Source organism: Bradyrhizobium sp. CCGUVB1N3 (assembly GCF_024199925.1).
In the GTDB taxonomy this organism is placed as follows: Bacteria; Pseudomonadota; Alphaproteobacteria; order Rhizobiales; family Xanthobacteraceae; genus Bradyrhizobium.
Map to the genome: position 1 here is coordinate 2041871 of NZ_JANADR010000001.1, position 56357 is coordinate 2098227.

Consider the following 56357-nt stretch of genomic DNA (forward strand, 5'->3'; position numbering starts at 1 on the left):
AAGCTCATGGGGCTACGGACCTCCCAGAATGGCGGCCTGGTCGGCCGCGTGATGTCGGAAGCCCTGCCGAACGGCATCGTACCGAAGGCCTATGTCGGCGACGTCAAGTCGAAGCCTGCCGAGAACGGCCTGCGCACGGTCCTGAACTTCCAGCGCGTCGAGAGCCAGCGCTATTTCGACGCGGCCGGATTCCCGGGCCGCACGCTCGGCCTCGAGCCCGAGAGTGGCAAACAAAAAACGGCGGGGAAATAACCCCGCCGTCCCGAAAGGCGCATCATGAGATGCGCGACATTACATGCCAATGTCGAACACGTTCGGCAATTGGCCCGCCAGCGGCAGCGCGGTGGCGCCCAGGAAGGTCGCCACCATCGCCATCAGGCGACGGTTGCCCTGGCGCTTGCCGCGCATCTGGCCGGCAATCCATTCCAGCATCTCGGTCTTGACCTTCGAGGCATAGGCCGGCGCCCAGCTTTCGATGTCCGTCTCGGGCGACAACGCGACGCTGCGCGGCGGCACCGGCAGGCCGGAGGCGCTCGCGGCGTGATGCGCGACGGCCTTCGCCAGGAGGTCGTCGAACCGGCCAGCATCGGTGCGCTCGGTCGCAGCCTCGTTGATCTCGAACAGCGCCTCGGCTTCGGCGCGGCTGACGGGCTGGTCGTTGACGGCGACGGCAGTCAGGATGCGCGCGCACCAGGCGGCGTCATCGGCATCGAGCGAGCGGGAGAAATGCACCCGACCCTTGGTGGTAGGCCCTTCGCCTGTGATCACACCGTCGCGCACGATGCTGAGTGCATGGGCCGCGGTATCACGGCAGGACGGTTCGAGGGACGGCGAGTCAACGGACTTGGCAGAGACGGACTTGGACTCAGGGGACTTGGACTCAAGGGACTTGGCAGCGGCAGACATAGTTCACTTCCAGACTTCTTCCAGATTTCTTCTGATCGACCAGCATTTTCATGCGGGCCTAAACGAGTGGTTAACGATTCGATATGGGGATCGCGACTTTTATAGATGGCTGCCGATTGGTCGCTGTCAGGACCATTTTGGTTCCATCAAACCGTCGGGCGGGCGTGATGCGGGTCATAAAAGGCATTATCGGGGCAATCCAGCCCTTTCCCGCCGGCGGAGATATTTCGCCGCAGCAGCGCATGCGGCAAGAAGGTGCTAGAAGATTGGCGTCTTGAGAGAATGATTTCACATTTTACTTGAACGGGTTCACTTCGGACCTTGCCGGGCCTATACTCAGCCCGACACCTCTAAACAGAATTTGTCATTAACTTCAATGAGATGAGGTAGAACCATGCCGCTTCCAATTGGCACGACCGCCCCCGACTTCGAAGCCGAAACCACCGAGGGGAAAATTAAATTCCACGACTGGATTGGCGACAGCTGGACCCTTCTGTTCTCGCATCCCAAGGATTTTACTCCGGTCTGCACCACCGAGCTCGGCGCCCTCGCCAAGCTGAAGCCCGAATTCGACAAGCGCGGCGTCAAGCTGATGGGCCTCTCCGTCGATCCGGTCGACCGCCACACCAAGTGGTCGGAAGACATCAAGGAGACGCAAGGCGCCGCGCCGAACTATCCGATGATCGGCGACACCGACTTCAACGTCTCGAAACTCTACGAGATGCTGCCGGCCTCGACCTCGGGCGATCCCCTCACCCGGACTCCGGCCGACAACCAGACGGTCCGCAATGTCTTCGTCATCGGCCCGGACAAGAAGATCAAGCTGGTGATGGTCTATCCGATGACCACCGGTCGCAACTTCCAGGAGATTTTGCGCTCCATCGACTCGCTGCAGATGACGGCAAAGCATCGCGTCGCGACGCCGGCCGATTGGAAGCAGGGCGAGGACGTGATCATCGCGGGCTCGGTGTCCAACGACGAGGCCAAGACGATCTGGCCGCAGGGCTGGAAGGAGCCAAAGCCCTACATCCGGATCGTGCCGCAGCCGAAGTGACGGTTGGCGGTTGCGACAGCAACCGATGACCGTGATCCCGGGATGGCGCGTCAGCGCGAACCCCAATGCGCAAATGCGCATTGGGGGATCTCGAGATTCCGGGTTCGGTGCTGAGCACCGCCCCGGAATGACGAAGGATCAGCTCGTCACCCAATCCGCCACCAGGAGACCCGCGGTCGATGCGACCGCGGTCACCACTGCACCCCAGCCGATGTCGACGAGGGCGACCGGCCAGCTCCAAGCCTTGAGCAGCGCCAGCGCCGTCAGGTCGAAGGTGGCGTAGCAGAACAGCCCGAACAGCGCGCCGTAGAGCAGCGTCGACTGCCAGGCCGCATCCTTCGATCCGCTGACGAAGATCAGCACGCCGACGACGTAGAGAAGGTAGAACAGCGCCGCCGGCACCGGCTTCAGCTCGCCCAGCATGTCGCCGACCTCGGCGACGAAGAAGCCCTTCGCGATCAGGCCCAGGAACAGGAAATCCAGGCCCATCAGGACGACCAGCGTCGCAACGTACAGAACCATCGTGCGGTTCACGGCAGCCTCCCCGTCCGGACAGCCACATGATGCCGCAAGCTACGACGTGGCGAGCCGGATGGTTTCAGCCCGCTGCGCCGATCAAGCCGCGCGCACGCGGTCGAGGAATTTCTCGACCTCGGCCTTCAGATTGAGACTCTCGCCCGACAGCGCCTGAGCCGAGGCGAACATCCGGCTCGAGGTCTCGCCGGTCTCGTTCGCGCCCTTGGCCGCATGACGGACATTGGCGGCGACATCCGCCGTGCCGCTTGCCGCAGCACGAACACTGCCGGCGATGTTGTGGGTGGCACTCTTCTGCTGCTCGACCGCCGCAGAGATCGACGTGGCGATGCCGCTGATGCGCTCGATGGTCTGGCCGATCGCCTTGATGGCGGCGACCGACTCTTCGGTCGCAAGCTGCATGCTGGCGATCTGGCTGGAGATCTCATCGGTCGCCTTGGCGGTCTGGCCGGCGAGCGTCTTGACCTCCTGCGCCACCACCGCAAAGCCGCGCCCCGCGTCGCCTGCGCGCGCGGCTTCGATGGTAGCGTTGAGGGCCAGCAGATTGGTCTGCTCGGCGATCGAGGTGATCAGCTTGACGACGTCGCCGATGCGGGCGCCGGCTTCCGAAAGCTGCGCGATGCGCTGGTCGGTGGCCTCGGCCTGCTGCACCGCCTCGGCGGAGATCTCGTTCGATTCCTGCACCCTGCGGGTGATCTCGCTGATCGACTTGGAGAGCTCGTCGGAGGCCGCAGCCGCCGACTTCACGTGGTCGGAGGCGGTTTCGGAAGCACCCGCGGACTGTGCCGACAGGTCGGCGGTCGAACGCGCGGTGTCGGTCAGTTGCCGCGCCACGCGCTCGAACTCGCTCGAGGAGTCCAGCACGTTGTTGAGGATGCCGCCGACGCTGCCACGGAACTCGTCGACGAAGTTGCGCAGCTCGGACTTGCGCTGCTCGGCGGCAGCCGCCGTCGTCGCAGCCTGCTCGCTGCGCAGGCGTGCCCGCTCCAGCGAATTGCTCTTGAACACGGCGACCGTGCGCGCGATCTCGCCGATCTCGTCCGCCCGGTCCTCGCAATCGATGGTGATGTCGTTCTGGCCGTTGGCCAGCGCCGTCAGCGAGTTCGTCACCGAGCTCAGCGGCTTGGTCACGGGGCGCACGACCAACATGGTCAGAGCGAGCACCAGCAGCGCTGCGATGCCGGCGGCAATTGCCATGTTGCGGATCGCCTCCGCCATCATGCTCTCGAACTGCGCCATGGGAATGCCGACATAGAGGATGCCGACGACCTTGCCGGCCGTATCCGCGACCGGGAAATAGGCGGTCATGAAGGACTTGCCGAACAGCGTCGCCGGCCCCTTGTAGGCCTCGCCCTTGCGCAGGGGGCCCTGGCCGGGGTGATCGGCGGCAAGCTGGGTGCCGACGGCACGGTCGCCGTTCTCCTTCTTCACATTGGTCGAGCGGCGGACGAACTGCCCACTGGCGTCATCGAACACGAACAGCGTGGCATTGCCGCCGACATAGGACACGGCGCGATCGACGATCGCGTGGTCCTTGAAGTCGGGCATTTTGGGGATCTCGGCGCGGACGACCATGCCGTCCTTCATCGTGATCCTGGCGTCGGGAACGATCTCGGCGAAGGCGAGCGCCAGCGTGCGCAGATTGACCTCGATGTCGCGCAACGCGCGATCGTTGAACTCCGACGTGAGAGACCAATAGCCCGCACCGACCACGAGTGCCGTATTCACCGCAATCAGGAGCACCGCGCACAGCACCGCCTTGGTGCCGAGCTTGAACCTGACCTGCGGCAGGAACTTCCCAGTCGAAGAATTGGACATCAAACTCCCCCGAAAAAACGCCGTATATTTGAGGAACCGGCTTACGATCGCATTAACGGTGGTTCGCAACTGCGGCCGGCGGCATGCTTTCCAAAAGGTAAACGAGGATCATTCCCGCATGCCAAGCCCACCGCCGATCATCGTCTGGTTCCGCGATGACCTGCGACTCTCCGACCACCCGGCCCTCCACGCCGCCGCGCGCACTGGCGCACCGGTGATCTGCCTCTATGTCCTCGACGACACCGCCGGACGGCCGCTCGGTGCCGCCGCGCGCTGGTGGCTGGCGCAGTCGCTGCGGTCGCTTGCCGCAGACCTCGCCGCGATCGGCGGCGCGCTCACGCTACGCAGGGGGCCGGCGGTCAAGGTGATCCCCGAGGTGGCACGCGAGAGCGGTGCGGTCACGGTCTATTGGAACGAGATCGCGCAGGTGCCGCATCAAGCGCTTGAGACAAAACTGAAGGGGAGCCTTGCAAAGCTCGGCGTGGACTCAAAAAGCTTCCCCGGCGACCTCCTGGCCTCGCCGGGCACAATCCGCAACAAGGAGGGCCGCGGCTTGCGCGTGTTCACGCCATTCTGGCGGCGCGTGCTTGCGCTGGGCGATCCGCCAAAACCTCTACCCGCACCGACAGCGCTGCGGGTGGGTCCAGCGCTTGCGAGCGATGCCCTCGAAAGCTACGGGCTCGAACCGACGCGGCCCGATTGGGCCGGCGGCTTGCGCGAGAGCTGGCAGCCCGGCGAGAGCAAGGCGCGCGTCCTGCTGCGCGATTTCCTCAAGGCCACCGCGCGCAGCTATGCCGGCGAGCGTGACCGGCCCGACCTGCCAGGCACCTCCAGGCTGTCACCGCATCTGCGCTTCGGCGAGATCAGCCCGCGCCAGCTCTGGCACGCCGCGCGCTTCGCCGCCGCTGAGGACCCCACGCTCGCGAGCGGCGTCGAGAAATTCCTCAGCGAGCTCGGCTGGCGCGAGTTCTGCCGTCACCTCCTGTTCGACCATCCCGATCTCGCGACGGAGAACCTGCAACCAGGGTTCGATGCCTTCCCGTGGAAGCATGATGAGACCGCGCTTGCCGCCTGGCAGCGCGGCCAAACCGGTTATCCGATCGTCGATGCCGGCCTGCGCGAGCTCTGGCACACCGGCGTGATGCACAACCGGGTGCGGATGGTCACGGCCTCCTTCCTGGTCAAGCATCTCCTGGTCGACTGGCGACGGGGCGAAGACTGGTTCTGGGACACGCTGGTCGATGCCGACCCCGGCAGCAACCCCGCCAACTGGCAATGGGTGGCCGGCTGCGGCGCCGATGCCGCACCTTATTTCCGTGTCTTCAACCCGGTGCTCCAGGGCGAGAAGTTCGATCCTGATGGCACCTATGTGCGGCGCTGGGTGCCCGAACTGAAGCATCTGCCGGCGAAGCTGATCCATCAACCCTGGAACGCGACACCGATCGAGCTTGTAAGCGCAGGCGTCGAACTCGGCCACGGCTATCCGCGTCCGATCGTCGAGCATGCCAAGGGACGCGAGCGCGCGCTCGCAGCTTACGCGAAGATCCGCAGAAGTTGAGCGTTGCTTTGACAGGTTGTCGAATCCCGCTATCGTCGTGGCTCCGTTCAAACCTTGGGGGACGATATGAACGACGACACACCCGTCATTGAGCCGGCGATCGAAGCGATGCCCGTCGCCGAGCCGCCCAAAGAGGCTGCAAAGCCAGCGCCGAAGAAGGCCCGGAAAGCCGCCAAGAAGGTCGCAAAGAAAGTAGCGCCGAAGAAGAAGGCAGCAAAGAAGGCCAAGAAGGCTTCCAAGAAGGCGGCCAAGAAGACGGCCAAGAAGAAAGCCGCGAAGAACGCTCCCAAGAAGGCCGTGAAGAAGGCCGCGAAGAAAGCCACCAAGAAAGCCACGAAGAAAAAGAAGAAAGCCAAGCGCTGATCGCGGACCCGAGACCAGGCCTCCGGGTGCCCGGCATCCGGCGGCTCTGCACGCGCTTCTTGCCCGCCGCGCCGAAGTCCGCCCGCGCGGTTAGAGCATGATCCGGAAAAGTGTGAAGCGGTTTTCCCTCGCGACAAACGCGGAACGCGTTTGCGCGGAGATCATGCGCAAACAACAACCTAAAGCGCGATGACGATTCATCCCAATCTCATCGCGCTTTAGAAGCGCCTGTTGACGAGGAATACTGCCGCCGCGCAGATCGCCATGCCGGCCACCGCCACCGCATCAAGCCTTTCGCCGAACAGCAGATAGGCCATCAGCGCCGTGACCGCCGGGACGAGATAGAAAAGACTCGCAACCGCGGTCGCGGCCGAATGGCGGATCAGCCAATACAGCAGGCCGATCGATCCGATCGAGAGCGCCACCGCGAGCCAGGCCAGCCCCAGCACGAACTCCCGCGTCCAGTGCACCACGCGGTCCTCGAAGGCGAAGGCGCCGGCCGCAAAGAACAGCGTCACTGCGACATATTGCACGAGATTGCCGGCGCGCCAGTCGATGTGGTTGCAGTAGCGGCGCTGGTAGAGCGTGCCGAGCGTGATGCTGATCAGCGAGACCACCGAGGCGAGCCATCCGAGGCCCGCCTCCCCCGTCATCGGACGATTGTGCAGGATCAGCACCACGCCACCGAGACCGAGCAAGAGCCCGCCCCATTGCAGCGGCGTCACCCGCTCGCCGAGCCAGCGATTGGCAATGGTCGAGGTCAGGATCGGCTGGAGGCCCGGGATGAGCGCGGAGAGACCGGCTGGAATCGAATGCGCGATCGCAATCGCGGTGCCGCCGAGATAGAAGCCGTGGACGAGAATGCCCGCGACCGCGCTGTGGGCGATTCCGGCCCCATCCGGCCATTTGGGACGTGCAATTGCCACGATGATCGCCATCAACCCGACCACGATCGCCATGCGGATGGCGAGGTAGGTCAAGGGATCGGCGTTGTTGACGACGGATTTGGTGGCGATGAACCCGGTGCTCCACAGCACGACGAAGAGGACCGGCGCCGCGCGTGCGGCCCAAGTTTCTTGATTATGATTCATTGCCGCTCTGATTGCCCGATGACAGGCAGCGCCGCAATGCGAATTTGGGCGGGTCTGATGCTGCGCTGCACGAGAGAGCTGCAGGCTGCATCGAGGACGACGTCAGCTGGGCCGGCCGCTCACCACTCGTCGGGACAGGGATCGACGATCTTCCAGAGATCGGCGCCGTTCTTGATCTTCTTCATCTCGGGGGTGAGCCCACCATTGCGCTGGATCCAGTCCTTCACCGTGTCCGGGTAATAGGACATCAGGTCGGACGTGCCCGCGGCGCTGGTCACCTTGATGCCGAAGGTGAATGCCTTGTCGTAATAGGCCTGATGGAAGCCGAGGCTGGCGCGCGGTGTCACGCAGATCTTGTTCATGGGCACGATGCCCAGGACCAAGGTGCAGGCCGAATTGCAGATGCCGTCGATGATGACCCGCTCGCCCTTTTCGCGGATACGCTTGTACTTGGCCTTGTATTCCTCGACGTAGCCGCCGTGGTCGCGCGTGATGTGCAAATCCGCGCGCGCAGGCGCTGCGGCGACGCAGAACAGCAACAGCAGGCAGGTGGGCGTGATGCGCATTGCGGAGTAACGGCTGAAGCCTGGTTTGAAGTGAGCCGACCTCAAAGAGACCCCAAGGGGCCGGCCACCGGACGCGAACGAACTCTTGGCCAAACTGTGTTGGGAATTCGTTAAGCATCCGGAAAAGGCCAAAAATGGGCAGACCTTGGGGCTCGCCGGCTTTCCCGGGCGCACCAAGGCGTGAATCTGTGGAATTTCACCCGGTCTATGGCCGCAAAGCGGGTGCCCTACGGGTCGCAAATCGCTATAAGATCGTTGTCGGTTAGGTCGGCTTCCGGAGAATCAAGATGAGCAAGTTGAAGTGCCTTGCGGCGGTCGCCGCCCTGTCGGTGGTGACGCTCGCCCCGAGCCTGTCCGAGGCGCGGGTCCATCACCGGTACCACCGCTACTACACCAATCCGCTGCCCTACCCGATCAGCTACATCCACAATTACGGGTCCGGGGGTCACGCCCGGCAGCTTCGCCTATTACGACGGACCGACCAACAGCTGCTACCAGAGCTCGGCCGCCTATATCGGTCAGGATAGGCGCCGGCACCCCTGCTTCTGAGCGACGCCGACGCGCAGCCGGCGGCAACTCCAGGATTGGCGCGGGCGCCGCGAAAGGCTAGCCCGCGCTAATCTGTGCAGTCCGGCCGGTCAGAGATGCCCTTCGAACTCCTCGAAGGACTTGCCGAACTGCGTCATCGCCTCCTCAAGATAGTCCGCGAGCATCGGTGTCGCGATCAGGTAGGAGGCGGTACGATTGTTGTGTGCTTGCGCGGCCTGGGCCTGCAGCTCGCGCCAGCTCGAGAGGTCGCCGTCGCCGCGGCCGAGCCACGTCAGCGCCACGAGATCGATCTGCTCGTCGACATTGAGGTCGCGGATGAAGCCGGCCAGCTCCGCGCGGTCGGTCGCCTCTCCCCGGCCGCCGCGGCCATAGCTCATGTCGTCGTCGCCGCTGTCCAGGATGACGCCGCCACCGTCCGCCCCGCTGTCGGACTGGCGCGACTTCGCGATGATGAAGAAGACCTTCTCGGGCGAGATCGAGAGGCTGGGAATGGTCCGCATGGTGGTGCACCTTCTTGAGGGACCGGCGCGTCGCCGCTCCCACGAGATGCAGACTAGAGGCGCCGGAGCGCGCGCGAATTGCGCAAGATCAAGGATCAAAGCGGCGCCGCACGGGCGCCGATGTCCCGGCTCCATGACCGTCCGGATGAAGATTCATTCATCTGCATTACATTTCGGCCCCGCCACAATTTGATCAGAACCTGTTCGATATCTTGGGGCCGGTAAGCAAAGGAAGACACATCATGAAGTTTGGAATTGGCCTCGTTGCCGCGTCATTGTTCGCCGCAGTCGCGGCATCGCCGGCAGCGGCCATGCCAGTGGCGCCTGCTCCGCAGGTGACCCCAGATGCCGAGCAGGTTCGCTTGGTCTGCGACGCCTGGGGGCGTTGCTGGCGGCAGCCGAGCTACTATTATGGCTACGGCGCACCCTATTACGGACCCAGATATTATGGGCCGGGCTACTACGGCCCGCGCCATTATGGCTGGCGCCGTTGGTGATCTTGAGGGGCCCTTCGGGGCCCCTTCGCATTTGCGGATGTTGCCGTGGAGCTGGGACGATTCTAAAACTGATCTATATCAAGGACGAAATGAGCCATCCATCCATGCTGTCTCGATGGCCGATTTGATCGTTTTTCGTTGCCCTCAGACGGGCATGAATGTGCAAACTCATTTGGAAAAGCAGCAGGGCGCCGAGGGGCGGAGTTTTGAGGCCTTCACCTGCCCCGCCTGCGCGCGCGTCCATTTCATCGATCTGGTATCCGGACAGCCGATCAGCCGGAAGCGCTGAGCAGCCCAATCTCATCGCGCTTTAGCCTGCGAGGCTCGGCAGATCGAGGCCGTTTGCGCGGGCGCAGTCGATCGCCGTTTCGTAGCCTGCATCGGCGTGACGCATGACACCGCTCGCCGGATCATTCCACAGCACGCGTTCGAGGCGGCGACCGGCTTCCGCCGTGCCATCGGCAACGATCACCATGCCGGCATGCTGCGAATAACCGATGCCGACGCCGCCGCCATGATGCAGCGACACCCAGGTGGCTCCGCTGGCGCAATTGAGCAGCGCATTGAGCAGCGGCCAGTCCGACACCGCGTCCGAACCGTCGCGCATCGCCTCGGTCTCGCGGTTCGGGCTTGCTACCGAGCCGCTATCGAGATGGTCGCGGCCGATCACGATCGGTGCTTTCACTTCGCCACGCGCCACCATCTCGTTGAAGGCGAGCCCAAGCCGATGCCGATCGCCGAGGCCGACCCAGCAGATCCGCGCCGGCAACCCTTGGAACTTGATGCGCGCCTTCGCCATGTCGAGCCAGTTGTGCAGGTGCTTGTCGTGCGGCATCAGCTCCTTCACGCGAGCGTCGGTGCGGAAGATATCCTCGGGATCGCCCGACAACGCGGCCCAGCGGAACGGCCCGACGCCGCGGCAGAACAGGGGACGGATATAGGCCGGCACGAAGCCCGGGAAATCGAACGCATTGTTCAGCCCCATGTCCTTCGCCATCTGGCGGATGTTGTTGCCGTAGTCGAGCGTCGGAATGCCCTGCGCGTGGAAATCCAGCATCGCCTTGACGTGGTCGACCATGGAGGACTTTGCCGCGAGCTCCACAGCCTTGGGATCGTCCTTGCGCCTGGCTTCCCACTCCGCAAGCGTCCATCCCTTCGGCAAGTACCCGTTGATCGGATCATGGGCGCTGGTCTGGTCGGTGACGATGTCGGGCTTGACGCCGCGGCGCACGAGTTCGGGGAAGATGTCGGCGGCGTTGCCGAGCAGGCCGACCGAGACCGGCTTTTTGGTTTGCCCAGCCTCCGCCATGATTGCGAGCGCATCATCCAGCGAGCCCGCCTGACGATCGAGATAGCCGGTACGCAGGCGCATCTCGATGCGGCTCGGCTGGCACTCGATCGCGAGCAGCGAAGCACCGGCCATCGTCGCCGCCAGCGGCTGCGCGCCGCCCATGCCGCCGAGGCCGGCGGTCAGAATCCACTTGCCTGCAAGGCTGCCGCCGTAATGGCGCCGCCCGACCTCGACGAAGGTCTCGTAGGTCCCCTGCACGATGCCCTGGCTACCGATATAGATCCAGGAGCCGGCCGTCATCTGGCCGAACATCATCAGGCCGGCCTTGTCGAGCGCATTGAAGTGATCGAGCGTCGCCCAGTGCGGCACGAGATTGGAGTTCGCGATCAGCACCCGCGGCGCATCGGCATGGGTGCGGAAGATACCGACCGGCTTGCCCGACTGAACGAGCAATGTCTGGTCGCCCTCGAGCTTGCGCAGCGAGGTAACGATCCGGTCAAAGCTCTCCCAGTCACGCGCCGCGCGGCCGATCCCGCCATAGACGACGAGCTCGCCCGGCCGCTCGGCCACGTCAGGATCGAGATTGTTCATGAGCATACGGAGCGGCGCCTCCGTCAGCCAGCTCTTGGCGCTGATATCGGAGCCGCGGGGGGCGCGGATCGTCCGTTCGTTGTCCAGTCGGCGGTTCATGAGGTGACCTCTGAGGCAAGCAATGGAAACGGATCTTTCGCGAGCGACGCGCTCGCAATGCGCGGCAACGCGTCGGCCTCGACCATCGCCTTGGCTTTGGCGAGGTCGTCGGCCATGTAGCGGTCGGGCCCGAGCGCCGGCACCTCCTCGCGCAACGCGGCGATGACGGCCCCAAGCGCGGGGCTGGTCAGGTGCGGCAGGCGCAACGTGATGCCCTGCGCAGCGACCAGCAGCTCGATGCCGAGAATGGAGGCGAGATTATCCGCCATGTCGGAGAGCCGCCGTGCGGCGTGCGCGGCCATCGACACGTGGTCTTCCTGGTTGGCGCTGGTCGGCGTCGAATCGATCGAGCATGGCGCGGCGCGCTGCTTGTTCTCGGCGTAGAGCGCGGCCGCGGTGACCTCGGCGATCATGAAGCCGGAGTTGAGGCCGGGATCGGGCGTGAGAAACGGCGGCAGGCCGAAATTCAGCGCGGGATCGACCAGCGTTGCGATGCGCCGTTCGCTGATGGCGCCGATTTCGGATAGCGCGAGCGCGATTCCGTCGGCGGCAAAGGCGACCGGCTCAGCGTGGAAATTGCCGCCCGACACGATCTCGCCGGTCTCGACCAGCACCAGCGGATTGTCCGTGACGGAATTGGCCTCGATCATCAAGGTACGTGCCGCCTGCGCCAGCACATCGAGCGCGGCACCGGCGACCTGCGGCTGGCAGCGCAGGCAATAGGGATCCTGAACCCGCTCGTCGCCCTCAAGATGCGACTGACGGATGTCGCTGCCGTCGAGCAAGGCTGTCAGCGTCGCGCCGGCGGCGATTTGTCCGGGATGGCCGCGCAGCGCGTGGATCTCGGAACGAAACGGCACCGTCGAGGCCATCGCCGCATCGACGGACAGCGCGCCCGTCACCAACGACGCGCAGGCCAGCCCATGCGCGCGCAACAGGCCGGAGATCGCATAGGCCGTGGAGAACTGCGTGCCGTTGATGAGTGCGAGGCCTTCCTTGGGACCAAGCGTCAATGGCGCGAGAGCGGCGCGGGCCAGGGCCTCGCGGCCCGGCATGGTCGTTCCGCCAACCAGCGCCTGCCCCTCACCGATCATCACCGCGGCCATGTGCGCGAGCGGCGCCAGATCGCCGGACGCGCCGACCGAGCCCTGCTGCGGCACCAGCGGGCAGATACCGCGGGCCAGCATCGCTTCGAGCTGCGCGATGACCTCCCGCCTCACCCCCGACGCGCCGCGTCCCAACGAGATGATCTTCAGCGCCATCATCAGCCGCACGACCGACTCCGGCGTCGGCGATCCGACGCCACAGCAATGCGACACGATCAGATTGTGCTGAAGCGTTGCCGTCTGGTCGGGCGAGATACGCTTCGAGGCAAGCTTTCCGAACCCGGTATTGATGCCGTAGGCCGGTGCGGGTGCCTGCGCGGCCGCGGCCACGATCGCCGAGGCCGCGTCGACCGTCGGCCAGAACGAAGGATCGAGCACCACGCTCGCGCCCGCCAGCACTTGCGCGAGATCGCCGAGGCTGACGCGGCCGGGTGTGACAACGATCTGTGTCGCCGCGCCGCTCATTGGCCTCCCCAGACACGTCGATGCAACGGATTGTAGCCGATCCGGTAGACGAGCTCGGCCGGCCGCTCGACATCCCAGATCGCGAGGTCGCACCATTTGCCGGCCTCTAACGTGCCGATCTCGGCAAGCATGCCCAGCGCGCGCGCCCCCTCACGCGTCACGCCGGCGAGGCATTCGACGACCGTCATCCGGAACAACGTCGCGCCCATATTCATCGTGAGCAGAAGCGAGGTGAGCGGCGAGCTGCCGGGATTGCAGTCGGTTGCGAGCGCGATCCTGACGCCATGCTTGCGGAACAGCTCGAGCGGCGGCTTCCGCGTTTCGCGGATGAAATAGAAGGCGCCGGGCAGCAGAACCGCCACCGTCCCCGCCCGGGCCATCGCCACGGCACCGGCCTCATCGGTGTGCTCGAGATGATCCGCGGACAGCGCCGAGAATTTCGCGGCGAGCCCCGCACCGCCGAGATTGGACAGTTGATCGGCGTGCAGCTTCACCGGCAGGCCGAGCGCCCTCGCCGCCGCGAAGACACGCGCCGTTTGCTCTGCCGAGAACGCGATGCCTTCCATGAACGCATCGACGGCGTCGGCAAGCCCTGCCTGCGCCACCGCAGGCAGCATCTCGCGACACACCAGATCGATGTAGCGGTCCTTGTCGCCGCCGGCTTCGACGGGAAGCGCGTGCGCGCCGAGGAAACTCGTGCGGATCGCAACCGGCCGGACGCGCGCGAGCGCACGCGCGGCACCGAGCTGCCGCAGCTCGGTGTCGGTATCGAGGCCATAGCCGGACTTGATCTCCAGCGTGGTCACGCCCTCGCCGAGCAGCGCGTCGAGCCTCGGCAGTGCGCTTTCGATCAGAGCAGCCTCGCTCGCGGCCCGCGTTGCCGCAACCGTCGAGACGATCCCGCCGCCGGCGCGCGCGATCTCCTCGTAGCTCGCTCCCTTAAGTCGCAGTTCGAATTCGTGCGCGCGGTTGCCGCCATAGACCAGATGCGTGTGGCAGTCGACGAAGCCGGGCGTGATCCACCGCCCCGCGCAATCGATCCACTCTGCCGCGTCGGCATCCGCCGGAAAATCGGAGTGTGCGCCTGCAAAGACGATGCGGCCGTCGCGCGCCGCGACCACGCCGTGCGCGGTCTCGCCGAGATCGGGCAGATCGTCTCGCATCGTGGCGAGGCGGGCATTGTGCCAGATCCGATCGAAGCGCTCTGCCATGCAGGTAATCCTTCGCTGCCGGACGCTTGACTTATATGTCTAGACATATAATCGTGGCGCGGTTCTGTCCAGCCGGCAGGAAACATGACACGACTGCATTTCGCATCCGCGCTGCTGCCCTCGGGCTGGGCCGACGACGTGCAGGTCGTCGTCACCGACGGCGCCATCGCCGAGGTGACAGCCGGCGTCGCGCCGGCAGCCGGAGCCGAGCGCCATCAACTCGCCGTTCCCGGACTAGCGAGCCTGCACAGCCACGCGTTCCAGCGCGGCATGGCGGGGCTCGCCGAGACGCGCGGCAACACCGCCGATACGTTCTGGACCTGGCGCGAGACGATGTACCGCTTCGCGCTCACGATGACGCCCGACGACGTCGAGAACGTCGCCACCCTGCTCTATGTCGAAATGCTCGAGCATGGTTTTACCCGCGTCGGCGAGTTTCATTATCTGCATCACGATCATGACGGCGCGCCCTACGCCAACCCGGCGGAGATGGCGACGCGCATCGCGCAGGCCGCCGAGACGTCAGGCATCGGTCTCACCCTGCTGCCGAGCTTTTATGCCCACGGCACGTTCGGCGGCGACGCGCCGCATGCCGGCCAGCGCCGTTTCATCTGCTCGGTCGATCAGTTTGCAAAATTGCTTGCCGCCTCGCGCGAGGCCGTCGGCAGGTTGCCCGGCGCCAATATCGGCATCGCGCCGCACAGCCTGCGCGCCGTGACGCCGGACGAGCTGGCAGCGATCGTGCCGCTTGCGGACGGCGGTCCGGTTCATATCCACGCTGCGGAACAGATCCGGGAAGTCGAGGATTCCCTCGCCTGGTCCGGCAAGCGCCCGGTGGAATGGCTGCTCGAACAAGCGCCCGTCGATCAGCGCTGGTGCCTCATTCACGCGACCCATACGACGCCGACGGAAGTCGCTTCGCTTGCGAAGACGGGCGCAGTCGCGGGCCTCTGCCCCGTCACCGAAGCAAGCCTCGGCGACGGCATTTTTCCGGCCCGCGAATTCCTCGATGCCGGCGGCCGGTTCGGCGTCGGCACCGACTCCAATGTGCTGGTCGGCATTGCCGACGAGTTGCGGCAACTCGAATATGGCCAGCGGCTCAAGCACCGCGAGCGCAACGTGCTGTCGAACGCGCCCGGCGCATCGACCGGACGCGCCCTGCTCGACGGCGCATTGGCCGGTGGCGGCCAGGCACTCGCGCAAGCCGTCGTGGGACTGAAAGTCGGCGCGCGCGCCGACATCGTCACCCTCGACACGACCCATCCTTCGCTCGCCGGGCGCCGTGCTGACGCCGTCCTCGACGGCTGGATCTTTGCGACCGGCGCAGGCGCGGTCGATTGTGTTTGGGCCGGCGGCAGGAAGGCCGTCGAAGGCGGGCAACATGTGCTTCGCCGCTCGGCGCGGGAACGCTTCAACACGGCGGTGCGGAGGCTCATCGCATGAGCCTCGCCACCGACAAGCTCGACGACAAGCCGACGCTTTACAAGCAGATCAGACGCGACATCGAGACCAGGATCCTGACCGGCGAGTGGCCACCCGGTCATCGCATCCCGTTCGAGCATCAATTGATGGCGCGCTATCGCTGCTCGCGCATGACGGTGAACAAGGCGCTGTCGGAGCTCGCACAGGCCGACCTGATCGAGCGGCGGCGACGCGCCGGCACGTTCGTTCGCCGTCCGCAGCATCTGTCCGCGGTGCTCAAGATCGCCGACATTCGCGCGGAAATCACCGCACTTGGCCGCGGCTATGGTTATCAGCTGGTCCAATGCACGCGCCGCACCGCAAGTGCTGCCGATCGCGCCCGCCTCGGGGTGCGGAAGACGGGCAAGGTGATCGCGATCACCTGCCGCCACAGCGCCGACAACGTGCCGTTCGCGCTCGAGGACAGGCTGATCGATCTCGAAGCCGTGCCGGAAGCAGCACACGCCGACTTTGCGGCCGAGCCGCCCGGCTCGTGGCTGCTTCATCATGTCCCATGGACGGAAGCCGAGCACACGATCAGCGCCGTCGTTGCGGATGATCGCACCGCGGAGGCGCTCGGCATCGCGGTCGGCGCGCCCTGCCTCGTCATCGACCGCTACACCTGGCGCAGCGCGCGGACGCTGACCGCGGTGCGGTTGCTCTATCCCGGTGACTCCCACCGTCTCGTCGCCCGCTTCAAGGGAGGTTGAGCAGCGATGTCGCAAGCGGCACAATTCATGCAACGTGATGTGATCAACCAGGTTCAGTACATCGATCGGCAAGAGGACAACAATCATGCGTAATACAAAAGCATTCGCAGCCATCATTGCTCTCGTAGTAGCGACGCCGGCGCTCGCCGATGACGTCAAGGTCGGCGTCGGCATCTCCGGGTGGACCGGCTTTGCGCCGCTGACGCTCGCCAAGGAGGCCGGCATCTTCAAGAAGAATGGCCTCGATGTGACGATCAAGAAGATCCCGCAGAAGGACCGCCATCTGGCCATTGCCTCCGGCGACGTCCAGTGCGCGGCGACAACCGTCGAGACCTGGATCTCGTGGAACGCCAACGGCGTTGCGACCAAGCAGATCTTCCAGCTCGACAAGAGCTACGGGGCCGATGGCATGGCCGTCCGCAACGATCTCCCCGCGATCAAGGACCTGAAGGGCAAGACGGTCGCCGCCTCCGCGCCGGGCACCTCGCCCTATTTCGCGCTCGCATGGATGCTCAAGAAGAATGGCCTGTCGGTGAAGGACGTCACGGTCGTGAACCTCGAGCCGGCCGCCGCCGCGCAGGCCTTCGTCTCCGGCCAGAACGATGCCGCGATGACCTATGAGCCCTACCTCTCGACGGTGCGCGCCGCGCCCGACAAGGGCAAGATCATCGCCACCACGCTCGACTATCCGATGGTGATGGACACGTTCGGCTGCACGCCGAAATTCCTGGGCGAGAATCCCAAGGCCGCCCAGGCGCTGGCCGACAGCTATTTCGAGGCGCTCGACATGATCGCGAAGGATCAGGCCAAGGCCTATGAGATCATGGGCGCCGACGTGAAACAGACCGGCGAGCAGTTTGGCAACTCGGCGAAGTACCTGCGCTGGCAGGACAAGGCCGCGAACCAGAAGTTCTTCGGCGGCGAGTTCCTGGCCTTCAATAAGGACGCCGCGGATCTGCTGCTCGAGATCGGCATCATCAAGGCCGCACCGAAGGTCGACGATCTCTTCGACGCGAGCTTCATCAAGTAAACACCGCCAGCACCAAGCCGGTTCGCTTCGCGCGGAGCGAACCGGTGCAGGATCTCGCCCCGTCTGGAAACCACGCCCGTGATGCGTCCGCTCGATCCCGTGACTGCGAAGCAACGTACGGCTTACGGCCTCGCGTTCTTCGTGCTCTTCGTTGCCTTGTGGTCCTGGGCGACCTTCGGGGGCCATGTATCGAAGACCTTCCTCGCGAACCCGCTGACCATGGTGCAGGAAGGCTTTGAGCTCCTGACCCGGCACGGCTTCCTGTTCGATATCGGCATGACGGTCTGGCGCGTGGTCGGCGGCTTTGCGCTTGCCGCCGTCATTGCCGTGCCGCTCGGCGTGCTGATGGGCGCCTACAAGCCGATCGAAGCTTTCCTTGAGCCATTCGTGTCCTTCGCGCGATATCTGCCGGCCTCCGCCTTCATCCCGCTTCTGATCTTGTGGGCCGGTATCGGCGAATTGCAAAAGCTGCTCGTCATCTTCATCGGCTCGGTGTTTCAGGTCATCCTGATGGTGGCCGTGACCGTCGGCGCCACACGGCGCGACCTGGTCGAGGCGGCCTATACGTTAGGGGCCAGCGATCGCGGCATCATCCGCCGGGTGCTGCTGCCCTCCTCCGCGCCCGAGATCGCCGAAATCCTGCGGCTGGTGCTAGGCTGGGCGTGGACCTACGTCATCGTCGCTGAGCTGATCGGCTCATCGTCAGGCATCGGTCATATGATCACCGACAGCCAGGCCCTGCTCAACACCGGGCAGATCATCTTCGGCATCATCGTCATCGGCTTGATCGGCCTCGTCTCCGACTTCCTGTTCAAGGCGTTCAATGCGTGGCTGTTTCCGTGGAAGCTCGCATGACCAAGCTCAGGATCGATCAGGTTTCACGAACCTTTCCCGCGCGGGCGGGCCACGCCCCGACAAAGGCGATCGAGCCGACCAGCCTGGACGTCGGCGACAACGACTTCGTCACCATCCTCGGTCCGTCCGGCTGCGGCAAATCCACCCTGCTCCGCATCGTCGCCGGTCTCGACCGGCCGACCAGCGGCCGCGTTCTGCTCGACGGGCGCGAGGTAAGCGGTCCCGGCGCGGATCGCGGCATGGTGTTTCAGTCCTACACGCTGTTCCCCTGGCTCACCGTGCGGGAGAACATCGCCTTCGGCCTGCGCGAGCGTGGCATTTCGCAAAGCGAACGCGGCAAGATTGCTGATGCCTTCATCCGCCAGGTGGGGCTGTCCGGCTTTGAAAATCACTGGCCGAAGCAATTGTCGGGCGGCATGCAGCAGCGCACCGCGATCGCACGCGCGCTCGCCAACGATCCAAAGATCCTGCTGCTCGACGAGCCCTTCGGCGCGCTCGACAACCAGACCCGCGCGCTGATGCAGGAGATGCTGCTCGGGATCTGGGAGCGCGACCAGAAGACCGTGCTGTTCGTGACGCACGACATCGAGGAAGCGATCTTCCTCGGCAGCCGGGTCATCGTTATGAGCGCACGACCCGGCCGCATCAAGGCCGAGATTGCAGTCGACCTGCCGCATCCGCGCTCGTACAAGATCAAGACCACGCCGGAGTTCGTCCGTCTCAAGGAGCGCCTCGTCGAGGAGATCCGCACCGAGGCGTTGAAGGTTGCCGAACATGCCTGATCGTTCCGTCGCCAACGGCGAGCGCGTGCTCGCCGACCTCAGTGCGCTCCGCGCCATCGGCGCCTACAAGACCGGCGTGCACAAGCCGACCTTCTCCGAGCCGCATCGCGACTCGCTCGCATGGCTTGTCGAAAAGCTTCCCGAAGCGGGACTCACCGGTACGATCGATGGCATCGGCAACATCCTCGGCACGAGCACGCGTACGGGACCGAAACTGCTGGCCGGATCGCATCTCGAAAGCCAGAACTATGCCGGCTGGCTCGATGGTCCGCTTGGGGTCGTCTATGCGCTCGAGGCTGCCCGTGTCATCAACTCCGATCCGTCGCTGCGCGGCGCCGTCGAAGTCGCGGCATGGTGCGACGAGGAAGGGCATTTCGGTCACTTCCTCGGCTCGCGGTCCTATGTCGGCGGCGTGAGCGAAGCCGACATCGATGCAGCGCGCGACCGCACCACCGGGCAGAGCATGCGCGAGGCGCTATCCGATGCAGGCCTTGCCGGCCTGGCGCGTTTCACGGCTGAACCGAGACGCCACATCGGATATCTGGAGGCCCATATCGAGCAAGGCAACGCGCTCGAGACGGGCGGCCTCGCGATCGGCGTGGTCGCCTCCATCGTGGGGATCTGGCAATACCGCATCAATTTCGTCGGCGAGCAGAACCACGCGGGCACGACCCGCATGGCCGCGCGCAAGGATGCGGGCCTGGCCCTGGCCAAATTCTGCGTGGCGATCGATGCGCGTTTTCCGGCCGTGGCCGGGCCGCGCACGGTCTGGACAACGGGCCGTATCACGCTCGATCCGGGGGCGCCGAGCATCATTCCGGGCGGCGCAGAGATGCTGTTCCAGATCCGCGACGACGATCCGGCCGTGATCGCGCGGCTGGAGGAGCTGCTGCGGACGATGATCGATGAGACCAACTTGAGCGGTCCCTGTCAGGTGACCCTGGAACGGCTACGCACTGGCGTCCCCGCCAAAATGCATCCGCCCTTCCAGGAGGCCATTGAAGCTGCGAGCAAGGCCTTTGCGAACGGACGCTGCGTCCGCATGCCCAGCGGCGCCGGCCACGACGCCCAGGTTCTCGCCACGATCATGCCGGCCGCGATGCTGTTCGTGCCCTCGATCGGCGGCGTCAGCCATCACTGGACCGAGAACACGGCTGACGCTGATATCGTCACCGGCGCCCAGGTGTTTGTCGACGCCTGCCGGCGCATTCTTGCGGAATGAGCGCGATCCCCTTCGGGGTAAACTGACGCTCTGTTGCCCAACACGCATCAGCTAGAACTTCTCATCTTGCAGGGCAACTGAGCGGACCTTTCAACACGTTACGCTCCGTGTTCGCCGGCGTAGAAAGCGTCGTCTTTCCGAGAATCAGATCTGCCGCCTTCTCCGCGATCATGATGGTGGGTGCGTTCGTGTTCGATGACGTGATGCGCGGCATCACCGAGGCGTCGCAAATCCGCAGGCCATCGAGCCCTCGAAGTCTCAGCGACGGATCGACCACCGCCAGCTGGTCGGTGCCCATCCGGCAGGTGCCTACAGGGTGATGATCGGTCTTGCAGGTCCGATACGCATAGTCGACGAGAGCGGCTTCGCTTGTGGCCGCAACACCTGGCATCCGCTCGACCATGACGAACGGCTCGAGCGCGGGTTGCCGGAGAATTTCACGGGCCATCTTCAGCCCCTCGATCGCGGCCGAGCGATCACGGGCATCAGACCAGTAATTTGGATCAATCATGGGCATCGCGGACGGATCGCCGCTTGCGAGCCGCACGGTGCCACGCGAGCGGGGCCGCAGGAATGCCGAATTGAGCGTGACGCCTGCATGCTCAAGCTTCTCCACGCCCGCTTCGATTCCTGAGCCGAGCCCGAGATGGAACTGCACGTCCGGCCATTCCAGCGTTTTTGCCGCCGGGTCGGCGTACCAGAAGCCCCCGGTCTCAAACAGGGTGGACGCGACCGGCCCGCGCTTGAACAGCAGATATTCCAGCCCCGCCCAGATCGTGCGGTGCAGCTTCACATAGCTGTCGTAGGTGAAGTCGCCCTTGCACTCCGCAATCGCATAGAGGTCGAGGTGGTCCTGAAGATTCTCGCCAACACCAGGCAAATCGTGGATCGGCTCAACACCGACTGAATTCAGATGGTCGGCCGGACCGATCCCCGATAGCAGCAGAAGACGAGGCGATCCGATCGCGCCGGACGCAAGGACGACCTCCCGCTCGGCCCGAACGACCTCCCGCTGCCCTCCGCGCACCGACTCGATTCCCACTGCACGCCCATTTTCGACCACGATCCGCGTGCTGTAGGCGCCGGTCAGGACGGTGAGATTCGGTCGGCCACGGATCGGCTTCAGATAGGCGGTGGCGGTCGAGCACCGCCGCGCATCTCGCACCGTCACCTGGTAGTGGCCGACGCCCTCCTGCCGCGCACCGTTGAAATCGGGATTGTAGGGCATTCCATATTCCTGCCCGGCTCGCAGAAAAGCTTCGCCGATCGGCAGCGGGTTGACGGGCATCGAGACGCCCAGGGGACCACCGCGCGCATGGTAGGCGTCGACGAAGCGCTGGTTGTCCTCGGCGCGCTTGAAATAGGGCAAGACATCCGCGTAGCTCCAACCTATCGCGCCATCCGCGGCCCAGCCGTCATAGTCGTGGACATTTCCGCGGGTGTAGACCTGCGCGTTGATGCTGGAGCCGCCGCCGAGCACCTTCGCCTGGGTATAGCGCAGCACCCGCCCGCCAAGGTGGCGCTGGGGCACCGTCGAGTATCCCCAGGAGGCGATGCCCTTGGTCATCTTGGCGAACCCCGCCGGCATGCTGAACAGCGGGTTGTTGTCGCGGCCGCCTGCCTCGATCAGGAGCACCCTGGTCGACGCATCGACGCTCAGGCGGTTCGCGAGCACACAGCCGGCGGAGCCGGCGCCGACGATGATGTAATCGTAAACCGTCATCTCATGTCCCCATGAGTTCGAAGATCGGTCCTCGCAACATGATCCGCGACGCGCAACGCCTGGGCGGCGATCGTCAGTGACGGGTTCACCGCTGCCGAGGTCGGCAGGAACGACGCATCGACAACGAACAGATTGGGGTGATCAACGGCGCGGCAAAACGGATCGAGCGGTGATGTCGCGGGATCGAGACCGATGCGCACCGTCCCGCACTGATGCGAGGGCGTGCGTCGGTCGAACGCCTTTGACAGTACGATCGGATAACCCGCAGCACGCAGCCGTTCCTTCAATGCCGCCACCAGCGCCAGATGGGTCGTCCAGTTCGAACGCTGCCAGTCGAGCCGGATACTGGCACCATCGACCGTCACACGGCTCTCGGCGCTCGGTAGATCCTCGCTCATCGCGTACCAGTCGACCGCATGCCGGCTCATCAGCCCAAGCGCCAATTCCGGCGCGAGCGGCAAGTTGGCCTTCAGAATCGGCGCGGTGACACGTCCAAGCAACTGAATGTTGCCGAGTGGCGGTCCGCCGCGTCCATCATCGAGATAGAAATCATTGATGCCGATCGTCTTCTGGTAGATCGAGTCGTTCACGACGCGCGGATCGATCGCCAGCACGGCCGAGGAATTGTGGTTCATGAAGTAGCGGCCGACCGCATCGGATCGGTTCGCGATGCCGTCCCGTGACGAGCGCAGAAGCAGCGCGGCCGAATTGACGGCGCCCGCCGCGAGCACGACGACGCCGGCGCCGATCATGGTCCGCTCACCGGCCTGGATCACCTCGACGCCGGCGATGCGCTTGCCGTCCGGCTCGACGACAATCCGCTCGACCTTTGCACCTTCACGCAGTTCGACATTGCCGTGAGCGAGAGCACAGGCAAGCCCGCAGGATTCGGCATCCATCTTGCCGTGCCCGGCGTCCGGAAATGCATCCCAGGGCGTCTTGCCACGTTTGAGCCATGGCTCGATGTCGATGCCGAGCGGCAGTGAAAACGGATTGAGCCCGATTTTCTTGAGCCGCTGCCGTACCACGGCGATTGCCGGCTCATCCGGCACCGGGCCGAACGGATAGGGCGCGGAGTGAAAAGGTTCCGAGGAATCGTCCCCGAGCGCGCCGCGCACGTTATAGAGCTGCTCCGCACGACTGTACCACGGCTCCAGTTCGCCATAGCCGAACGGCCAGCCCGGCGTCGTTCCGTCGCGGTGCGCGATAGGCGCGAAGTCCTCCGCGCGATAGCGGATGAGCACTGCCCCGTAGAGCTTGGTATTGCCACCGACGTAATAGTAGTTGCCGGGGTTGAAGGCCTTCCCTGCCCCATCAAGCCAGGACTCCTGCGGCCGGAACACCCCACGCTGAAAGATCGCCCTCGCATCCCGCGCAGCCTCGCAGTCGCGCAAACGCTGGCCGCGCTCGAGGATCACGATCCTTGCGCCTGTAGGCGCCAGACCCGCGGCAAAGGTCGCACCGCCCATGCCCGATCCGATGACGAGGACATCGGCTGTCTCCGTGATCTTCATGCAGCTCTCGCAGCGCTCGATCAGAGGCGGCGCGTGGTCGCTGGGTCGAACAGCACCGCCTTGTCGAGATTGAACGCGAAGGTGTGCGGTTGTCCGAGCCGGACGTCGGCATCGGCTCGCATGCGGGCGGTCACCTCCTTGCCCGCGACCCGGATGACGACATAGGTATCCGATCCGGCAGGCTCGATGATCTCGACGCTCGCGTCGAACCTGACAACCGATCTGGCGTTGCGGTCCATGCTTTCGTCATCGTTCACGGCCTCGGGACGAATGCCGAAGATCACCTTGGCACCGTCCTTGAGCCCGGCAGCATCGGCACTCGCCGGCACCGGCAACATGATCGACGACCCATCCTTGCGCGCCAGCGCGATCCGCTGCTGGCCATCCGCCTGCATGACCGTGCCCTCGAGCAGGTTCATCGCCGGCGATCCCATGAAGTCCGCGACGAACATGTTGGCTGGACGATTATAGATCTCGCTCGGGCTTCCCACCTGCTGCAGTTCGCCATTCTTGAGCACGGCGATCTTCGTCGCCAGCGTCATGGCCTCGATCTGATCATGCGTGACGTAAACGATCGTCGTGCCGGTCGTCTGGTGCAGACGCTTGATCTCGACCCGCATGTCGACGCGCAGCTTGGCATCGAGGTTCGACAACGGCTCGTCGAACAGAAAGACACTGGGTCGTCGGACGAGCGCCCGTCCCATCGCGACCCGCTGTCTTTGTCCGCCGGAAAGCTGGCTCGGCCGGCGCGACAACAGATGTTCGATCTGCAAGGTCTTCGCGACCGAAGCGACCGCCTGGTCGCGCTCCGCTCTCGGAACACCGCGCATCTCCATGCCGAACCCGATGTTCTCGGCGACGGACATGTTCGGGTAGAGCGCATAGGACTGGAACACCATTGCGATGTCCCGCTTTGACGGGTGCAGATCATTGACGACGGCGCCGCCGATGCGGATCTCGCCCGAAGAGATCCCCTCCAGACCCGCAATAGTGTTGAGCAGGGTCGACTTACCGCAGCCCGACGGGCCGACCAGCACCAGAAAGCCGCCCTTCTCGAGCGTGATGTCGATCCCCTTCAGAACCTCGATCGTCCCGAAGCGTTTGCGAAGCGAGCTGATCTCGAGCGTGGCCATCTCTTCATCCCTTTACGGCGCCAGCCATCAGGCCGCGGACAAAATATCGACCGGCAATGACATAGACGAGCAGCGTCGGCGCGGCGGCAATGATCGCAGCCGCCATGTTGACGTTGTATTCGACCACACCCGTCGAGGTGTTGACGAGATTGTTGAGCGCGACCGTCATCGGCGCGGTATCGCCGGCCGCAAAGGTCGAGCCGAACAGGAAATCGTTCCAGATGTTGGTGAACTGATAGATCACGGTGACGATGATGATCGGCGTGGAGTTCGGCAGCAGGATCCGGCGGAAGATCTGGAAGAAGCTCGCACCGTCGATCATGGCGGCCTTGATGAGTTCGGACGGAAACGCCGCGTAATAGTTGCGGAAGAACAGGGTGGTGAATCCCAGGCCATAGATGACGTGCACGATCACCAGATTGACCGTCGCGTTGCCGAGACCGAACGACCAGCCGGTCAGGTCAGCGAGGTTGACTCCGATGCGGCCGAGCATACCGAGGATCACGGCCATCGGAATGATGACCGACTGGAAAGGGATGAAGCAGGCGAACAGCATCATCCCGAACACGAGCTTGTGGCCGGGAAAGCTCCACTTGGTCAGGACGTAGCCGTTCAATGCGCCGAGCAGCGTCGAGATCAGGACTGCCGGAACGACCATCTTCACCGAGTTGAAGAAATAGCCGCTGATCCCGCGTGTGTCCGACACGCCGATGCGTGCCTCGCCCCACGCCATGGACCAGGGCGCGAACGTCAAGTGCCGCGGGAGAGCGAACATGTTGCCGCCCGTGACCTCGTCCAGCGGCTTGAGCGACGTCATCACCATGACGACGAGCGGCACGAGATAGACGAGCGCAAAGAGAAACAGCAGGCCATAGATGACGATCCGTGTCGTCGGGGAATGGCCCGGACGGCGGCGCGGCGGCGCTGACGTGACCAGATCGGCGGCGCTCATCGGTTCTGCTCCCTGGTTTCCGAGTAGATGTAGGGAACCATGATCGCCGCGATCGTCATCAGCATGATCACCGCGCTGGCCGATCCGATCGCCATCTGGTTGCGGGTGAACGTATAGGAGTACATGAAGGTTGACGGCAGCTCCGCGGCCCCTCCGGGGTTCTTGCCGGTCACCGACAGCACGAGGTCGTAGGATTTGATCGCCATGTGGGCCAGCACGATCAGAGCCGAGAAGAAGACGGGGCGGATGATCGGAATGACGATGCGGCGATAGGTCTGGTAGGTCGAGGCACCGTCGATCTGCGCAGCCTTGAGGATTTCGCCGTCGACACCGCGCAGTCCCGCAAGAAACATCGCCATGACGAAACCCGAGCTCTGCCAGATGCCGGCGATCGCGACGCAATAGATCATCATCTTCGGATCGACCACCCAGTCGAAATGGAAGCTGGTCCATCCCCAATCGTGCAAGGCGTTTTCGAGTCCGATGCGCGGGTCCAGAAACAGCTTCCAGGCCGTGCCGGTGACGATGAACGACAGCGCCAAGGGATAGAGATAGATCGGCCGCAGAATGCCTTCGCCGCGAATCTTCTGATCGAGCAGGATCGCGAGCAGCAGGCCGAGGAACAGGCAGAAGAAGATGTAGAGGCCACCGAACAGACCCATGTTGACGAGGGCGGTGTACCAGTTCGACGGCGGATCGGTCTCGAAGGTCCAGTTCCACAGCCTCAAATAGTTGGTAAAGCCGATGAGGTTTGTGGTCGGAAACGCCTTCGAACTCGTGAACGACAGAAACAGGGTCCAGAGATTGAAGCCGTAGACGAAGACCAGCACGAGCAGGAATGACGGCGCCAGCACAAGCCTTGGCAGCCAGTCCTGGAACCACCCGCGCAGAGACGGGCCGAGCTTCCGCCGGGCCATTGCGGTTGCCGCCTCGCGTTCGGTCATCGCGGTCATGATGATCCTCCGAAAGCCACGCCCCGTCGCCGCGACGAGCCCTGGACGGCGACGCAGGCGTAGCGATGACTTCGATTCCGATGGCCTCTCCCGTTTACAGAGCAGCGCAAACGGGAGAGGAGCCTCCGAGCCACTACTACTTGGCGGCGTTGATTGATTTCACCAGCTCAGTCACGGCGATGTCCGACGTCTTGATCCCGCCATGCATGAACTTGGTCACGACGTCGTAGTACGCCGTGGCGATGGCCGGCGGCTGGGCGTAGTTCTGGGCGAGCGAGCCGAAGAACGTTCCCTTCGCGTTGGCCGTCTTGACGTCCGCGATGCCCTTCTTGCCGCAGATATCGAACGCCGCATCGGAGACGTCCAATCTCGCCGGAACCGAGCCCTTGATGACGTTGAACGCCGACTGGACTTCGGGGCTTATCGTCACCTCCGCGAGTGCAAGCTGCGCCGCCTGGCGATCCGCCGGGACTTTGAAGAAGGCGAACATGTCGGAGTTATAGAACACCGAGCCGTCCGTCCCCGGGAAGCGGTAGCAGAGGAAGTCCTTGCCGGCTTCCTTGTGGGCTGCTGCGAACTCGCCCTTGGCCCAGTCGCCCATCACCTGCACGAGCGCATCGCCCTTGATCACCATCGCAGTGGCGAGGTTCCAGTCGCGGCCGGTGTAGTTCGGGTCGACATAGTCGCGCAACTTGGCGAGGTTGTCGAACGCCTTCTTCATCGTGTCCGACTTGAGCGCGCCCTCGTCGAGATCCACGAACGCCTTCTTGTAGAACTCGGTGCCGCCGGTCGACGCGACGATCGAATCGAACATCGTCGCTTCCTGCCAGGGCTGGCCGCCAAGCGCGAGCGGAACGACCCCGGCTTTTTTCGCCTTGTCGAGCAGTGCAACGAATTCATCGAAGTTCTTCGGCTCCGTGCCGCCAATCTTCTCCATGACGGCCTTGTTGAGCCAGATCCAGTTGACGGAGTGGATGTTGACGGGAACGGCGCCCCATTTGCCGTTGGTCTTGGCAAACTTCTGCAGCGCTGCCGGGATGAGCTTGTCCCAGCCTTCCTTGTCGGCAAGATTAGAGATATCGGCAAGCGAACCTTGCTCGGCGTACTCCAGCGCGTAGTAGCCGAGGATCTGCGATGCCGTCGGCGGATTACCCGCGGCGACATTGGCCTTCAGCGTGGTCATTGCCGCACCACCGCCGCCGCCGGCGACCGGCACGTCCTTCCAGGCATATCCCTGCTTGGCGACGGCCTGCTTGATGACATCGAGCGCAGCCGCTTCGCCACCTGACGTCCACCAATGCAGCATCTGCACTTCCTTGACGTCCGCCGCGTGCGCCAGCGTCCCATAGCTGATGGTGACGGCAGTCAGAGCCGTCGAGATCAGAAATGCGCGGAACTTCATACGCGTGTCCCTTCCCTTTTTTGGTCGTTTCCTGCCGGAAGCGGTCCGGCACCGTTTCGAGAGGCCTGTTCGGCTCTTGAATTTCATTATCGTTGTCGTCCGCGGTTACCGCCGAACCCATTGGAGCGGCCCGCCTTCAAAGCTCCTTTCCTAGTGTCCAACAAAACGAGGGGCGCGCTTGCCCCTGAAGGCGGCAACGCCTTCGGCGAGATCGTCGGTCGTGGCGGTGAGCGCGCCAGCAAGCCCTTCGATGGGGGCGTCACTGTCCTCCCCTTCGGCCGCATTGATCATGGCCTTGACGATCTGCACGGCGAGCGGACCGCGCGCGGCAACGTCGGACGCCAGGCTTTCGGCGCGCATCAGCGCCTGGCCGCCATCGGTCACCTCGTCGACCAGCCCGAGTTCGCAGCCTTCTTCGGCGGTGAACAGACAGCCCGTGAGCGCCATGCGGCGCACCACGGAGGCGCCGAAGCGGCGAACCAGGCGCTGCGTTCCCGACCAGCCCGGCGCCATGCCCAGTCCCGTCTCCGGAAGTCCGAGCTTGATGCCACGTTCGGCGATACGTATGTCCGCCACCGCGGCGAGCTCCAGTCCGCCGCCGAAGGCGTGGCCGGTGAGCGCCGCTATGAGCGGCACGCGCAGGCGCGCCAGCGCCTCGAACGCGCGATGGCCCGCACGCGTCCAATCGCGCCACATGTCGAGCGCCGGCAAGCCGCCCCAGGCCGCAATATCGCCGCCGGCGCAAAATGCCTTGCCTTCGCCAAACAGGATCGCCACGCGGGTCTCGCGCGAGGCCTCGATGGCCCGCGCCGCCTCGCCAAGCGCCTCGACCATGTCGCGATCAAGCGCATTGAGCTTGTCGGGGCGCTTGAGGGCGAGCCGGGCGATCGATCCCTGGAAGGTCAATTCGACAAACGGGCTCAAGCTGCCCTCCGCAATTCGAGGCCAATCGGTTCGGGACGGAACAGCACGGCCGGCATCAACTTGAGATTGCCCGCCACTCGCAGTGGGAACTCCGATTGTGCAAGCACGTCGCGTTGCAAGTCAACACCGGGCGCAATCTCGACGACGGTGACGCCTTCCGGCTCGAGCCTCAAGACGCAACGTTCGGTGACGTAGACGATCTCCTGCCCCTGCGCGACCGCCCGCCTGCCCGAGAAGGACACCTGCTCGACCTCGTTGACGAGCTTCCTGACCTTCCCTTCCCTGGCAATCCGCAGTGAGCCATCGGCGATCTCCAGGCCCGCGCCCGCCGTGAAGTAGCCGGAGAACACGATGCGCTTGGCTCGCGCCGTGATGTCGACAAAGCCGCCGGCCCCGGCCGTCACATGGGGGCGGAGGCCGAGCTTCGAGACGTTGACCGAGCCCGAGCGGTCGATCTGCAGAAACGACAGCAGCGACATGTCGAAGCCACCGCCCTGGAAATAGGTGAATTGATGCGGCGATTGGACGATCGCCTCGGCATTGGACGCACAGCCGAACTGGAAATCGAGCAGCGGAACGCCGCCGATGGCGCCCTGCTCGATCACCCAGGTGACCGCACCGTGCCGGCCTTCCTCGATCAGAATACGCGGGACGTTGGCCGAAATGCCGAATCCGATGTTGACGGCGTCGCCGTCGCGAAGCTCCATCGCGACGCGACGCGCGATGGCTTTGCCGACGTCGAATTTCGGCATCTCGAACGAGGCGATTGGTCGAAAGATCTCGCCGGAAATCGCGGGCTCATAGGGTGTGTTTGTGGTCTGGAGCTGGTCCGGGGCCACGACGATGACGTCGACGAGCACGCCGGGCACGACGACGTCGTGAGGACGCAAGGTGCCGGCAGCCGCCAGGCGCTTGACCTGCGCGATCACGAGGCCGCCATTGTTGCGCACGCTCAGCGCCTGATCGAGCGGTCCGAGTATGCCGCCCTCGTGCTCATAGGAGAGGTTGCCGCGCTCGTCGGCGGTGGTGGCGCGAATGATCGCGACCTGCGGAACGATGCTTGGGAAGAACAACCAGTCCTCGCCGGCGAAGTTCACACGACTGACGATCGGCTCGGCGGCAGCCTTGGCGTTCATCGCGCAGCCTTCGCGCATCGGGTCGACGAAGGTGTCCATGCCGACCTTGGTCAGCACGCCCGGGCGCTTCGCGGCGGCTTCACGATGCAAGTCGAACAGGATTCCCGACGGCACATTGTAGGCGGGAATGGTGTCCCCCGAGATCATCTCCCAGATCGCAGGGGGAGCGGCCGAGGAAGGACCGGACGGATAAGAGCCGGCCAGGACCTTCCTGAGGCATCCAGGCTTTGCGATGTGATCGATGCCTTTGACGCCCCACATGTCGCCGGCAGCGATCGGATGCAGCGTCGTCAGGTTGCGCGGGTGGCCTTCCGCATCAAATCTTGCGCCGATGGCGGCGAGCACCGCATCCGGGCAGCCCAGCCCGGACGACGAGGAGACCGTCACGACGGCACCGTCGGGGATCAGATGCGCCGCCTCCGAAGCGGTCAAGACCTTCGTTCGTGCCATATCCGCCTCAGGTCGTCAGATCGATGGGAGTCTCGTGTCCCGTTCGCGCAGCCTCGCGCGTCGACAACGCGACGCTCAAGGACTTCATTCCATCCTCGCCCGTAGCCGACGGCGCCCCTCGGCCAGCAACCGCATCGCCGAACAGGCGCACCGCCCGCAGATAGAGATTCTCGTGCGCGACCGGGAGCTGCCTCTCGCCGTCCTTGGTCCGCAGCAGGACTTCGCCCTTGGGCTGCTGGGTCATGCAATCGGTCCCTATCAGCGATCCCTCTTCGCCATGGACCTCGAAGCCGGTCACCGCGTATCGGGTCGTGAAGGCATCGTGGAACTGGGCAATCAACCCGCTTTCGAAGCGGACCACCCCCATGACGCCGTCTTCGAGACCTGCCTGGCCCATACCACCCCGCGACATCATTGCGGTCACGGCGACAGGATTGTCGTCGAGCACGAAACGCATGGTGTCGGCGTCATGAACGGTGATGTCGAGCACCACACCGCCACCCGAGTGAGGCCGCTCGATCCGCCAGCCCTGCAGGTGCGGCGGAAGATAGACCGCATGAAATACGCGGGCGAACAGAGGCTTGCCGATATGGCCCGCCTTGATCGCGGCATGAATTGCGCGATGGGTGGCCGCATTGCGCAAATGATGGTTCGTCCCCATCTGCACCCCCGCCGCCCTGCAGGCCGCGACCATTCGCCTGGCGTCCGCCAGGTTCAACGTGAGCGGCTTCTCGCACAGCACGTGCTTGCCGGCCGCAGCTGCGGCAAGCGTTTGCGAGCAATGATGCTCGTTGGTCGTCGAGATGTAGACCGCATCGATACCGCTTCCGAGCAACGCGTCGAGGTTGGTCGTTGCGGCCGCGATGCCGTTCTCGCCGGCAAATCGCTGCGCGCGCTCCGGATCGCTGCTCATCACGGCCACCACCTCGCCGCCCGCTCCGCGGATGGCCTCGATCATCCACTCGCGCGCGATCGTACTTGCACCGATCAATCCCCAACGCAGGTCACTCAAGATGCGATCCTCCGTTTGAACGTCGCTCCACAACTCTCCCGAACGACCAACCGCGCTTCGCCCACGTAGCTGTCGAGCCGGCGCTCGCCCTCGTTGATCTGCCTCAGCAGCATCTGAGCGGCGCGTTCTCCGAGACTGCCGGCATCGACCGACACGGTGGTCAGAGCGGGAGAAACATGACGGGCCTCGGCGGTATCATCGAAACCGACGACGGCAACATCGCGCCCGACGGTCAGCCCCTGGCGCGCGATCGCCAACATCGCGCCGATGGCCACGACGTCGTTGAAGCAAACCACCGCCGTTGGCCGCCCCTCCGACGAGAGCAGGCGCTTCATGGCGTCGAAGCCGCCATCCTTCGTCGGCATGCTCTCAATGATCCGCGCGGGCTCGACGGCAAGTCGCGCCTTCTCCATGGCGCCCGCAAACCCGGCAACACGATCCTGGAAGACGACCATCCGGCCGACGCCGCCGACGAAAGCGATATCGCGATGGCCGAGCTCGATGAGATGCTCGGTCGCCCGCGCTGCACCGGCCAGATTGTCGGAAACCACCAGCGAAGCCCGGGTCCCGATGATCCGCCGGATCGCGAGCACGATGGGCAGGCGCGCCTCGAGCCGCGAGATCTCCGCCACGTCAGTGTCGAGCGCCGGACAGAGGATCAGGCCGGCGGCGCCATGCTCCCGCATTGAGCGCACCACCTCGGCCTGCCGGACAACGCTCTCGGCGGTATTGGCGATGAACGGAACGAAGCCGGAGTTTTGCAGGGCGCGCTCGATGCCAATGGCAAGCTCGGCAAAAAACGGGTTCGATAGATCATTGATGACCATTCCAACGATGTCGGCCCTCGCGCGCCGCAAGCTCGCAGCACCGCGATTGTAGACATAGCCGAGAGCGTCCATCGCCCCCGCCACGCGCTGGCGCGTCTCCTCCCTGACGAGAGGACTTCTCTTGAGCACGAGCGAAACCGTCGACTTCGACACGCCCGCCGACTTGGCAATGTCGAGAATCGTCACCGCACGAGATTTACGCCCCGCACGCACCATGCCCTTCGCGAGCCTCCTGAAATTTGGAACGTTCCAAATACTCCCATTCTCCTCGATGCGCAAGGCTATAAACTGCGGCGGATATAGAATATTGGCCTCGAACGTCAGACCCTTCATATTATAGAACGTTCCAAATATGACGATGCCCATTCGCTTGGGCTCGAGCGCGTGGAGGGAAACCGATATGGACGATCAGCGACGACCTAGCGCTCTGGTGACAGGAGCGGGGCGCGGTATCGGCCGCGCCATCGCGCTCGCGCTATCGAGCGCCGGCTTCTCGATCATCGTGAATGATCTTCCTGGCTCGGAAGATCTCGACGAGACCCTGGCAGCGATCCGCCAAAGCGGTGGGGATGCGAGGGCCGTCAACCTGGATATCTCGCAGGTCGAGCAGCACCATCAATTTGTGGACGAAGCCTGGAATGCCTTTGGCGGCATCGACTGCCTCGTCAACAATGCTGGCGTATCCGTGAGCGTCCGCGACGATCTCTTGAGGATGACGCCGGAGAGCTATGACCGCGTCATGAAGATCAACCTGCGCGGTCCTTTCTTCCTGACCCAGGAGGTCGCGCGGCGGATGATCGGCGCGCAATCGCCCCACTTTCGCAGCATCATCACGATCTCGTCGATCAATGCCGAATTCGCCTCGATTGACCGCGGCGAGTACTGCGTCTCGAAGACGGGCTTGTCCATGATGGCCCGGCTTTTCGCGATCCGGCTCGCCGATCACGGCATCGGGTCCTACGAGCTTCGGCCAGGGATCATCCGAACGCAGATGACTGCAGTCGCCAAGGACAAGTACGACCGGCTCATTGGCGAAGGTCTCACGCCCATCAAGCGCTGGGGTGAGCCCGAGGATATCGGAAAGGCCGTCGCCACCTTGGCGACAGGCCAGCTCGGCTATTCGACGGGAGACGTCATCCACGTCGATGGCGGCCTGGCGCTGCGGAAACTCTGACGGCGGAAGCAAGCCTCTCGCCTACACAATCCCCGCCGACGTCCCGGCGATGGCGGGACGCTCCCTAGCCTTTTGCGCCCGATAGCCTGATGCGCGATAGGCCGCGATCGGCGCGATCGCACCGCCGGCGCGCAGGCGGGCAATGGCGAGCAGCGGCGAGACGTCGGTCGTGAAGGCGCGTTTCAATTCGAGATGCGCACCGAGCGCGTCATTGGCTTCTTGCGCCGCTTCGAGCGCCGCGCGATCGACGATCAGCGCCTGCGCATAGGCGCGCTGTAACTCGATCGCGGATTGCATGAGGCTCTCGATCGGATCGGTCACGTTATGCGACTGGTCAATCATATAAGCGGGGGCGAAGCCTTTTGCCTTGCGGCGTTCGGCATCGATCAGCTCGTTGAAGACGAGAAACAGTCGGAACGGCTCGACCGAGCCGCTGTCGAGATCGTCGTCGCCATACTTTGAATCGTTGAAATGGAAGCCTGCGAGCTTCCCGAAGCGAACGAGCCGGGCGACGACCTGCTCGATGTTCACGTTCGGCGCATGATGGCCGAGGTCGACGAGGCAATGCGCCTTGGGCCCGAGCTCCTGCGCGACCGCAAAACTCGTGCCCCAATCCGAGATCACGGTCGAGTAGAACGCCGGCTCGTAGAGCTTGTGCTCGAGGAACACCCGCCAGTCGGCGGGGAGTGCGGCGACGATCTCGCGCATCGCGTCGATATAACGGTCGAGCGCCTTGGTCAGATTCGATTGGCCGGCAAAGTTCGAGCCGTCGGCGATCCAGACAGTCAGCGCCTTCGAGCCGAGCTTGCGGCCGATCTCGATGCATTCGATATTGTGCGCGATCGCCTGAGCGCGCACGCGCGCATCCGTATGCGACAGCGAACCGAACTTGTACGAAAGCTCCTGTCCCGGCTGGTCCTGGAACGTATTGGAGTTGACCGCGTCGAAGGCAAGGCCGTGCGTCGCGGCCTTTTCACGCAAGGCGGCATAGTCGTCGACCTTGTCCCACGGAATGTGCGGCGAGATGGTCGGAGTCGCCCGCGCCAATTGTTGGATCACGGCACAATCGTCGATTTTCTCGAAGACATTGCGCGGCTCACCCGGCCCTGGAAAGCGGGCGAACCGCGTGCCACCTGTGCCGACGCCCAGGTCGGAATGGCGACGCCGAAGGCCATGACTTTCTGCACCAACGCGTCCGCGTCGATCCCGTGCCGCGCCAGCGCGCGCTTCAGAGCGTCGAAGTCTTCGGTGGTCGCGTCTTCGAGCCGCGCGTTCTGGTCGGCGATGAAATCGGCGCTGATCGAGAACGGCGTGCTCATCGCGTGAAGGCCTGGGCATTGCCGGCGTCGACATTGAGGATGTTGCCGGTCGATTTGGCCGAAAGGTCGGACGCGAAGAAATAGACACCCTCGGCGATATCCTCGGGGAAAACCGACAGTTTGAGCATCGAGCGCTGGCGATAGACTTCCTCGAGTTGGTCTTCGGCGACCTTGTTGGACGCCGCACGCTGCTGACGCCACTCGCCTTCCCAGATCTTCGAACCGCGCAGCACCGCATCCGGATTGACGGTGTTGACGCGGATGCCATGCGCCGCGCCTTCCAGCGCCAAGCAGCGGGCGAGATGGATCTCCGACGCCTTGGCGGCGCAATAGGCCGAAGCGCCAGCCGAAGCGGCAAGGCCGTTCTTCGAAGCGACGAAGATGATGGCGCCGCCGATGTTCTGGCGCTGCATCAGCCGGAACGCCTCGCGCGAGACGAGGAAATAGCCCGTGGCGAGAATGTCCATGTTCTTCTGCCACAGCCCAAGACTCGTGTCCTCGACCGGCGAGGCCGAGGCGATCCCGGCATTCGAGACGACGATGTCGACACCGCCAAAGGCGCGAGCGGTCTCTTCGAACGAGGCGACAACCCCCGCCTCGTCGGTAACATCAAGCTTCACGCCGATCGCCGCGTCGCGGCCATGGCGCTTCGTAATCGCCGCAACGCGCTCGCTCAGCGCCTTCTCGTCGATATCGGCAACGACGAGGCACGCGCCTTCGCCGAGCAGCCGCTGCGCGGTCGCCCCGCCAATGCCGCCGGCACCGCCGGTCACATAGGCGATCCGCCCGGCAAGCGATTTCGGCTTGGGCATGCGCTGGAGCTTGGCCTCTTCCAGCAGCCAGTATTCGATGTTGAAGGCCTCCTGCTCGGCGAGGCCGACATAGGCGCTGACGCCCGAGGCGCCGCGCATGACGTTGATGGCGTTCACGTAGAACTCGGCCGCAACGCGCGCCGTCGCCTTGTCCTTGGCAAACGTGAACATGCCGATTCCCGGCACGAGATATACGACCGCATTGGGATCGCGCATCGCCGGCGAGTTCGGATGCTTGCAGCGCTCGTAATAGGCGGCGTAGTCGCGCCGGTAGGCGGCGAGAACGTCGTCGAGGCCGGCGATCACCTCGTCGAGATTGTCGCGCACGGGATCGTAGGGCAGCAGCAATGGTCGGATCTTGGTGCGCAGAAAGTGATCCGGACAGGAGGTGCCGAGCGGCGCCAGCTTCGTGAGCGCGCTGGAGTTGACGAACTCCAGCACTTCCGGGGCATCGGTGAAATGGCCGATCTTGCGCTCGTCGGTGGAGATCTTGCCGCGGATCAGCGGCATTAGCCTGGCCGCGATCGCGCGACGCTTCTCCGGCAAGGCCGTTTGGACCTTGGCGCCGCCGAAAGCCGGCTTCCGCTCATGCGCCGCAAGCCAATCGGCGGCCTGCTGGATCACGCGCAAGGTCATCTCGTAACAGGCTTTCGACGTCTCGGCCCAGGTGAAGAGCCCGTGCCCGCCAAGAACGACGCCGACATAGTCGGGATGGCGCGCGGCCATCTCGCCGAGTTTCAGGCCGAGATCGAAACCCGGCCGCTGCCACGGCAGGAACCCGAGCTTGCCGCCGAAAACCTCGCGGGTCAGACGCTCGGCGTCGACTGAGGCGGCAATGGCGATGACCGCGTCGGCATGGACATGATCGACATGCCGGTGCGGCACGAAGGCGTGCAAGGGCGTATCGATCGAAGTCGCGCGCGGATTGAGATCGAAGGTGCAGTGATTGAACAAGGCGACCATCTCGTCCTCATGGGCGAGGCCGCGATAGAGGCCTTTCAGGCTCTCGAGCTTGTCGAGGTACAGCGTCGAAAAACCATCGCGCTTCATCGAGCCGAGGTCGCCGCCCGACCCTTTGACCCAGAGCACGCGAACGTTCGCACGCGTCAGCGGATCCTTCATCTCGATCTTGGCCGAGGTGTTGCCGCCGCCGAAATTGGTGATGCGCAGATCGGCCCCGAGCAGGTTCGAGCGATACAGCAATTGACCTGCTTCATCGAGTCCGGCGGCGAGCGCGTCGTCCCATAGATTTGGCAGGGGCGTGGCCGCGACCTCGCTCATTAGGCATCCTCCCTGTGCTTGATCTCTGGGCAGCTTAGGCCACGGATTCAATCAAGGTCAATCACCGACACTCAACACTGCGACGCAATATGATTGACGCAGCGCGATATTGATCGAATTTGACGGTTTGCAGTTGACCGCTGGTCGAGAGCGTGACCTATTTGCGGGCAAAAGGGAGGACGACGTGCACGAGCGGGAACGCTGGCAGGTCATCAAGGCACTCTTGCGCGAGCGGTCGCTGGTGCGCATCGCCGACGCTTGTCGCGCGACCGGCGTCTCAGAGGCTTCCATACGACGCGATTTCGCCAGGCTCGCCGAGCAAGGCGTCGCGATAAGGGTGCACGGCGGACTCGAAGCCCTGCCGGAAACCGCCAGCGCACCGGGCGACGTCCTCTCCCTTGCCACCCGCTCCTTTGACGTCAGCCAGACCCTCAATATCGATGCCAAGCGCGCCATTGCGAAAGCGGCAGTCGCCCTGTGCGCCGACGGCGAGACGATCATCATCAATGGCGGCACGACCACCTATCAGATGGGCGAATATCTGCGCGAGCGCCGCCTGAAGGTGTTGACCAATTCCTATCTGCTCGCCGACGCGCTGATCCACACGTCGAAATGCCGCGTCGCCTTGCCGGGCGGCGAGGTCTATCGTGAGCAGGGCATGATCGTCTCGCCCTTTGACGAGGATGCGATCCAGCACTATTCGGCGACGCGGATGTTCATGAGTGCGATCTCGATCGGACCGCTCGGCGTGATCGAGGGCGATCCCCTGCTCGCCCGCGCCGAATCCAAACTGCTGAAGCGTGCCGACAAGCTGATCGTGCTCGCCGATTCCTCGAAATTCGTCTCGCGCGGCAGCCTCGTCGTCTGTCCCCTCTCGCGCATCGATACGCTGATCACCGATTCCGATGCGCCGAGCGACGCACTCGACATGCTGCGCGCGCACGGTGTCCGCGTCGTGGTCGTCGATGCAGCCGCTCAAACAGATGCGGCGGCGTGACCATGACAACGGACGCGCACAGTGAAACTCCCAAGGCGCCGCTTCTGTCGGTGCGCGCGGTCGAGAAGACCTTTCCGGGCGTACGGGCGCTGTCCGGCGTCTCGTTCGATGCTGCCAGGGGCGAAGTCCACGCCTTGCTCGGCGAGAACGGCGCCGGCAAGTCGACGCTGATCAAGATCGTCTCCGGCGTATTCCCGCCCGATCGCGGCGAGGTGCTCGTGGACGGCAAGCCGGTCGACCTCGCGCGGCCGGACGATGCACGGCGCACCGGCATCGCCACGATCTATCAAGAGCTGCTGCTGTTCCCGGAGCTCACGGTTGCCGAAAATATCTTCATGGGGCATGCGCCGCGCGCTGGCCTCCGCCGGATCGACTGGCGGGCGATGCGGGAGAAGACGAATGCGCTGCTCGCCTCGCTCGAGATTCATGACCTGGAGCCAGACCGCATCGTCGGCTCGCTCAGCGTCGGCAATCGCCAGCGCGTCGAAATCCTGCGCGCGCTGTCGCAAGACGCGCGCATCCTGATCATGGACGAGCCCACCGCGGCCCTGACCGAGTACGACGTGACGCGGCTCTTCGACATCGTGCGCAAGCTGAAAGCCCGCGGGGTCGCCGTGATCTATATCAGCCATCGGCTCGATGAGATCTTCGCGATCGCCGATCGTGTCACTGTGCTGCGCGATGGCGCGCATGTCGCGACCAAGCGCGTCGCCGATACGGACTCGGCCGAGCTCGTCCAATTGATGGTCGGCCGCAGGATCGAAAGCCTGTTCCCCAAGATCACGGTTCCGATCGGCAAGCCGGTGCTGGAGGTGAAAGACCTCGAACGACGGCCGCTGACGAGAAGCGTCTCGCTCACGGTGCGCGCCGGCGAGATCGTCGGCCTTGCCGGCCTGGTCGGCTCGGGTCGCAGCGAGCTCGCGCAAACCATTTTCGGCGTCACGCCGGCCGATGACGGCGAAATCCGGATCACCGGGCAGCAAGTCGACATTCGCTCGCCGGCACAGGCGCGGTCCCTGGGCCTCGCCTATGTCCCCGAGGATCGCGGCACACAGGGCCTGGTGCGGCCGATGACGGTGCGCGAGAACTTCAGCCTCGCTGCGCTTGGCAAGGTCGCATTCGGCGGCTTCATCGATCGCGGCGCCGAGCGCAAGCTCGCAAGCGACGGTGTCAAGCGCTTTGCGGTCAAGACGAGCTCGCTCGAGCAGAGCGCAGGCAAGCTCTCCGGCGGCAATCAACAGAAGATCGTGCTCGGCAAATGGCTGGCCAACGGGCCGAAACTGTTGATCCTCGACGAGCCGACGCGCGGCATCGATGTAGGCGCCAAGGCGGAGATCCATCGGCTGATGGGCGAGCTTGCGGCCCAGGGACTTGCCATCCTGATGATTTCGAGCGAGCTGCCAGAGGTGCTCGGCATGAGCGACCGCATCCTCGTGATGCGCGAAGGCCGTATCGTAGCCGAATTCTCGCGCGAAGCAGCAACCCAGGAGTCGATCGGCGCAGCGATGATGGGCAGTCATGAAAACGCGGAGAAAGCGGCATGACGGCGGTGACCATAACCGGTGCCGAGGCTGATCCACGGCGGCGGCTGAAGGTGCTTGCCTCGCAGGAAGCTCTGCTCGCAATCGCGGTGATCGGCCTTGCCATCGCCGTCGGCCTTTACAATCCGCGCTTTCTGGCGGCGCGCAATCTTTCCGACGTGTTGCTCGGCAACGCCTATATCGCCGTCGCCGCAGTCGGCATGTCGATGGTGATCGTTTCCGGCAACATCGATATTTCCGTTGGCGCGCTGATCGGCGTCCTGGCGACGATCAGCGGCACTCTGGCGGTGAACGGCGCGCCGATTGTGGTCGCCTGGCTGGCAGCGCTCGTTGCCGGCGTCCTCGTGATGGCCTTGCAGGGCGCCATCATCGCCTATCTGCGCATTCCGGCGATCGTGGTTACTCTCGGTATGCTGTCGATCCTCAAAGGCGGCCTGATCAGCGTCACCGGCGGCAAATGGATCACCGACCTGCCCGACAGTTTCCATCTCGCCGATATTGAACTTTTCGGTGTGCTGCCCTTTCCGGTTTTTCTCATGATCCTGGCAACGATCCTGGCCGCCTTGTGGATGCGCTATTCGGCCTCGGGCCGCGCCATCTACGCGGTCGGCGGCAACGCCGAAGCGGCGCGGCTCTGCGGCATTTCGCAGCCACGCACGATCGTAATGGTCTTCGCGCTGCACGGCTTCTTTGCCGGGGCGGCCGCCCTGCTCTATGCAACGCAGTTGCGCGTCATCCAGTCGACCGTGCCGCCCAATCTCGAGCTGACGATCATCACCGCATCGGTCGTCGGAGGCGTCAGCATCCTCGGCGGCGTCGGCACGGTAGTCGGCTCGACCCTTGCCGCCGTACTGATCGCCGAGATCGCCAGCGCGCTGGTCTTCATCGACGTCTCGCCCTACTGGATCCGCGCGGTCCAGGGTGTGCTCATCCTCGTGACCGTGATCGCCGACATTCTGCGGCGCCGGCGCATGGCCGGAGCATGAGCGCCATGAGCGAAATCCCCCTCCCCCACACCGCCAAGCGTGTCGTGCCATGGTGGCTGCTGCGCCACGAGACCATGCTCGCAGTGATCCTGCTCGTTGCGTTGATCGTGCTCGGGGGCTTGAACAACCGCTTTCTCACGCTCGACAATCTGCTCAATCAAGGCAGGCTGACGACCGAGGTCGGGCTGATCGCGCTGCCGATGACCTTCATCATCATCACCGGCGGCATCGACCTCTCGGTCGGCTCGATCGTCGGGCTCTGCGCGATCCTGCTCGGCTATTCCTGGAAGATTTTCGGCTTTCCCTTGCCGCTGGCGATCTGCTTCTCGTTGCTCGTCGGTGCCGCGGCGGGTTTCCTCAACGGGATCGTCATCACCAAAGTGAAAGTGCCGCCGCTGATCATGACGATCGCGACGCTCGCCCTCTACCGCGGCCTCGCCGAGGGGATCAGCCAGGCGCGTTCGGTGCGCGGCTACCCGGAATGGTTCTACTTCATCGGACAGGAAAATTTTTTCGGCGTGCCGGCGCAGCTCTGGCTCTTGCTGATCGCGATCGTGGTCGCGGCAATCGTTCTTGACCGCACCACTTTCGGCCGGACGCTCTATGCGATCGGCAACAACGAGACCGCCGCGCGCTTTTCCGGTTTGCCGGTCGATCGCGTCAAGCTGATCATCTACACGCTATCGGGCTTCATGGCCGGCCTTTCCGCTTGTGTTCTCGTCTCGCGCGTGACCACGACCCGCTCGGACATGGGGATCGGCTATGAGCTCGACGTGATCGCAGCGGTGGTGCTCGGCGGCACCAGCATCTTCGGAGGCGTCGGCACGATCTGGGGCACGGTGGTCGGCCTAGCGATGATCCAGCTCTTGAAGAACGGCCTGGCCCTGACCGGCGTCAAGGGCGACGCGACGATCGTGGTCATCGGCACGGTGCTCATCCTTTCAACTCTTGTGGCGAGTTCGCTCCAGCGGCGACGCGAGGGCGTTTGATGGCGTGTCTGGCCGCGAAAAAAGCGGCTTCAACATGGGAGGAAAACAAAATGAAACTCGGATTAGCTGCTGCATTCCTCGGCGCGACGCTGCTGGCCGGAACGGCCTCGGCCGCGGACAAGAGATGGGACGGTGCGGACGACCTGCCGGTCAATCCGCTTGCCTGTTCGGCTGGCGAGGCCAACGCCGCGCCCGCGGCCAAGCCTTATGACGGCGGCCGGCCAACCAACGCGGCCGACAAGGCCGGCAAACCGATCACGCTGGTCGACGTGCCGAAGCTGATCGGCATCGGTTATTTCAACGCGACGTCGAAAGGCATGCAGGACGCCGCCAAGGCGCTCGGCAATGTCACGGTGAAGACCGACGGCCCGACCGAAGCCAAGATCGACGAGCAGATCAAGTTCATCGACAATTACATCACCAGCGGCGTCGACGGCATTCTCTTCGCCGCCAACGATCCAGTGGCGATCGCGCCGGTGCTTAAGAAGGCGCTGTCGAAGGGCATCCATGTCGTCGGCTATGACGCCAACTCGACGCCGGATGCGCGCGAATGGTTCGTCAACCAGGCCGAGTTCAACGGCATCGCCAAGGCGATGATGGACTCGATGGCCACGGAGGCCGGCGAGGACAAGAGCTTTGCGATCGTCACCTCGACCTTCACCACGCCGAACCAGGCACGCTGGATCGCCGAGATGTGGGCCTATGCGCAGAAGTGTCATCCCAAGCTGAAATGGCTTGAGACAGTCGAGGCGCAGGAGGACAACAACCTGTCCTTCAACCAGGCGACGACGCTGATCAACAAGCATGGCGACAAGCTCGCTGGCCTGTTCGGCATGACCTCGGTCGCGACGCCCGCTTCGGCGGAAGCCGTGACCAAGGCCAAGCTCTGCGGCAAGGTGGCGGTGGTCGGCCTTGCCACCCCCAATGCGATGAAGCCGTATGTCAACGCGGACTGCGTCAAGTCGGTCGTGCTCTGGAATCCAGTCGATCTCGGCTATGCCGCGACCTACGTGATGCGTGCCGTGGTCGACGGCAGCCTGAAGCCCGGCGCGACCTCGGTGGACGCGGGCAAGCTCGGCAAGCTGAACGTGGTCAATGGCAGCGAGATCCTGCTTGGCTCGCCCTTCATCTTCACGAAGCAGAACATCAAGGACTTCGACTTCTGATCCGGACAGGTCGCCCGGCCGCAGAACGCGGTCGGGCGACGCACTCTTGTCCTCCGCTGTCATGGCCGTAAGGCCATGACACGGCGGTGATGTTTGCTTGTCGAGATGTTCCATCTGCCTTGAGCTTGACGATGAGCCAGACGGTCGCAGTCCTTGACATCGGCAAGACCAACGTAAAGCTTGCCTTGTTCGACGACGGCCGACTTCTCTGGGAAAAGTCGGCGCCCAACTGCATTCGGCCGGGCCCACCCTATCCGCACGAAGATGTCGAGAGCGCGTGGAACTTCTTCCTCGATGCGCTTCGTGAGGCCGCACGCACGCATCAGATCAGTGCGATCGTTCCGACCGCTCATGGCGCAGCCGGCGCTTTGATTGGCGAGAGCGAACTCGCCGCTCCGGTCATGGACTACGAATTCACGGGCGTAGAAGCGATCGAGCCAGACTATGCAAGGCTGCGGCCGCCCTTTTCGGAGAGCCTGTCGCCGAAACTGCCGGCCGGTCTCAATCTCGGTCTACAACTCGCCTATCAGAAGTGGCGCTGTCCCGACCTCTTCGCCAAAGCGAGGCATTTCGTTGGCTATCCGCAATATTGGACCTGGCGCCTGAGCGGCGTCGCGGTCTCTGAAGTCACGACCCTCGGCGCCCATACCGATCTCTGGGCGCCGCGACAGGGGCAGGTCTCGAGTCTCGTCAAAGCTCTCGACGTCGACCACTTGCTGCCGCCGCTGCGCCGCGCCTTCGATCCGCTCGGTCCGATCAAGCCCGAAATCGCCGCGCGAACCGGGCTCGCGCCTGAAACCCAGGTCTTTTGCGGTATCCACGATTCCAACGCTTCACTTCTGCCCTACCTCGTCTCGCGCCAGGCGCCGTTCAGCGTGTTGTCGACCGGCACCTGGGTGATCCTGATGTGCGTGGGCCTTTCGCTCGATCGGCTCGATCCTCGCGACGACACGCTCGCCAACGTCGACGCGCAGGGCCGACCCATCGCCTGCGGACGCTTCATGGGCGGACGCGAATACGCCGCCATCGCGGGCGGCGGCGGCAATCCGGATCTTGACGCGATCGAGCGCGTCATCGTCTCGGGCACGATGGCACTACCCTGCTTCTCCGGCCATGGCGGACCTTATGCGACGACCAAAGGCGTGATCCGCGGCGAAGTCGCACCGCGCGATCGGACCGCACTTGCGACGCTCTATTGCGCTCTGGTCAGCGATCTAATGCTGACGCGCATGGGAGCGACCGGCGGCGATCTCATCGTAGAAGGGACCTTCGCCGGCAATCTTCTTTTCTGTCAGACGCTCGGCGCGCTACGACCAACCCAGCGCGTCTTTGCGGCGGAGGACGCCGCGGGCACGGCGCGCGGTGCCGCAATGCTTGCGCAATGGCCGCCTTCCTACCCCATCGCGGCGCCGATGCCCGTCCCCGCAGCCCCGATCGCCGGCCTTGGCGCGTATCGTGACGTTTGGACGGCGCAGATCGGCCTGATCGGTCGCTAACCCGATCGCCGCATTTGGCTTCTCGTGCCTTGGTCTTCGCTGCCGTAAGCTGCGAAATGTGACGCCTAAGTTATTGATTTTACTGGCGCGCTCGGAGAGATTCGAACTCCCGACCCTCGGAATCGAAATCCGATGCTCTATCCAGCTGAGCTACGAGCGCGTCCTGCCCGGGACCGGGCGGGTTCCGAGTTTCGTCAGGCTGGGGGCCCGACCGTTCGGATGCATTGGGATTAGCAGAGAGGCTAGCCGAGCAAAAGCCCCACCTGCCCGATCCGGGCAGGTCGACGGACGCTCACCAGGTCGTGTTGAAGAGCCCGAAATGGGGCTGTTGCGCCACGCGCATCGGCCTGCCGAACATCGGCTGCCCAAAACCATAAGTCGGCTGCCCATAGTAGTATGGCTGCGGAGACCGCCTGGCGACCTTGCGCTTCGGCTGGACCTTCTTGACCGACGCCGCATTCGGTTCCGTTGGGATGAACTGGGCGAAGGTTTCGCGGACCCGTGCCTTGGCGGACATATCGCCGGGTGCCGGGGAGACGTTCGGCTGCGGTTGCGGAGCAGCGCTCGCCGTGTTCACCGGCGCGGTCGACGCAATCGTTGGCTGGCTGGTATCGAGCACCACACGTTCCGGCAGCTTGCGATCCGAGCGAATCCGGATCAGCGGCGCCTCGTTGCTCGATGTCACAACGCTCTGGGCGATCGGCCCTTCGGGCAGCACGAAATTCACGGCCAATAGCAGCGCAAGCAAAGCGCCACCGACAAACATGAAATACCGAAGGATGGGCATCTGGGAGCGCTCCACCCCGCACAGCAGCACGCGGGCCCTTCGCCTCAACCGGCGATCCTTTAATTGGTTCCTGTGCCGCCCGTCCGGTTCAACGAGAACGCGAACTTTTTTCGACGGCGTGACGGTAACTTTTCCGCTACCGCGACAAATGCCCCTTTTAGACGCGTCGCGCTGCGGCGAGCGAGCATTTGGCCTGACTGGCGTTTACGTTAACGAAGCCGACTTGCACATGCGCAAACGTCTTACGGCTTTTCATGTTCACGGTTTCGCCGAGCACGCGCCTGCGATCGGTGAGATGGCTGCCATCACGGCGGGTGAAGGCGCAGAGGATCTCGACGTCCTTCACGGCATAGTCGTTGTCATTTCGCAGCGTGAAGGTGACCAGTGCTCGCGATCCGAGCCCGCCACGGCGCCAAGTTTGCGATGAAATCCGCAAGCGATCGAGTTCGGCCGGCACTGAAACCCGGGCGGCTACGGCTGCCGGTGGCACAGACTGCGCAGGCTCAGGCTGGACGGTTGCCAATTCGATCCCGTCGCTCTCATTGCCTTCAGAGGCGGACATCAGCCCCCACGCGCCGCCGCCAGCCAGAACCGCTGCCGCAAGCCACAACGGGCTTTTTCGCCCCACTGAGAAAGCCGGCCTCAGCAACGCACCGAGTTTGACGAGACCGTTGAGATCGACGCGATAGAGCCCTGCGAGCATGGATGCGTCACCCAATATGCGACGACGCGCGTCTCGCGCGTGCCGTCTCCTACCTAACGCGCCAATACGGCCCGTTCTGCGGCGATTCCTCGGGCCAATCCTTCAACCCGCAAGGCAGATTTGGGTTCCCGTGGGCAGCCGAATCTCGGGTAACAGGAATGCGCAAGTGGCGATCGGCCAAGGGGATCGCTAACATGGCCGCAACGCCGCAAAGCCCGACGGGAGGAATGAAATGCCGGAAGTCACCTGGGACCACGTCCATCTGCGCAGCCCCGATCCGGAGGCGACGGCGGCCTGGCTGCGGGACGTGCTGGGTGGCGAGATCGTACGCGGCCCGGCGCGCATCGACGTCAAGCTCGGCGGCGCCAACATCTTCATTGCTCCGCTCGAGCCCGGCAAGCCCATGAACCCGCCCCCGCCCCATCCCCATCAGGGACTCGACCATTTCGGCGTCACCGTGAAGGACATCGACGCCGTCGCCGCCGAAATGAAGGCGAAAGGCGTCGAGTTCACCCGCGAACCGACCACGATCCGGCCCGGTGTTCGCGTCTGCTTCATCCGCGGCCCCGAAGGTATTTCAGTCGAGCTGCTCGAGCGCGACAAGAAATACACCTGAGACGTACGACATCGCCCGATCGATCTGGCGCAGCTCCACCGAGCTACGCCGGATCAGACATCGTCATGTCATGTCATGCTGCCCGGCATGAAGCAGCGGATCGCGACGCCCATGTAGCCGTAGATCGGCCATACCATGGTGCGTCCGACCCGGTTCGGCTCCGAAATCACGGCTTCTTCCGGGACATCGACCCACACCAGTTCCTGCTGCTGGCCGTTGATCATGAAGCCATAGCGCGGCACGCGGACACGGTAGTGCCCGTCCTTGCTTTCCCAATCGGAATCCGAGATCGCCGACCCGTCGGCATCGGAGCAACATGGCCCTTTGCCGCTGCGCAAGCCGTCAAACCACGCCTTCAATTCGGCATTGGTGTTGACGAATTGGCCGCGGTCGCGCGCGTGCCCGAACGGGGCCGCAAGCACCACCAGGAGTATGGCACAGCCGAGTTTCGCTGCGCGTCTCCAGCGCGTTGAACCGCCGATCTGCCCATGACTTGCTTCACAACAGCTTGCTTCACAACAGCTTGCTTCACAACAGCTTGTTTCACAACCGCTTGCTTCGCAACTGACATTGTCTACACGCGCACTGCATAGACGCGGCTCATCGCCGCCGGAATTGATCCAGTTGGTCATTCGTCTTGCTCCAGCACCCCGCGGCCGGTGCAACTAGGGTTTATGCATTTCGCGGGCCAACTTGATTCGCTTCATCGGGCCTCGCTGCACTATGAGGCCGTCATACCCCTGTCATGCGCAAGCCGGGACAACTACGGCTTGGCGCGAAGGGTGCGGGCGAACTGCCGCGTTGCACGAGCGATGGCGCTTTGGCATAAACATCAGACCGGCGCGCCGAGCGCGCAGGCAGCCGGCCACGGGACGTCATGAAGAACGGTCTTTATTCGATTCACGTGACGCTGCTCGATGGACGCGTCGGCAAAGGCAGCGGCGTGATCCTGTTTCGCGACGGCCAGATTCTCGGCGGCGATGCCTATCTCTATTACACCGGCAGCTACACGGTGAAGGACAACACCTTCAAGGGTGAAGTGCTGGTGCAGCGGCACACCTCCCCGCGCGGCGACGACAATCCCCTGTTCGGTGGTCCGGCGCCGGTCGGCGTCGGCGTCAGCGGCACCTTCACAGGTGGGCGCGCGGAGATGACGGGAACCGCGCTCGTCGGCAAGGCGAGCCAGATCTTTGGCGCCACGCTGCGCAAGCTCGCAGACATCGACTAGGGATGCGCTATTCCGCGGCCTGTTCCAGCGGCGCGACGCGCGGCAGGATCATCTGGATGCGCGTGCCGCCGCCGGGTTCGGAGTCGAGATCGAGCCGCCCGCCCAGCCGGTTGGTGACGATGCTGTAGACGATGTGCAAGCCCAGGCCAGTGCCGCCCTGGTCGCGCCGCGTGGTGAAGAACGGATCGAAGGCGCGGCGGCGGACGTCGAGCGACATGCCACAGCCATTGTCGGAGAAGATGATCTCGACATTGTCCTTGCCGGACTCGCGCACCTGGATGTCGATGGTCCCGGGCCGGCCGTCCGGAAAGGCGTGCGCGACCGCATTGAGGAACAGGTTGGTCAGCACCTGACCGTACGGGCCGGGATAGCTGTTCATGGTCAGATCGGGTTGGCATTCGACATTGAGCGTCAAGTTGTGCTTGCGCAGGCCCGGCCGCAGGCTCAGCACCACCTGCTCGGTGAGGTCGGCAAGGTCAAAGGTGCGCTGATCCGAATAGTTACGGTCGGCGGCCACCTGCTTGAACGACTGGATCAGCTCGGCCGCGCGATTGAGATTGGCGACGAGCTGCCCGGACGCATCGCGGCTGGTGTTGAGGTATTCATTCAGCGTGGAGCGGCGCAGCTCGCCACGCTCGACCGCGGACGAGAACACCGCGGTCTTGCGCTCCAGCGCGGACGCCACCGTCAGGCTGATGCCGACGGGATTGTTGACCTCGTGCGCGACGCCGGCAACCAGCCGCCCGAGGGCGGCGAGCTTCTCCGCCTCGATCAGCGAGGCCTGGGTCTCGCGCAGATTGCGCAGCGCAGTTTCGGCGGCCTCCTTCGCTTTGCGCATCTCCTGCTCGCCGCGCTTGCGCTCGCCGATGTCGAGCGCCACGGTGACGATCCGCTCGATCTCGCCGTCGGCATCGAGCAGCGGCAGCTTGTTGACCAGCCACTGCCGCATGTTGCCGGAGGAATCCTTGTACTCCTCCTCGTAGAAGCCGAGACCCTTGCGGAACTTCAGCACCCGCTTGTCGTTCTCGTCGGTCTTGGCCGCGCCATAGCGCGACATCAGGTCGGCGGTGGTGCGACCAAGCGCGTCACCTGCCTCGATGCCGAAGATGCCGGCCATGTAGCGGTTCATCAGCACGTAGCGGAGGTCGCGGTCCTTGACGTTGATGACGGCCGGCACGGTGTCGATGACCTGCTGCAACAGCCGCCGGCCTTCGGCGATGGCGTCTTCCGCGCGCTTCTGGTCGGTGATGTCGCGCAGCGTGCCCTCGTAACGGACGATCTTGCCCTCCTCGTCCCGCACGCCGGTCGCGCTGTCGGATAGCCACAGGATGTCGCCGCTGCGCTGGCGCACCTGGTACTCGAACTCGCGCACCATGCCGTCGCGCTCCATCAGCCGCTGATACTCCGCGCGCGCCTCCGGGTGGACGTAGATGGTATGGGCAATGTCGTTGATGCTGTCGATGAGGTGCTGCGGGCTGTCATAGCCCATCATCCGCGCCAGCGCCGGATTGGCGTTGAGGAGATCGCCGGCCGGCGTGGTGACGTAAATGCCGTCGACCGAACCCTCGAACAGCTTGCGATAGCTTTCTTCCGCGAGGCGCTGCTCGGTGAGCGCGCGAACCGCCGCTTCGCGCGCGGTGTCTGCCTCCTCCAGCGCCCGGCGGAAGACTTCCGCGGCGCGCGCGATGTCGCCGATCTCGTTGTCGAGATCGGCGGACGGGATGGACGTGTTCTTCTCACCTGCCGCAAGGGCGCGGATCGATCGCGCGATCTGGGCCAACGGACGCACCGTCCGGCGCACCACGAAGCCTGCGGCAATGATGCCGATCAGCACGCCGATGGTGCCGAGCACGATGCTCTGCCATCTCGCCTCCGCCAGCGTCCGGGCGAAATCGCGCGACAGCACATGCCCGCGCCGGGCGCTGACCTCGCGCAGCAAGTCGGTGACGCGCCCGATCAGGCGCCCCTCGGTACCCAGCACCTCGCTGTCGATATCGGCGATCTGACGTTCGCGGACCGCGACGGCGATGATGGCTTCGGAATAGTTACCGACCGCTGATCTCAGCCTGGCATCAGGAATGGTCAACGTCCGCATGCTTTGCGCCGCCTGCTCGGCGGCTGACGGATTGCGGGCCAGCAAGCCGAGCGCGATCCGGCTCTGAGCTTCGGACAGCCGGGATGCGAGCTCCCGGTCCGCGGTTTGGGAAACGGCCGCATCGAACGCCTCGCGCAGCGGCGGCAGGCCGGCGAGCAACTGGGCGCGGCGGTCGATCAAGGTCGAGATCCGGTCCAGGCCGCTACGATAGGTTGCAAGCCGCGCGCTGACCCCGTCAATCATGTCCTGCTGCTCGGGGGCGAGCTCGATACGGGTCTTCTTCAGGATGTCACTCAGCGTCGAGGCGGCTTCGCCCACCTGCTTGAACTGGATGCCGGCGCCGGGATCGGTGACGAAGTCGCGCGCGGCGAGCCGCAGATCGTTCATGCGGCGGTCGATATCCTCGGCGAGGTCGCCGACGCTTTGCAGGCGCTGCAGCTCGGCGAAGGTCGAATCGATGTGGCGGATCGCGATCACGCTCGCGGTGGAGGTGACGATGATCACGGCCAGCACCAGGATGAAGCTGCCGAATGTCAGTTGACCGATCGAAAGCGAAAATGCTCGCTTCGGGTGCGAATTCGGCGTCAGTTCGGCAGGCATTTGGTCAGGACCGGACTCCATACGGCCCCAATATACGACGTATTCCACCCCCGGGGGAACATGCCTCGACCGGTCGTACGGCCCGGTTTTTATGATACTTTAGCCATCGGCGCGACCCTCACCGGGATGGTCATGGCGGCGACGCCGATGACGACCGAGGCGAGCCCGATCCACGCCGTCCGGCTCAGGCTCTCGCCGAGGAACGCCACGCTGATGGCGACGCCGATCGGCACGCGCAAATACGCCTGCGCGGTGGTGCCGACCGAGCCGAGGGTCTGGATCAGCCGGAAATAGATCACGAAGGCCGCCGCGGTCGAAAACACGGCGAGCGCCAGCAGCGCGAGGACGGAACCCGCCGATGGCGACAGCGTCCAGGGCTGCTCGATGGCAAGCGAGGCCGGGATCAGGACCGCGGCGCCCGCGAGCAGCGAGCCCGCGGCGGGCGCCATAGGATCGAGCCCCCTGAAGCCGCGGCTGAAGATGGCCGCGCAGGCATAGCAGAGCGTTGCCGCGACGATCGCAGCTTCGGCCGCGAGGCCGCGGCCGATGTCATAGAATGCATCGACGCCGACGATCAGGCAGATGCCGGCCATGCCGGCGACGACGCCGAACAGTTTTCGCGCCGTGGTGGCTTCGTGCCGGGTCACCAGGGCCGTGAACAGGAAGGTGAAGATCGGCGCGGCCGAGTTGAGGATGGTGGCGAGCGACGCATCGACATAGCGCTCGCCCCAGGCGATCAGGGTCCAGGGGACCACGCTGTTGAGGCAGGCCTGGAAGGCGAAGCGGCGCCAGGTCGCAAGATCAGTCGGCATGGCGGTGCCGCGCAGGCGCATGACCAGCAGCAGCAACGTGCCCGCGATCGCGGTGCGTGCCGCGATCAGCGTGATCGGCGCAATGGTGGCGACGCCGAGCTTGATGAAGGTGTAGGAGCCGCCCCAGAGCGTCGCAAGCAGGAGCAGCAATGCGAGCTCGAAGGTGATCGTCGATTGCCGCTGTGAGGCGTCCATGGCGCGCGTTCCGTCCGGATATGACCGGAGCGGACTCTACAGCGCCGCCAGCAAGAAATAGTTCGTCGTCTATCGAAGTGTCTCAGCCGAGGGCGCCGACCTCGAACACCTCGCCGTCATAGCCGGCCTCGCGGGGGATGCGGAGCTGGCGACCCGTTTCGGTCTTCGTCATCACCGGCATCACCGTGACGATGGACATGCCGCGGGCATGATCGAGAGCGGACGTCACCGTCGGCTGCTTAGCAAGCCGGATCAGGTTGCGCGTCGTCGGGAACGGCAGCTTGAACCGGCCACTCTCGCCGCCTTCGACGGCTTCGCGCGGCGACACCCAGATCGAGTCCGTCGACTCACGCCCGTCATGAGCGCCGAGCTGATCGGGCGGCGCAGCGGCGAGGAAGAACCAGGTGTCGAAGCGCTTTGGCATGCCCTCCGGCGTGATCCAGTGCGCATAGGGCACCAGCGCGTCGAGCGCGAGCTGAAGGCTGTTGTCGGAGAGGATGCTGAGGAAGCTGATCTTGTGCTCGTTGAGCGCGACGCGATGAGCGTCCGCGATCGCACCGGCACGCTTGGCGTCGACCGGCGCGGAGGAGCCCTTCTCCCGCGCCAGCAAGATGCCGCTCTCCTCAAACGTCTCGCGGATCGCCGCGATCCTGAAGCCGAGATCGGATTCGGAGAGCCCCTCGCCGCCCGCGTAAAGCGCAGGCCGCGCGATGATCTCCTTGTCGCCGGCATCGACGCTGCCGCCGGGAAACACCAGCGCACCCGAGTTGAACTCGATCTGATGGTGACGCACCATCATGAAGACTTCAACCTCGGCGCAGCTCTTGCCGTCGACACCCGTGCCGTCGCGCAGCAGGAGGATCGTCGACGCGGGGCGTGATGCTGATGTCTCGGGCATGCAACTAACCTGCGGCGCTCGATTGCGGCTGGAGATTGGCCCGCTTGTCGATGCGGGCCACGCGCGACAGCAGATACTCGACCTCCGCCTTCGCCGCAGGCGTGATCGTCGCGCCGGGCTTGCGCTGCGCGCTGGAGGCGATGATGCCGCGCTTCTGGAGCACGTATTTGCGCACCGCGAGGCCGGCGCCCGGCTGCTGCTCGTAGCGCATCAGCGGCAGATGGGCGTCGAACAGATCATGCGCGGCATCGCGCTTGCCTTCCTTGGAGAGGCGCACGACGTCGATCAGGAGCTCGGGGAAGGCATAGCCGGTCATCGCACCGTCGGCGCCGCGCTCCATCTCGAAGTCCAGGAACATGCCGCCATTGCCGCAGAGGATCGAGAGCGGCCGCAGCGAGCCGTCCCTCTGGAAGTTGCGCAGCGTCGAGATCTTCTCCAGCCCCGGCCAGTCCTCGTGCTTGAGCATCACGCAGTTCGGATTGTCCATGACGATCTTGCGGATCACTGCGGGGGTGAACACGACGGAGAGCGTCAGCGGATAATCCTGAAGCACCCACGGCACGTCCGGCCCGATCGCTTCGGCTGCCTGCTTGAAATAGCCGACGATCTGATCGTCAGTGCGCAGGGACGGCGGCGGCGCGATCATCACGCCGGCGGCACCCGCATCCATCGAGGCACGCGCCAGCGAGCGCATGGTGGCAAAGCCCGGCGCGGAGACGCCGACGATCACCTGCATCTTCTTCGCCCGTTTGACGAAGCGCACCGCCACCTGCTCGGCCTCGGCGGCATCGAGCTTCGGCGCCTCACCGAGAATGCCGAGCACGGTGACGCCGTCGCAGCCGACCTGCTCGTAGAAATCGGTCAGGCGGTCGATCGAGCGCTCGTCGATGCGACCGTCATCTTGGAACGGCGTCGGCGCGATCGCGAAGGTGCCCTTGGCTTCGGCGGTGAGTTTCATAAGTGCTCTATCCTTTCATTCGTCATTCCGGGCGGCTCGCAGAGCCGAACCCGGAATCTCGAGGTTCTCAGGTGCGCAATTGCGCACCGTAGTTCGTGCTTCGCACGCCCCGGAATGACAGAAAAGCCTAAAACCGCCGCGCCGACTTCTTGATCTCCTCCTCGGAGAAGAAGATCTCCTTGGCGTGATCGGCGATGTCCTGGGCCTTCCAGCCCGTGTGCGGCGGTTTCCAGCCTTCCATCTCCATCATCCGCATTTCGCGCACGCCGCGGGGCCCGGACACGCCCAGCACCTTGCCGGTCTGGTCGCCCGACAAATCGCTGACCATGTATAGCACGGCCGGCGCGATGCCGTCCGGCCCCAGCGCCGCACCGGGGTTCTCCTTATAGCGGGGCAGGTCTGCGGTCATGCGGGTCAGCGCGCCCGGTGCCAGCGTCCAGATCCGGATGTTGTATTTGCGGCCCTCGATCGCCAGCACGTTGGACAGGCCCCAGATCCCGCCCTTGGCCGCGCCATAATTGCTCTGGCCGAAATTGCCGATCAGGCCCGAGGTGGAGGACGTGTTGACGATGACGCCGCCGCCATTTTCCCGCATCCAGCGAAACACCGGCAACGTGCAACAGAAGGTGCCCTTCAGATGCACCTTGATCACCTTGTCCCAGTCGGCTTCTGCGGCCTTGGCAAAAGTCTGGTCGCGCAAGATGCCGGCATTGTTGACGAGGATATCGGCGCGGCCAAAGTGCTTGATGGCGTCGTCGAACACGGACTGGCCGCCCTCCATGGTGGAGATATCAGCGCCGTTGGCGACGGCGCGGCCGCCTTCGGCCTTGATCGCGTCGACCACCTGCTGCGCCATCGAAGTGTCGGCACCGGAACCGTCGCGGGGACCGCCGAGGTCGTTGACGACGACCGCCGCCCCTTCCCGCGCGAACAGTCTTGCGTAGGCCTCACCGAGCCCGCCGCCCGCGCCGGTGATCAGCGCAACCTTGCCGTCGAGTAGTCCCATGGTGGCTTCTCCCTGTTCTTGTTCTCTCGTGTCCCGGACGCGATGCAGCGTGAAACGCTGCGTCGCGGAACCGGGACCCAGTTTTCGCGAACCCTCTGGGCCCCGGCTCTGCAGCGCACCGCTGAAGAAGCGCTGCGCTGCGTCCGGGGCACGAGAGCTAACCCAGCACCGTCTTGCCGTTCTTGATCACGGTGACGCCGCGCGATTTCACCTTGGCTTCGAACGAGATCACATTGCCGTCCTTCCACATGTCCATGGTCACGATCTCGCCAGGATAGACGGGCGATGAGAACCGCGCGATGTGCTGGCGGAAGGCACTTGGATCGTAGTCGGCATAAGTCTGGAGCACGGCGCGACAAGTGATGCCGTAGGTGCACATGCCGTGCAGGATCGGGCGCGGGAAGCCGGCCTTCTTGGCGAACTCGGGATCGCTGTGCAGCGGGTTGCGGTCGCCGCAGAGGCGATAGACCAGCGCCTGGTCGGGGCGCGTGGAGATGTCGACTGTTCTATCCGGCGCGCGCGACGGGATCTTGTGCGGATCAGGCTGCGTCAGGTTCGGCCCGCCAAAGCCGCCGTCGCCGCGGGCAAAGCGCGAGGCGACGAGGGTCGCGAGCTTCTCCCCCTTCTCGTTCTTCAGCACGGTCTGGTGGCTGATCACCACGCCCTTGTCCTTGTCCTTGCCCTTGTCGTAGACTTCGAGCACCGAGGAGTCGGCGGTGATGTGAGCCGCGGCCGGCAATGGCTGGTGGAAGGTGATGTCGCGCTCACCGTCGACCACCATGACGCGGTTGAGATTCATCTCGCCTGGCCCCGAACCCCAGGCCGCGACGGAGGCAAAGGTCGGCACCACCTTGAGCGGCCGCGGCGTCAGTGTGCCCTCGTTGACGAAGGCGAGCTCGTTCTCGTCCATGGGATCGGCGCCGAGCCCGATGCCATAGGCGTAGAGCATCACCTCGCGGTCGCTGTAGGCGTATTTCTGGCCGAGGTTTTTGAGGTTCTTCAGCTCTTCGTATCTGGCGGACATGTTTTTCGGTTTCCTCCCCGGATAGTTCAGCGCCGCTGCCAGTTGAAGTGCCCTCTCCCCTTGTGGGAGAGGGCAGCGAGGACGGTGCGGCAAATTCGTTTGGGTGAGAGGTTGCTTCCGCGTTGAGTAATCTCTCTATGGAGAGAACCCCTCATCCAGCGCTTCGCGCCACCTTCTCCCACAAGGGGAGAAGGGAAGAAGTTAGACCGGCGTGAAGAACGGCAATGGTGCGCCGTCGGTGGACTTCCACACCACCTTCACCTTCTGGCCGATCTTCAGCGTCGTGAGATCGCAATCGACGAAGTTGGTCTGGAGCGAGGGACCTTCCTTCAGCGTGACGTAGCCGATCGCATACGGTCCCGTCGGCGACTTCCGCATCAGGCTGTAGGTATAGATGGTGCCCTCGCCCGAAGACTCCTCCCACACCGTCTTGTCGGAGAAGCAGAACGGACAGATCGCCCGCGGGAAGTAGTGGGCTTCGCCGCAAGACGTGCAGCGCTTGATCATGAACTTGCCTTGGCGAGCCGCTTCCCAGAACGGCGCGGTCTCGGGGTTGGTCATCGGGGCCAGATATTTTTTTGTCTCGCTCATCACACACGCTCCAGAATGGCCGTCGAGGCAGCATGACGCACGCCCAGGAGTCCGCCGGTGCCGTGGGCGATGGCGAGATCGCAATTCGGAACCTGCACCTTCGGATGCGCTTGCCCGCGCAACTGCCGGACAGCCTCGATGATCTTCGTCATGCCGCCGCGATTGACGGGATGATTGCTGCAGAGGCCGCCGCCATCGGTGTTGAACGGCAGCTTGCCGACGCCCGAGATCAGATTGCCGTCGGCGACGAATTTTCCGCCTTCGCCCTTCTTGCAGAAGCCGAGGTCCTCGAGCTGCATCAAGACGGTGATGGTGAAGCTGTCATAGATCGAAGCGTACTTGATGTCCTTTGGCGTGATGCCCGCTTCGTCGAAGGCGCGCGGACCGGACCAGATTCCGGCGGAGTAAGTGAGGTCGAGATCCTTGCCGCCGCGCGGGCCCTTCATCGCTTCGCCATGGCCGATCAGTCTGACCTGCGGCTTCTTCAGGCTCTTGGCAATCTCCGGCGTCGTCACGATCAGCGCGCCGCCGCCGTCGGAGACCACGCAGCAATCCATGCGATGCAGGGGATCGGAGATCATTGGCGAGTTCAGCACGTCCTCGACGGTGACGACGTCCTTCAGCATCGCATGCGGATTGTATTGCGCGTGATGGGAGGCTGCGACCTTGATCCAGGCGAGCTGCTCGGGGTGGTGCCATAGTCGTGCATGTGGCGCATGGCACACATGCCGTAGGCATTGTGGGTGGTCGCGCCGTACGCGGACTCGAAATCAAGTTCGGCACCGGCCGCGCGCGGCG

General features: G+C 64.3%; 52 protein-coding genes, 1 tRNA gene and 2 pseudogenes (2 of these 55 running past the window's edge). 22 read left to right on the forward strand and 33 right to left on the reverse strand.

Annotated features, from left to right (window positions below):
* A protein-coding gene (locus NLM33_RS09700) for a nucleotide pyrophosphatase/phosphodiesterase family protein (RefSeq protein WP_254095847.1) crosses the window boundary here: on the forward strand, nt 1-252 show its 3' end. 1602 nt of this gene lie to the left of the window's left edge; 252 of the gene's 1854 nt are visible here — the last part of the coding sequence; the start codon falls outside the window, past its left edge; the stop codon is at nt 250-252.
* A 39-nt stretch (nt 253-291) separates the two neighbouring features.
* Here the strand turns inward: NLM33_RS09700 and NLM33_RS09705 are convergent, their stop codons facing one another.
* On the reverse strand, nt 292-906 hold the full coding sequence (locus NLM33_RS09705) for a hypothetical protein (RefSeq protein ID WP_254095848.1): 615 nt from the start codon (nt 904-906) through the stop codon (nt 292-294).
* A 394-nt stretch (nt 907-1300) separates the two neighbouring features.
* On the opposite strand from NLM33_RS09705, the gene NLM33_RS09710 reads away from it, so the two are divergent.
* Nucleotides 1301-1960, forward strand: coding sequence for a peroxiredoxin (locus tag NLM33_RS09710; protein ID WP_254095849.1), 660 nt, complete (start codon nt 1301-1303; stop codon nt 1958-1960).
* 138 nt (nt 1961-2098) lie between these two features.
* On the opposite strand, the gene NLM33_RS09715 is transcribed toward NLM33_RS09710, so the two are convergent.
* Both NLM33_RS09715 and NLM33_RS09720 read right to left on the reverse strand, forming a co-directional pair.
* Nucleotides 2099-2494, reverse strand: a complete 396-nt coding sequence (locus NLM33_RS09715) for a DUF2177 family protein (protein WP_254095850.1) — start codon at nt 2492-2494, stop codon at nt 2099-2101.
* Between the two features lie 81 nt (nt 2495-2575).
* Nucleotides 2576-4312 carry a methyl-accepting chemotaxis protein gene (locus NLM33_RS09720; RefSeq protein ID WP_254095851.1) on the reverse strand — a complete coding sequence of 579 codons (1737 nt, stop codon included), beginning with the start codon at nt 4310-4312 and terminating at the stop codon, nt 2576-2578.
* Between the two features lie 118 nt (nt 4313-4430).
* On the opposite strand from NLM33_RS09720, the gene NLM33_RS09725 reads away from it, so the two are divergent.
* Together NLM33_RS09725 and NLM33_RS09730 are read left to right on the forward strand one after the other, a co-directional pair.
* On the forward strand, nt 4431-5870 hold the full coding sequence (locus NLM33_RS09725) for a deoxyribodipyrimidine photo-lyase (RefSeq protein WP_254095852.1): 1440 nt from the start codon (nt 4431-4433) through the stop codon (nt 5868-5870).
* Nucleotides 5871-5936: 66 nt separating this feature from the next.
* Nucleotides 5937-6233 carry a hypothetical protein gene (locus NLM33_RS09730; RefSeq protein WP_254095853.1) on the forward strand — a complete coding sequence of 99 codons (297 nt, stop codon included), beginning with the start codon at nt 5937-5939 and terminating at the stop codon, nt 6231-6233.
* Nucleotides 6234-6451: 218 nt separating this feature from the next.
* On the opposite strand, the gene NLM33_RS09735 is transcribed toward NLM33_RS09730, so the two are convergent.
* Both NLM33_RS09735 and NLM33_RS09740 read right to left on the reverse strand, forming a co-directional pair.
* The gene (locus NLM33_RS09735) at nt 6452-7324 is read right to left on the reverse strand and encodes a DMT family transporter (RefSeq protein WP_254095854.1); all 873 of its coding nucleotides are present in this window, start codon (nt 7322-7324) and stop codon (nt 6452-6454) included.
* A gap of 119 nt (nt 7325-7443) precedes the next feature.
* Entirely contained in the window at nt 7444-7890 is a 447-nt protein-coding gene (locus NLM33_RS09740; RefSeq protein WP_254095855.1) for a hypothetical protein, read from the reverse strand.
* A gap of 287 nt (nt 7891-8177) precedes the next feature.
* Between NLM33_RS09740 and NLM33_RS09745 the strand changes: the two are divergent.
* Nucleotides 8178-8439 (forward strand): annotated as a pseudogene (locus NLM33_RS09745) (hypothetical protein).
* A gap of 89 nt (nt 8440-8528) precedes the next feature.
* On the opposite strand, the gene NLM33_RS09750 reads toward NLM33_RS09745, so the two are convergent.
* Nucleotides 8529-8939: a DUF3775 domain-containing protein gene (locus NLM33_RS09750; RefSeq protein WP_254095856.1), complete on the reverse strand. Its 411-nt coding sequence runs from the start codon at nt 8937-8939 to the stop codon at nt 8529-8531.
* Nucleotides 8940-9181: 242 nt separating this feature from the next.
* Between NLM33_RS09750 and NLM33_RS09755 the strand changes: the two genes are divergently transcribed.
* Together NLM33_RS09755 and NLM33_RS09760 are read left to right on the forward strand one after the other, a co-directional pair.
* Nucleotides 9182-9436, forward strand: a complete 255-nt coding sequence (locus NLM33_RS09755) for a hypothetical protein (RefSeq protein ID WP_254095857.1) — start codon at nt 9182-9184, stop codon at nt 9434-9436.
* A 115-nt stretch (nt 9437-9551) separates the two neighbouring features.
* Nucleotides 9552-9725 (forward strand): hypothetical protein, encoded by a 174-nt coding sequence (locus NLM33_RS09760; RefSeq protein ID WP_254095858.1) that lies wholly within the window; start codon nt 9552-9554, stop codon nt 9723-9725.
* 21 nt (nt 9726-9746) lie between these two features.
* Here NLM33_RS09760 and hutU read toward each other — a convergent pair whose 3' ends face one another.
* From hutU to hutI, 3 genes are read right to left on the reverse strand one after another with little or no spacing between them, the layout of a single operon-like run.
* Nucleotides 9747-11417, reverse strand: coding sequence for a urocanate hydratase (hutU, locus tag NLM33_RS09765; protein ID WP_254095859.1), 1671 nt, complete (start codon nt 11415-11417; stop codon nt 9747-9749).
* Complete coding sequence (gene hutH, locus NLM33_RS09770; protein WP_254095860.1) at nt 11414-12988, reverse strand: histidine ammonia-lyase; 1575 nt, start codon at nt 12986-12988, stop codon at nt 11414-11416. The genes hutU and hutH overlap by 4 nt, the downstream gene beginning before the upstream one ends.
* Nucleotides 12985-14199: an imidazolonepropionase gene (hutI, locus tag NLM33_RS09775; RefSeq protein ID WP_254095861.1), complete on the reverse strand. Its 1215-nt coding sequence runs from the start codon at nt 14197-14199 to the stop codon at nt 12985-12987. The genes hutH and hutI overlap by 4 nt, the downstream gene beginning before the upstream one ends.
* A gap of 84 nt (nt 14200-14283) precedes the next feature.
* Here hutI and NLM33_RS09780 point away from each other — a divergent pair, with 84 nt between their 5' ends.
* The 6 genes from NLM33_RS09780 (at nt 14284) to NLM33_RS09805 (ending at nt 20259) form a co-directional block, all read left to right on the forward strand.
* Nucleotides 14284-15642 (forward strand): formimidoylglutamate deiminase, encoded by a 1359-nt coding sequence (locus NLM33_RS09780; RefSeq protein ID WP_254095862.1) that lies wholly within the window; start codon nt 14284-14286, stop codon nt 15640-15642.
* Nucleotides 15639-16370 (forward strand): histidine utilization repressor, encoded by a 732-nt coding sequence (gene hutC / locus NLM33_RS09785; RefSeq protein WP_254095863.1) that lies wholly within the window; start codon nt 15639-15641, stop codon nt 16368-16370. The genes NLM33_RS09780 and hutC overlap by 4 nt, the downstream gene beginning before the upstream one ends.
* An 85-nt stretch (nt 16371-16455) precedes the next feature.
* Nucleotides 16456-17400 (forward strand): ABC transporter substrate-binding protein, encoded by a 945-nt coding sequence (locus NLM33_RS09790; protein WP_254095864.1) that lies wholly within the window; start codon nt 16456-16458, stop codon nt 17398-17400.
* An 81-nt stretch (nt 17401-17481) separates the two neighbouring features.
* On the forward strand, nt 17482-18255 hold the full coding sequence (locus NLM33_RS09795) for an ABC transporter permease (RefSeq protein WP_027525944.1): 774 nt from the start codon (nt 17482-17484) through the stop codon (nt 18253-18255).
* Nucleotides 18252-19037, forward strand: a complete 786-nt coding sequence (locus tag NLM33_RS09800; RefSeq protein ID WP_254095865.1) for an ABC transporter ATP-binding protein — start codon at nt 18252-18254, stop codon at nt 19035-19037. The genes NLM33_RS09795 and NLM33_RS09800 overlap by 4 nt, the downstream gene beginning before the upstream one ends.
* Nucleotides 19030-20259, forward strand: coding sequence for a Zn-dependent hydrolase (locus tag NLM33_RS09805; protein WP_254095866.1), 1230 nt, complete (start codon nt 19030-19032; stop codon nt 20257-20259). Before NLM33_RS09800 ends, NLM33_RS09805 begins: the two co-directional genes overlap by 8 nt.
* A 61-nt stretch (nt 20260-20320) precedes the next feature.
* Here NLM33_RS09805 and NLM33_RS09810 read toward each other — a convergent pair whose 3' ends face one another.
* The 10 genes from NLM33_RS09810 to NLM33_RS09855 all read right to left on the reverse strand — a co-directional run bounded on the left by NLM33_RS09810 (nt 20321) and on the right by NLM33_RS09855 (nt 32501).
* Nucleotides 20321-21982, reverse strand: a complete 1662-nt coding sequence (locus tag NLM33_RS09810) for a GMC family oxidoreductase (protein ID WP_254095867.1) — start codon at nt 21980-21982, stop codon at nt 20321-20323.
* Nucleotides 21979-23496 (reverse strand): GMC oxidoreductase, encoded by a 1518-nt coding sequence (locus NLM33_RS09815; RefSeq protein WP_254095868.1) that lies wholly within the window; start codon nt 23494-23496, stop codon nt 21979-21981. Before NLM33_RS09815 ends, NLM33_RS09810 begins: the two co-directional genes overlap by 4 nt.
* Nucleotides 23497-23516: 20 nt before the next feature.
* Nucleotides 23517-24629 carry an ABC transporter ATP-binding protein gene (locus tag NLM33_RS09820; protein WP_254095869.1) on the reverse strand — a complete coding sequence of 371 codons (1113 nt, stop codon included), beginning with the start codon at nt 24627-24629 and terminating at the stop codon, nt 23517-23519.
* Nucleotides 24630-24633: 4 nt separating this feature from the next.
* Nucleotides 24634-25581, reverse strand: coding sequence for a carbohydrate ABC transporter permease (locus NLM33_RS09825; RefSeq protein ID WP_254095870.1), 948 nt, complete (start codon nt 25579-25581; stop codon nt 24634-24636).
* Complete coding sequence (locus tag NLM33_RS09830; protein ID WP_254105711.1) at nt 25578-26525, reverse strand: carbohydrate ABC transporter permease; 948 nt, start codon at nt 26523-26525, stop codon at nt 25578-25580. The genes NLM33_RS09825 and NLM33_RS09830 overlap by 4 nt, the downstream gene beginning before the upstream one ends.
* A 145-nt stretch (nt 26526-26670) precedes the next feature.
* Nucleotides 26671-27936, reverse strand: coding sequence for an ABC transporter substrate-binding protein (locus NLM33_RS09835; RefSeq protein ID WP_254095871.1), 1266 nt, complete (start codon nt 27934-27936; stop codon nt 26671-26673).
* A 150-nt stretch (nt 27937-28086) separates the two neighbouring features.
* Nucleotides 28087-28860: an enoyl-CoA hydratase/isomerase family protein gene (locus tag NLM33_RS09840; RefSeq protein ID WP_254095872.1), complete on the reverse strand. Its 774-nt coding sequence runs from the start codon at nt 28858-28860 to the stop codon at nt 28087-28089.
* Entirely contained in the window at nt 28857-30446 is a 1590-nt protein-coding gene (locus NLM33_RS09845; RefSeq protein ID WP_254095873.1) for an acyl CoA:acetate/3-ketoacid CoA transferase, read from the reverse strand. Before NLM33_RS09845 ends, NLM33_RS09840 begins: the two co-directional genes overlap by 4 nt.
* Nucleotides 30447-30453: 7 nt before the next feature.
* On the reverse strand, nt 30454-31449 hold the full coding sequence (locus NLM33_RS09850) for a Gfo/Idh/MocA family protein (protein ID WP_256570607.1): 996 nt from the start codon (nt 31447-31449) through the stop codon (nt 30454-30456).
* A 5-nt stretch (nt 31450-31454) separates the two neighbouring features.
* Entirely contained in the window at nt 31455-32501 is a 1047-nt protein-coding gene (locus NLM33_RS09855) for a LacI family DNA-binding transcriptional regulator (RefSeq protein WP_254105716.1), read from the reverse strand.
* Between the two features lie 184 nt (nt 32502-32685).
* Between NLM33_RS09855 and NLM33_RS09860 the strand changes: the two genes are divergently transcribed.
* Complete coding sequence (locus NLM33_RS09860) at nt 32686-33459, forward strand: 3-ketoacyl-ACP reductase (protein ID WP_254095874.1); 774 nt, start codon at nt 32686-32688, stop codon at nt 33457-33459.
* A gap of 21 nt (nt 33460-33480) precedes the next feature.
* Here the strand turns inward: NLM33_RS09860 and rhaI are convergent, their stop codons facing one another.
* Both rhaI and NLM33_RS09870 read right to left on the reverse strand, forming a co-directional pair.
* Nucleotides 33481-34812 carry an L-rhamnose catabolism isomerase gene (gene rhaI / locus NLM33_RS09865; RefSeq protein WP_371929925.1) on the reverse strand — a complete coding sequence of 444 codons (1332 nt, stop codon included), beginning with the start codon at nt 34810-34812 and terminating at the stop codon, nt 33481-33483.
* On the reverse strand, nt 34775-36871 hold the full coding sequence (locus tag NLM33_RS09870; RefSeq protein ID WP_254095876.1) for a bifunctional rhamnulose-1-phosphate aldolase/short-chain dehydrogenase: 2097 nt from the start codon (nt 36869-36871) through the stop codon (nt 34775-34777). The genes rhaI and NLM33_RS09870 overlap by 38 nt, the downstream gene beginning before the upstream one ends.
* Nucleotides 36872-37055: 184 nt before the next feature.
* Between NLM33_RS09870 and NLM33_RS09875 the strand changes: the two genes are divergently transcribed.
* The 6 genes from NLM33_RS09875 (at nt 37056) to NLM33_RS09900 (ending at nt 44046) form a co-directional block, all read left to right on the forward strand.
* Entirely contained in the window at nt 37056-37868 is an 813-nt protein-coding gene (locus NLM33_RS09875; RefSeq protein WP_254095877.1) for a DeoR/GlpR family DNA-binding transcription regulator, read from the forward strand.
* Between the two features lie 2 nt (nt 37869-37870).
* A complete protein-coding gene (locus NLM33_RS09880) occupies nt 37871-39412 on the forward strand; it encodes a sugar ABC transporter ATP-binding protein (RefSeq protein ID WP_254105718.1) in 1542 nt (513 codons plus the stop codon).
* Nucleotides 39409-40395: an ABC transporter permease gene (locus NLM33_RS09885; RefSeq protein WP_254095878.1), complete on the forward strand. Its 987-nt coding sequence runs from the start codon at nt 39409-39411 to the stop codon at nt 40393-40395. The genes NLM33_RS09880 and NLM33_RS09885 overlap by 4 nt, the downstream gene beginning before the upstream one ends.
* Complete coding sequence (locus tag NLM33_RS09890) at nt 40392-41384, forward strand: ABC transporter permease (RefSeq protein WP_254095879.1); 993 nt, start codon at nt 40392-40394, stop codon at nt 41382-41384. Before NLM33_RS09885 ends, NLM33_RS09890 begins: the two co-directional genes overlap by 4 nt.
* Before the next feature lie 50 nt (nt 41385-41434).
* Nucleotides 41435-42550, forward strand: coding sequence for a substrate-binding domain-containing protein (locus NLM33_RS09895; protein ID WP_254095880.1), 1116 nt, complete (start codon nt 41435-41437; stop codon nt 42548-42550).
* A gap of 131 nt (nt 42551-42681) precedes the next feature.
* Entirely contained in the window at nt 42682-44046 is a 1365-nt protein-coding gene (locus tag NLM33_RS09900; protein WP_254095881.1) for an FGGY-family carbohydrate kinase, read from the forward strand.
* 83 nt (nt 44047-44129) lie between these two features.
* On the opposite strand, the gene NLM33_RS09905 is transcribed toward NLM33_RS09900, so the two are convergent.
* From NLM33_RS09905 to NLM33_RS09915, 3 genes are all read right to left on the reverse strand, one after another.
* Nucleotides 44130-44206 (reverse strand) — tRNA-Arg (locus NLM33_RS09905).
* 132 nt (nt 44207-44338) lie between these two features.
* Nucleotides 44339-44833, reverse strand: a complete 495-nt coding sequence (locus tag NLM33_RS09910) for a hypothetical protein (RefSeq protein ID WP_254095882.1) — start codon at nt 44831-44833, stop codon at nt 44339-44341.
* Between the two features lie 157 nt (nt 44834-44990).
* On the reverse strand, nt 44991-45536 hold the full coding sequence (locus tag NLM33_RS09915) for a hypothetical protein (RefSeq protein WP_254095883.1): 546 nt from the start codon (nt 45534-45536) through the stop codon (nt 44991-44993).
* Nucleotides 45537-45768: 232 nt separating this feature from the next.
* On the opposite strand from NLM33_RS09915, the gene NLM33_RS09920 reads away from it, so the two are divergent.
* Nucleotides 45769-46152: a VOC family protein gene (locus NLM33_RS09920; protein WP_254095884.1), complete on the forward strand. Its 384-nt coding sequence runs from the start codon at nt 45769-45771 to the stop codon at nt 46150-46152.
* 68 nt (nt 46153-46220) lie between these two features.
* Here the strand turns inward: NLM33_RS09920 and NLM33_RS09925 are convergent, their stop codons facing one another.
* Nucleotides 46221-46784, reverse strand: a complete 564-nt coding sequence (locus NLM33_RS09925) for a hypothetical protein (RefSeq protein ID WP_254095885.1) — start codon at nt 46782-46784, stop codon at nt 46221-46223.
* A 245-nt stretch (nt 46785-47029) separates the two neighbouring features.
* Here NLM33_RS09925 and NLM33_RS09930 point away from each other — a divergent pair, with 245 nt between their 5' ends.
* Nucleotides 47030-47380, forward strand: a complete 351-nt coding sequence (locus NLM33_RS09930) for a GrlR family regulatory protein (protein WP_254095886.1) — start codon at nt 47030-47032, stop codon at nt 47378-47380.
* A gap of 7 nt (nt 47381-47387) precedes the next feature.
* Here the strand turns inward: NLM33_RS09930 and NLM33_RS09935 are convergent, their stop codons facing one another.
* The 8 genes and pseudogenes from NLM33_RS09935 to NLM33_RS09970 form a co-directional block, all read right to left on the reverse strand.
* A complete protein-coding gene (locus NLM33_RS09935) occupies nt 47388-50075 on the reverse strand; it encodes a PAS domain S-box protein (protein ID WP_254095887.1) in 2688 nt (895 codons plus the stop codon).
* An 89-nt stretch (nt 50076-50164) separates the two neighbouring features.
* Nucleotides 50165-51082: a DMT family transporter gene (locus NLM33_RS09940; RefSeq protein WP_254095888.1), complete on the reverse strand. Its 918-nt coding sequence runs from the start codon at nt 51080-51082 to the stop codon at nt 50165-50167.
* An 82-nt stretch (nt 51083-51164) separates the two neighbouring features.
* The gene (locus NLM33_RS09945) at nt 51165-51980 is read right to left on the reverse strand and encodes an NUDIX hydrolase (RefSeq protein ID WP_254095889.1); all 816 of its coding nucleotides are present in this window, start codon (nt 51978-51980) and stop codon (nt 51165-51167) included.
* Between the two features lie 4 nt (nt 51981-51984).
* A complete protein-coding gene (locus NLM33_RS09950) occupies nt 51985-52938 on the reverse strand; it encodes a dihydrodipicolinate synthase family protein (protein WP_254095890.1) in 954 nt (317 codons plus the stop codon).
* 127 nt (nt 52939-53065) lie between these two features.
* Nucleotides 53066-53944, reverse strand: coding sequence for an SDR family oxidoreductase (locus NLM33_RS09955; RefSeq protein WP_254095891.1), 879 nt, complete (start codon nt 53942-53944; stop codon nt 53066-53068).
* Nucleotides 53945-54101: 157 nt separating this feature from the next.
* On the reverse strand, nt 54102-54968 hold the full coding sequence (locus tag NLM33_RS09960; protein WP_254095892.1) for a MaoC family dehydratase: 867 nt from the start codon (nt 54966-54968) through the stop codon (nt 54102-54104).
* 201 nt (nt 54969-55169) lie between these two features.
* Complete coding sequence (locus NLM33_RS09965; RefSeq protein WP_254095893.1) at nt 55170-55559, reverse strand: Zn-ribbon domain-containing OB-fold protein; 390 nt, start codon at nt 55557-55559, stop codon at nt 55170-55172.
* Nucleotides 55559-56357: pseudogene (locus NLM33_RS09970) on the reverse strand (thiolase domain-containing protein) (it continues 358 nt past the right edge of the window). The gene NLM33_RS09965 and the pseudogene NLM33_RS09970 overlap by 1 nt, the downstream one beginning before the upstream one ends.

What these genes read in the sequence shown, in the direction of transcription:
- NLM33_RS09710 (WP_254095849.1), top strand. Translation starts at nt 1,301, where the DNA reads ATGCCGCTTCCAATTGGCACGACCGCCCCCGACTTCGAAGCCGAAACC.
- NLM33_RS09815 (WP_254095868.1), bottom strand. Translation starts at nt 23,496, where the DNA reads ATGAAGATCACGGAGACAGCCGATGTCCTCGTCATCGGATCGGGCATG.
- NLM33_RS09930 (WP_254095886.1), top strand. Translation starts at nt 47,030, where the DNA reads ATGAAGAACGGTCTTTATTCGATTCACGTGACGCTGCTCGATGGACGC.
- NLM33_RS09830 (WP_254105711.1), bottom strand. Translation starts at nt 26,525, where the DNA reads ATGACCGAACGCGAGGCGGCAACCGCAATGGCCCGGCGGAAGCTCGGC.
- NLM33_RS09810 (WP_254095867.1), bottom strand. Translation starts at nt 21,982, where the DNA reads ATGACGGTTTACGATTACATCATCGTCGGCGCCGGCTCCGCCGGCTGT.
- NLM33_RS09760 (WP_254095858.1), top strand. Translation starts at nt 9,552, where the DNA reads ATGGCCGATTTGATCGTTTTTCGTTGCCCTCAGACGGGCATGAATGTG.
- NLM33_RS09965 (WP_254095893.1), bottom strand. Translation starts at nt 55,559, where the DNA reads ATGAGCGAGACAAAAAAATATCTGGCCCCGATGACCAACCCCGAGACC.
- NLM33_RS09920 (WP_254095884.1), top strand. Translation starts at nt 45,769, where the DNA reads ATGCCGGAAGTCACCTGGGACCACGTCCATCTGCGCAGCCCCGATCCG.
- NLM33_RS09925 (WP_254095885.1), bottom strand. Translation starts at nt 46,784, where the DNA reads ATGACCAACTGGATCAATTCCGGCGGCGATGAGCCGCGTCTATGCAGT.
- NLM33_RS09755 (WP_254095857.1), top strand. Translation starts at nt 9,182, where the DNA reads ATGAAGTTTGGAATTGGCCTCGTTGCCGCGTCATTGTTCGCCGCAGTC.
- NLM33_RS09750 (WP_254095856.1), bottom strand. Translation starts at nt 8,939, where the DNA reads ATGCGGACCATTCCCAGCCTCTCGATCTCGCCCGAGAAGGTCTTCTTC.
- NLM33_RS09740 (WP_254095855.1), bottom strand. Translation starts at nt 7,890, where the DNA reads ATGCGCATCACGCCCACCTGCCTGCTGTTGCTGTTCTGCGTCGCCGCA.
- NLM33_RS09845 (WP_254095873.1), bottom strand. Translation starts at nt 30,446, where the DNA reads ATGGCACGAACGAAGGTCTTGACCGCTTCGGAGGCGGCGCATCTGATC.
- NLM33_RS09825 (WP_254095870.1), bottom strand. Translation starts at nt 25,581, where the DNA reads ATGAGCGCCGCCGATCTGGTCACGTCAGCGCCGCCGCGCCGCCGTCCG.
- NLM33_RS09800 (WP_254095865.1), top strand. Translation starts at nt 18,252, where the DNA reads ATGACCAAGCTCAGGATCGATCAGGTTTCACGAACCTTTCCCGCGCGG.
- NLM33_RS09855 (WP_254105716.1), bottom strand. Translation starts at nt 32,501, where the DNA reads ATGGTGCGTGCGGGGCGTAAATCTCGTGCGGTGACGATTCTCGACATT.
- NLM33_RS09790 (WP_254095864.1), top strand. Translation starts at nt 16,456, where the DNA reads ATGCGTAATACAAAAGCATTCGCAGCCATCATTGCTCTCGTAGTAGCG.
- NLM33_RS09820 (WP_254095869.1), bottom strand. Translation starts at nt 24,629, where the DNA reads ATGGCCACGCTCGAGATCAGCTCGCTTCGCAAACGCTTCGGGACGATC.
- NLM33_RS09940 (WP_254095888.1), bottom strand. Translation starts at nt 51,082, where the DNA reads ATGGACGCCTCACAGCGGCAATCGACGATCACCTTCGAGCTCGCATTG.
- NLM33_RS09705 (WP_254095848.1), bottom strand. Translation starts at nt 906, where the DNA reads ATGTCTGCCGCTGCCAAGTCCCTTGAGTCCAAGTCCCCTGAGTCCAAG.
- hutC (WP_254095863.1), top strand. Translation starts at nt 15,639, where the DNA reads ATGAGCCTCGCCACCGACAAGCTCGACGACAAGCCGACGCTTTACAAG.
- hutI (WP_254095861.1), bottom strand. Translation starts at nt 14,199, where the DNA reads ATGGCAGAGCGCTTCGATCGGATCTGGCACAATGCCCGCCTCGCCACG.
- NLM33_RS09935 (WP_254095887.1), bottom strand. Translation starts at nt 50,075, where the DNA reads ATGCCTGCCGAACTGACGCCGAATTCGCACCCGAAGCGAGCATTTTCG.
- NLM33_RS09900 (WP_254095881.1), top strand. Translation starts at nt 42,682, where the DNA reads ATGAGCCAGACGGTCGCAGTCCTTGACATCGGCAAGACCAACGTAAAG.
- NLM33_RS09915 (WP_254095883.1), bottom strand. Translation starts at nt 45,536, where the DNA reads ATGCTCGCAGGGCTCTATCGCGTCGATCTCAACGGTCTCGTCAAACTC.
- NLM33_RS09955 (WP_254095891.1), bottom strand. Translation starts at nt 53,944, where the DNA reads ATGGGACTACTCGACGGCAAGGTTGCGCTGATCACCGGCGCGGGCGGC.
- NLM33_RS09780 (WP_254095862.1), top strand. Translation starts at nt 14,284, where the DNA reads ATGACACGACTGCATTTCGCATCCGCGCTGCTGCCCTCGGGCTGGGCC.
- NLM33_RS09910 (WP_254095882.1), bottom strand. Translation starts at nt 44,833, where the DNA reads ATGCCCATCCTTCGGTATTTCATGTTTGTCGGTGGCGCTTTGCTTGCG.
- rhaI (WP_371929925.1), bottom strand. Translation starts at nt 34,812, where the DNA reads ATGTCGACGCCGGCAATGCCCAGGCCTTCACGCGATGAGCACGCCGTT.
- NLM33_RS09870 (WP_254095876.1), bottom strand. Translation starts at nt 36,871, where the DNA reads ATGAGCGAGGTCGCGGCCACGCCCCTGCCAAATCTATGGGACGACGCG.
- NLM33_RS09720 (WP_254095851.1), bottom strand. Translation starts at nt 4,312, where the DNA reads ATGTCCAATTCTTCGACTGGGAAGTTCCTGCCGCAGGTCAGGTTCAAG.
- hutU (WP_254095859.1), bottom strand. Translation starts at nt 11,417, where the DNA reads ATGAACCGCCGACTGGACAACGAACGGACGATCCGCGCCCCCCGCGGC.
- NLM33_RS09735 (WP_254095854.1), bottom strand. Translation starts at nt 7,324, where the DNA reads ATGAATCATAATCAAGAAACTTGGGCCGCACGCGCGGCGCCGGTCCTC.
- NLM33_RS09860 (WP_254095874.1), top strand. Translation starts at nt 32,686, where the DNA reads ATGGACGATCAGCGACGACCTAGCGCTCTGGTGACAGGAGCGGGGCGC.
- NLM33_RS09725 (WP_254095852.1), top strand. Translation starts at nt 4,431, where the DNA reads ATGCCAAGCCCACCGCCGATCATCGTCTGGTTCCGCGATGACCTGCGA.
- NLM33_RS09945 (WP_254095889.1), bottom strand. Translation starts at nt 51,980, where the DNA reads ATGCCCGAGACATCAGCATCACGCCCCGCGTCGACGATCCTCCTGCTG.
- NLM33_RS09835 (WP_254095871.1), bottom strand. Translation starts at nt 27,936, where the DNA reads ATGAAGTTCCGCGCATTTCTGATCTCGACGGCTCTGACTGCCGTCACC.
- NLM33_RS09960 (WP_254095892.1), bottom strand. Translation starts at nt 54,968, where the DNA reads ATGTCCGCCAGATACGAAGAGCTGAAGAACCTCAAAAACCTCGGCCAG.
- NLM33_RS09950 (WP_254095890.1), bottom strand. Translation starts at nt 52,938, where the DNA reads ATGAAACTCACCGCCGAAGCCAAGGGCACCTTCGCGATCGCGCCGACG.
- hutH (WP_254095860.1), bottom strand. Translation starts at nt 12,988, where the DNA reads ATGAGCGGCGCGGCGACACAGATCGTTGTCACACCCGGCCGCGTCAGC.
- NLM33_RS09895 (WP_254095880.1), top strand. Translation starts at nt 41,435, where the DNA reads ATGAAACTCGGATTAGCTGCTGCATTCCTCGGCGCGACGCTGCTGGCC.
- NLM33_RS09795 (WP_027525944.1), top strand. Translation starts at nt 17,482, where the DNA reads ATGCGTCCGCTCGATCCCGTGACTGCGAAGCAACGTACGGCTTACGGC.
- NLM33_RS09880 (WP_254105718.1), top strand. Translation starts at nt 37,871, where the DNA reads ATGACAACGGACGCGCACAGTGAAACTCCCAAGGCGCCGCTTCTGTCG.
- NLM33_RS09890 (WP_254095879.1), top strand. Translation starts at nt 40,392, where the DNA reads ATGAGCGCCATGAGCGAAATCCCCCTCCCCCACACCGCCAAGCGTGTC.
- NLM33_RS09730 (WP_254095853.1), top strand. Translation starts at nt 5,937, where the DNA reads ATGAACGACGACACACCCGTCATTGAGCCGGCGATCGAAGCGATGCCC.
- NLM33_RS09805 (WP_254095866.1), top strand. Translation starts at nt 19,030, where the DNA reads ATGCCTGATCGTTCCGTCGCCAACGGCGAGCGCGTGCTCGCCGACCTC.
- NLM33_RS09885 (WP_254095878.1), top strand. Translation starts at nt 39,409, where the DNA reads ATGACGGCGGTGACCATAACCGGTGCCGAGGCTGATCCACGGCGGCGG.